Raw genomic sequence first — 57,671 nt, 5'->3', positions numbered from 1 at the left:
CATCGCCGGTTTCACCCTGTGGTGTTATACATTGTTGATTCCTGGCTTTGCCCAGTCAGGCTGGCTGGATGCCGATTTTATCGAACGGGGACTGATGGGGCTGGAATGGCTTCGCCCCTATGCACTCTTTGGACTGGAAAACTGGGATATCTATAGCCACTCACTATTATGGAGTCTACTGGCCAATACCGGTCTCCTGATCGGGGTCTCGCTATTCAGCCAGTCCAGTCGGCTGGAGCAGACACAAGCGGCACTCTTCACCGAAGCCCAGCATTCCTCGTTGGTCTACCGCTCACTATGGCAGGGCCGAACGACCCAAGGCGAGCTGCGTACCTTACTCGGCCGCTATCTCGGTACCTCGGCCACGCAACGGATTCTCATGACAGACGAAGGCGACCATGGCAACGAGCATCCCGTCGCACCGGAAACCATTGCCCGCGCCGAACAAGCGTTGGCAGGAGCGCTGGGTAACGCCTCGGCTCGCGTATTGATTCATTCCGTCGTTCAGGGAGAGGCACTCGACCTGGAGGCGGTACTGCGCATTCTCGATACGACGTCTCAGACATTGGAGTACAACCGGCGTCTCGAACAGAAGTCTCGTGAATTGGCACGTATCGGTGAAGAACTGCGTAGCGCCAATGAGCGCTTGCGGGAACTGGATCGACTCAAGGATGAATTCGTTGCCATGGTCAGCCATGAATTGCGGACCCCACTGACATCGATTCGTGCCTTTGCTGAAATCCTGCGTGACAACCGGGAGCTACCGGACGATAAGCGGGAACATTTTCTCGATGTCGTCGTCTGGGAGAGTCAGCGCCTGTCACGATTGATCGAGGAAATTCTTGACCTGGCGCGTCTCGAGTCGGGTCGTCTCACACTCAATCCCCAACCCCTGGACCTGGTCACCCTGACGCAGCGGAGCATTGATACCCTGCAGCACGTTCAGAATGATCGTGGCGTCACCCTGACGGTCGATATTGCCACCGATTCTTCACCAGTGATAGGAGACCCCGACCGTCTAGAGCAGGTCATCATCAACCTGGTGGACAATGCCGGCAAATTCGCCGATGAGCAGTCCCCGCAAGTGCATTTGACGTTGACTCGCCATAAGGACCGTTTTCGCCTCAGCGTCGAGGACAATGGCATCGGTATCGCCCCCGAAGAACGGGAACGGGTGTTCGAGAAGTTCCACCAGATTCATCAGCCTGGCGCCAGTCACAGTCAGGCACAGGGAAGACCCCGAGGCAGTGGACTGGGCTTGCCGATAAGCCGGGGGATTGTCGCCCACCTGGGAGGGCGATTGTGGGTTGAGGATGCACCAACCCTGGGGGGAGCCTGTTTGGTGATGGAGCTTCCGGAAGCGCCCGCTCAGCCTCGTCAACATGAAGATGCCCGGTAGCAGAGCGAAGACATCACAGCCTGGTCGGCACTTGGCTGTGAGACTGTCATTGCCTGGCATGATGGATCAGACGACGGACCTGCTGGAGATCATGACGTAGCAGCAAGCGCTGTTCCTCTGTCAACTGGGACGTATCGACCCAACCATCGGCGGGACCTTTTGCCTTGAGACTAGTCATCTGGTTGTCCAGCAGGATGGCTTGCAGGCGGTCGAGAGCCGCGATGAAAGCCTGGGCACTGTCGGTATCAAGCACGTCGCCGACCACCAGTTCGTTCAATCGGTCCCGGGTATCGACCTGCCTGACACCGTGCCTCAGCGACAACAGACGAACCGCGCTCACCATCGGCATCACGCCTTGCCGCTTGAGATTGATCGCACGCTCATGAGGGGCATCCTTGCCATCACCCGTCAGGCGGCCGAAACGATCCAGCGCCACGGGGACTTCACCGAGCAATGCCGACATCTCGTCCAGACATAATGCCGACCTGCTCAGTCGGCTCACGAGATGATGCCGCAGGTGATCGGCAAGCGTGATATCTCCGTATATCGAGGTGAAATCCGTGAGGATGTTGAGTTGCTGTATTCGCTTGATCCGTCGCTCGGCACTCCAGATATCAAGCTGTTCACACCATTCACTCAGGCGCTTGCGCCACATTGGCCAGCGTGCCATCACATGGCCCTGACACAGCGGTATTCCCGCTTCATCCAGCCGTGCCGTAAAACGTGCCGCCAGCGCCTGGAAGTAACCATCGATTTCGATATGCCGAGCGTCGGGATAGTCCTCGACGATCATGGCATTGTCCTGGTCGGGCCCCAGTAGACTCTCATGACGCGCCACCGACCCCAGTACCAGCACACAGAAGCGAGCGGGCGGTTCTCCCCACCCCTTTACGCGTAGCTCATCGAGCGATTCATCGATGGCACACCGATACAGCCACTTGTCGTGATCGCTGATGAGTTGACAGATACGCCAGGAAGGGAGATCCAATCGCCATAGTGCATCAACCAGGATCGGCTGCCATTGCTTGGCATCCGATAACGACGGCGCAGGGCCCAGACGTGACAACGCATCGGCCAACGGGCTCAGCAACGCCGGCAACGAGTCAGGAGATGTCGGCACCGTGCCGGTAAACAGCTGACGCCAGGAGGAGGCGCGATGCAAAAACCGCATGGCGCTTCTCGCCCTGCATCAGGAAGATGATGACTCGAACATGTCATCGCCCAGATCATCGATGAAGCGCTGTGCCTTGCTGACCATCAACTCCTCACACGCTTCACGTCCAGGCACGACATCCGAGCGTTCGAAACGATGTTCGAGGAGCTCGCCCCCCTCGACCGGTTTACGAATCCAGCCGCTCACTCGGTACTGACCGCCGACATCCTGGGGGTCGGCAACGATGAGATAGCCGTTGTACTCCACCGGCTCCGCTTCAGCGGAGGCACTCTCGTCTCCTCCGAACCATCCGGCCAACAGTTTCTTCAACATGCGACCACCCCTCCCCGCTGGTCTTCAGCTAGCATTTCTGCCCTTGGATGCGGCAATACGCAACCGCAAGGCATTGAGCTTGATGAAACCTTCGGCATCCTTCTGATCATAAGCGCCGGCATCATCCTCGAATGTGGCGATCGATTCGTCGAACAGCGACTGCTCCGATTTACGGCCGACCACCGTCGCACTGCCCTTGTAAAGTTTCATGCGCACGACGCCGGAGACATGGGACTGAGTCTCATCGATGGCTGCCTGCAGGGCTCGGCGCTCGGGACTCCACCAATACCCGTTGTAAATCACCTCCGCATACTTGGGCATCAATTCATCCTTGAGGTGTGCCGCCTCGCGATCCAGCGTCAACGACTCGATAGCGCGATGCGCGCGCAGCATGATGGTCCCCCCCGGGGTTTCATAGCAGCCACGCGACTTCATGCCTACGTAACGATTCTCGACGATGTCGAGACGACCGATGCCGTTATCTCCCCCTAGCTTATTGAGCTTGCTCAACACGTCGTGAGGCTTGAGGCGCTCACCGTCGATGGCCACGATGTCGCCCTGCTCAAAGGTCAGCTCGATATAGGTCGGCGTGTCCGGCGCCGTTTCAGGAGACACGCTCCAACGCCACATGTCTTCCTCGGCTTCGAGCCAAGGATCTTCGAGGATGCCCCCCTCATACGAGATGTGCAGCAGATTGGCATCCATGGAGTAAGGTGACTTCTTCTTGTTGGCAGCGAAATCGACAGGGATGTCGTGTTTTTCACAGTAAGCCATCAGCTTCTCACGGGATGTCAGGTCCCACTCGCGCCAAGGAGCGATGACCTTGACACCGGGCTTGAGGGCATAGGCGCCCAGTTCGAACCGAACCTGATCATTGCCCTTGCCTGTTGCACCATGAGCGATAGCATCGGCACCGGTTTCATTGGCGATATCGATCAACCGCTTGGTGATCAGAGGCCTGGCAATGGAAGTTCCGAGCAGATATTCCCCTTCATAGACCGTATTGGCCCGGAACATCGGATAGACATAGTCGCGCACGAACTCTTCGCGAAGATCCTCGATATAGATCTCCTCGACGCCAAGTGCCTGAGCCTTCGCACGTGCCGGTTCGACTTCCTCACCCTGGCCGATGTCCGCGGTAAAGGTCACCACTTCGCAATCATAGGTTTCCTGCAACCACTTGACGATCACGGACGTGTCCAGGCCGCCGGAATAGGCGAGCACGACCTTCTTGACATCGGACATACTGGGCTCCTGTAACAATGAGAGAATCCCATGATTATAGCGTTGTTACGCTTTCGAGAATACCGCCACCACGCGACGTTTGAGGTGCAAAACTGCTAGACTGGCGCGCAGTCCATGGGACGCCGGCGATTACCAAGGCCGACATCGACCAAGCGCCCCCGTGTGACAAGGTCTGGAATGTTCGGGAAGGGAGAAATGGATGAGCGAGGCACACGCCCGCGAGCTGATGGCGCAACGTTTTCGCAGTTTTTTACCGGTGGTGGTGGATATCGAAACCGGCGGCTTTGATCCCCAGCGTGATGCGATTCTGGAAATCGCTGCCGTCACGCTATGTATGGACCCGGAAGGCAATCTGATGCCCGAAGCCACCTACGCCTTCCATATCGAACCTTTCGACAATGCCAACGTCGAGCAATCGGCTCTGGATTTCACGGGTATCAGGCTGGACGACCCGCTACGCAAACGGGTTGCGCTATCGGAACAGGAAGCGCTGGGAGAAATATTCCGACCCGTGCGCAAAGCCATCAAGGGCAACCAATGCACCCGAGCCATTCTGGTGGGTCACAACGCTGCTTTCGACCACGGCTTCCTCAACGCCGCAGTCAACCGCTGCAACATCAAGCGTAACCCCTTTCATCCGTTTTCCAGCTTCGATACCGCCACCCTGGCAGGGCTGGTTTATGGCCAGACGGTACTGGCCAAGGCCTGCCGGGCCGCCGGTATCGAATTCGATAATACCGAAGCGCATTCGGCACGTTACGATACCGAACGCACGGCCGAGCTGTTTTGTACCATCGTCAACCGGTTCAAGGATCTAGGTGGCTGGAACCTGGCCCAGCGCGAACAGGGCATGGAGGAAGACTGACCGGGCCCGTGTCCGGCTGGTGTCAGAGATTCACGAATCGCGCTGCTCTTCTCCGGCATTGGCGCGCGCAGCAGCATCCTTGATCAAGGTTTCCAGCTCACCGTTCTGGTACATCTCCACCACGATATCGCAGCCTCCGACGAGTTCACCCTCGACCCAGAGTTGCGGGAAGGTCGGCCAGTTCCCTACTTTGGGGAGTTCGGCACGAATATCCGGATTGTCCAGCACATTGACGAAGGCGAAGCGCTCACCACAGGCCATCAGCGCCTGCACGGTCTGGGCGGAAAAGCCACATTGCGGCAATTGTGGGGTTCCCTTCATATAGATGAGAATAGGATTCTCGCGAATCTGCTGCTCGATTTTCTCGACGGTCTCACTCATGACCAGCCTCCACAATGGTTTCAATGACCGATTCAGAACCCGACAAATACCCGAGTTCTGCGGTCGAGTAATGGGTGTAGGAACATTCTACTGGTGCGGGCTTGCTTAAAACACCCCCGACATTTCTCGGCATGCTGCGCATTGGCACGAGAGCATTTGCGCGCCCCTGGGCTTCTGGCTAAGATGGAGGTTTTTCTCTGCGGAGCGATGCCATGGCAACCCGCCATTTTCTGACGTTGCTGGATCTGTCGCCTGAGGAACTGGGCTACCTCATCCAGAGAGCCATCACCATCAAGAATGGGTTGAAGACTCATGGGCCGACCTATACCCCACTGAACAACCGCACCCTCGCGATGTTCTTCGAGAAATCATCAACGCGTACGCGTGTCTCGTTCGAAACCGCCATGGCGCAATTTGGTGGTCACGCGTTATTCCTGTCGCCTCGAGACACGCAACTCGGACGCGGCGAACCGATCGGGGACACGGCCCGCGTTCTTTCGGAAATGGTCGACGTTGTGATGATTCGTACGTTCTCCCACGAGAATCTGAGCGAATTTGCCAGCGCCAGTTCGGTTCCGGTCATCAATGCCTTGACTGACGACTACCACCCCTGCCAGTTGCTGGCTGACATCATGACCTGGACCGAGCGGCAAGGTCATGTCCGCGGCAAAACGGCAACCTGGATCGGCGACGGCAACAACATGTGCCACTCGTGGATCAATGCCGCCCGTCAATTCGCTTTCCAACTGCGCGTCTGTTGTCCGGAAGGCTACGATCCCGACCCGGCGGTCGTGGCTGCGGCGGGGGATCGTGTTTCCATCGTCCGCGATCCCCAACAGGCTGTCGATGGTGCCGACCTCGTTACCACCGATGTCTGGGCCTCCATGGGACAGGAAGAGGAGCAAGCCAGACGCGAAGCTGACTTCACCGGTTTCCAGGTGACCGAACGCTTACTCGACAAAGCAGCCAATGACGTGATCTTCCTGCATTGCCTGCCGGCCCATCGTGGCGAAGAAATCAGCACCACGCTGCTCGACGATCCACGCGCCGTGGTCTGGCAGGAAGCCGGAAATCGTCTGCATGCACAGAAAGCGCTGCTGGAATTCCTGCTACTGGGCCGCATCGACAACTGAACGACACACCCGAGCGCAACGTCATGCGTTGCCGCAACGAAAACGCCGCCGTGCAAATGCATCGGCGGCGTTTCTCATGACATTCGATGTGGTGGAGCCTAGCGGGCTCGAACCGCTGACCTCAACACTGCCAGTGTTGCGCTCTCCCAGCTGAGCTAAGGCCCCACATAGGACGTTTGCGTACGACCATGGAACGCCGCGAATGATAGGCAAACGGCCAAACGACGTCAACTCTCGGCCTGCAATCGCCATGCGATATATTGGCTGTCTGGATAGACAGCCCATTCAAAGCTAATATAGTGGCTCTCCTTGACCATGGATGGTCGTGTCTGGCACATCCGGCCACAGCGTAATGGGTGTTCTTTTGATAAAGGTTCTAGTCGCAGACGATCATCATATAGTACGGGCCAGTATTGCCCGACTGCTGGATGCGGAAGAGGGAATCACCGTTGTCGGCGAAGCTGTCGATGGCGAAGGGGCGATTGCATTGGCACGTCAAATGCACCCAGACATCGTGCTGATGGATATCCGTATGCCCGGAATTGGCGGACTCGAGGCGACCCGAAAAATCGCCAGCGGCATCGCCAATGTTCAAGTCCTGGTACTCACGGCCTTTCTCGATGACACGTTCGCACAGCGTTTGCTGGATGCCGGCGCCAGTGGTTTTATCAGCAAAGGGGCCGAGCCCGCAGACATGGTGCTGGCAATCCGTACCGTCTTCGCCGGTCAACGCTATATCAGCCCTGATATCGCCCAACGATTGGTCCTTGCCCGCATCGACTCCGAAGACAACCCTTTCGACAACCTGTCCCACCGGGAGTTACAGGTCGCCATAATGATCGTCAATTGCCAACGTGTCAGCGAGATTTCCGACAGCCTGTTCCTGAGCCCCAAGACGGTGAACACCTATCGTTACCGAATTTTCGAGAAACTCGGTGTGACATCCGATGTCGAATTGACGCATCTTGGACTTCGCTATGGCCTGGTCGATGGCTATCGCAGCGAGACATGATCTTCCATGACCTCCGGCCTGGAAAGGCTCACCATCGTGCCGGACGCCTGTTATGCTGGATGATCAAGTCGCACTCAGCACAGTGATATTCGCTTCCGAATGAACTTCGACGCCAAGCAATTCCTTCGTACCGTCAGCTCTGCACCTGGCGTTTATCGCATGCTCGATGACCAGGGCAACACGCTGTATATCGGCAAGGCCAAACGGCTGAAGCCGAGGTTGGCGAGTTATTTTCGCGGCAACCTCAATGCCAAGACGCAAGCGCTTGTCTCCCGGATTGCAGATATTCAGACCACGGTAACCCGCAGCGAAACGGAAGCATTGCTGCTGGAGCAGTCGCTAATCAAGGAGTTGCGGCCGCCATATAATATCCTGTTGCGCGATGACAAATCCTACCCCTTTGTCTTCGTCAGTGACCGCCACCCCTACCCGGCACTGGAGTACAAGCGCGCGCGCAGCCGGCGTGATGATGGGCGCTACCTAGGCCCCTATCCCAGCAGCACGGCGGTACGCGAGAGCCTGTCGCTGATGCAGAAAATCTTCAAGACACGCAACTGTGAAGACAGCGTTTTCGACAACCGCTCACGCCCCTGCCTGCAGTACCAGATCAATCGTTGCAGCGCGCCCTGCGTCGGATACATCAGCGAGGACGATTACCGTCGCGATGTCGAGCACGCCATAATGTGCCTGCAAGGCAAGAGCGAACAGGTGACGGATGACCTGACCCGTGCCATGGAGACCGCCAGCAAAGCGCTTGATTTCGAGGAGGCCGCTCGTCTACGCGACCAGATACAGCAATTGCGCCAGCTCCAGTCTCGCCAGTTCGTGGATACCGACGGTGGTGACGCCGATGTCTTTGCGCTTGCCGAACGGCCTGGCGCACTCAGTATTTCTGTATTGACCGTGCGTCAGGGCCGCATGCTGGGGGCCCGGCATCACCGCCCCGAAAATGGCCTGGACCTGGACTCCGCCGCTCTGCTGGGAGAGTTCGTCAGTCAATACTACCTTGGCCAACAACGGGAACTGCCGGGCGAGGTAATCACCTCTCATCCGCTGCCCGATGGCACCTTGCTCCAGGGCGCCTTGTCGGAACGCGCCGGCAAACGTATTCGCCTGGCGAGTGAAGTCCGCGGTCACCGTGCACAATGGTTGCAAATGGCCCAGATCAATGCCGAACAACAACTTGCCAGCCAGCTCGCCGACCAATCCCAGATGGAAAAACGGTTCGAAACACTCAGGGAGGCTCTGGCACTCGAGCGCCCACTTCAGCGACTCGAATGTTTCGATATCAGCCATAGCCATGGTGAAGCCACAGTGGCTTCCTGCGTAGTCTTCGGGACTCAAGGCCCCATCAAGGAAGACTATCGCCGTTATAATATCGACGGAGTCGCGGCGGGAGACGACTATGCAGCCATGAAACAAGCACTGACCCGCCGTTTCAAACGCATGGTCAACGGTGAAGGAAAGCGTCCGGACATACTGCTCGTCGACGGCGGTAAAGGACAACTGAACATGGCTCGTGACGTGTTCGCGGAGCTCGGCATCAGCGATGTCGGGCTCGTCGGTGTGGCCAAGGGCATAACGCGCAAGCCCGGCCTGGAGACACTGTTCATCGAGACTGTCGACAGTACCCTCGACCTCGATGGCACCTCCGCCGCTCTGCACCTGATCCAGCACATCCGTGACGAGGCCCACCGCTTTGCGATCAGCGGCCACCGCGCCAAACGTGACAAGCGTCGACGTACGTCGACGCTTCAGGATATTCCTGGCGTAGGCCCCAAACGGCGTCGCGAACTGCTGCGCTTTTTTGGTGGCCTGCAGGGCGTCAGGAAAGCCAGCCGTGATGAACTGGCTCGTGTGCCAGGTATCAGCGCCAGCCTGGCAACCACCATTCATCAAGCGCTACATGGATGATTTCGCCCAAGGGAGATAGAATAATGGCTTTCGTTCATCAGCAAGGATTCGCGAGCGTTTCATGAATATTCCCAACATCCTGACACTGGCACGTATCGCGTTCATTCCTTTGTTGGTCGTTGTATTTTACCTTCCCTTCAGCTGGAGCCTTCCCCTGTCGGCCCTGTTATTCGGCCTGGCGTCCGCCACCGACTGGCTCGATGGCTATCTAGCACGACGCTGGGACCAGAGCACCTCATTTGGCGCCTTTCTGGACCCGGTGGCTGACAAACTCATGGTCGCGGTGGCCCTCGCCTTGCTGATCGAACGCTATGACGCCGCCTGGTTGACGCTTCCCGCACTAGTGATCATCGGCCGGGAAATCGTGATCTCGGCGTTGCGCGAATGGATGGCGGAGATGGGCAAACGTGCCAGCGTTGCCGTCTCATGGATCGGCAAGTTCAAGACGACGATGCAAATGATCGCACTGCTGATTCTGCTCGGCTTTGCCCCCGGCACGCTTCCCGCCATGCTGGGCGTGGTCGTACTCTATACCGCCGCGCTGTTGACGTTATGGTCGATGATTCAGTATTTACGAGCTGCCTGGCCACACTTGAGCCGTTCCATGTAGCGTTTCCGACACATTTTCCTAACTCCTTGAGCACCATGACATTGACAGGAACAGCCGTACCCGTATAATGCGCCATCGAGTCAGCGGGAATAGCTCAGTGGTAGAGCATCGCCTTGCCAAGGCGAGGGTCGCGAGTTCGAATCTCGTTTCCCGCTCCATGATGCATCACATCGGGATGTCACGACTCAACGAGGCTGGATGGCAGAGTGGTTATGCAGCGGACTGCAACTCCGTGTACGCCGGTTCGATTCCGACTCCAGCCTCCATCTTTATCCCCTACCCCGCACGTTTCCCCTGCTTGGCGACACCGCCGGAATGGAGAAATAGGCAGCAGCCCGGATGGCGAAATTGGTAGACGCAAGGGACTTAAAATCCCTCGGAGATTGCTCTCCGTGCCGGTTCAAGTCCGGCTCCGGGCACCACAACCAGCTGCCAGCGACATCGCTCCCTCCTCGGTAAGGCATTGACCCATGAAACACCCCGACCCCTCGCTCTTGATCGTTGGTGGTGGTGCTGCCGGGCTTGCACTGGCACTCGAACTTGCCGACAGACGGCCGATTACTCTGCTGCGCCCCTCCAGCGACGATCATGGAGCCAGCCGTTGGGCACAAGGCGGTATAGCCGCCGTGCTATCGCCGGATGACGATATCGAAGCGCACATACGCGACACGCTCGCCGCCGGAGATGGATTATGTGAAGCAGCCGCCGTACGCCATACCGTCACCCATGGCCGTGCTGCCATAGAGTGGTTGCTGGGTCTGGGAATGCCTTTCACTCGCGACCCGGATCCTCGCTCCCGTTACCCCTATCACCTGACTCGCGAAGGTGGCCATGGTGCCAGGCGCGTCATCCATGCCGCTGATGCGACAGGTCGCGTGTTAATCGAAACCCTCCTCGACCATGTCAGGCGGCATCCCCATATCCGTTTGCGAGACGACCTGACGGCTATCGAATTGCTCGGCTCTCGCGAGACCGGCTGCCTGGGCGCACGCTGTCTGGACCCTCAGGGACAGCTTCATGAACTGCCAGCCAGTGATACGGTTCTCGCCACAGGGGGCGCGAGCGGGCTCTATCAGCATACGACCAGCCCGCATCCCGCCTGTGGCGAAGGCATGATCATGGCAGCTGAACTCGGTGCCGAACTCCGCAACCTGGAATTCCAGCAATTTCACCCGACCTGTCTCTACGACCCGGAAGGTTCTCCCTTTCTCATCAGCGAGGCATTGCGTGGTGAAGGCGGTTATCTGCGCAATATCAAGGGACATCGGTTCATGCCCGATATCGATCCTCGAGCGGAACTGGCCCCTCGCGACATCGTCGCCCGTGCCATTGACGCAGAAATGCAGCGCGATCAGTGCCGTCACGTCTGGCTCGATATGACGCACCTCCCCCGGCAAGTCGTGTCACAGCAGTTTCCAACGATTTACTCGCACTGCGTCGAACGCGGTCTTGATATCACTCGCGATCCGATTCCCGTCGTGCCGGCTGCCCATTACAGTTGCGGCGGCATTGCCACCGACCTCACCGGGTTCACCGGCGTACCGCACTTGTACGCGATCGGGGAGGTCGCCCACACCGGCCTGCATGGAGCCAACCGTATGGCGAGCAATTCATTGCTCGAGTGTCTGGTATTCGCGCATGCGGTCGCGGATGTTCTCAAGCGTACCGAGCCGGTACCCTCCGACACCACAACGACAAGCGCCCCAGCGGGATCTGCATCAAATATCTGCATTGACCCGACACATGTCAAAGCCTTGATGGCACACCTGCGTTCGGTGATGAGCCGTTACGTCGGTATCGTTCGCAACGATAACGATCTGAACGAAGCAGCCAGACAGATCGAGGCAATCCGTGAGCAATCTCGCCAGATGCAATCACACTACAGGCCGGATCCGGCACTGTCTCAATTGAATCATGCCGCACGCCTGGCTACCTTGACTGTTGCAGCGGCTCAAGCCCGCCGGGAATCACGGGGGCTCCATTACAATCGTGACTGTCCGTCACATGCATCAGGGATTCCCCGGCCCTCGCGACAATACCTGAACTCGGATTGAACATCACGGCATTGCCATACGCCGTGAATTCACTGATGCGACTGCATGACCCAATAACGCCGTAGCTGACGCAAGACATCGGCATCGGCGCTATCCGGCCATATCCAGGCAGTGCGTCCATCGATTCGCAACCCCAACAACCCGGCCCCCAGGTAGTGGCAGTGAACCTGCACCCGTCGCCAAGGCATCGTCTCCGCGTCACGGAACTGCCATTCATCATCACCCAACGCCTCGGGTGACCAACGTAACTGCCATGCCGATCGCTGGCGCAACAGCCGATACCCGCTGGCCAGCATGGACAGCGTCGCGGTGACGACAAACCACCAGGGCGCGTATTGCACTGATAATCCCACCGGTAACACCATGATACCGGCGTGAACAAGCAGCGACAGCCTAGAGGGTACGATACTGATCGTTGCCGGTGGTTTCGGCATAGTCGACAATCATTTTAACGATACGTCTTAGCGACGAGTCGTCAGGCCATTGACGCCTCATCAGCCAGGCAAACAGATGCTGATCCTCCTGTTTGATCAACTCGCGAAACGCCTGCTGGTCTGCAATCTCCAGACAGTCATAACGATGTTCGAGAAAGGGGATCAACAACAAGTCGAGCTCCCACATGCCACGGCGGGAATGCCAATATAGCCGTTTGCGCTCGACGTTCTCATCAGGTGCCGAACCGTTCACACACACCTCGCTTGTTACCTGGCGGAAAGAGATGATCAGTATACCGATAGGCCGCTCGGTCGTACCAGCACCCGGCCCACTCCGAAAATCGGGTTTTCTTGCTTCGGGACCATACCTAGTCCGTTGTTTTATCTCAATTTACACAGTATGCTGAGAGTGGAACGATTTGCTGAGACAAAAAACAACGATGTCGGGATGCAGGTGGTCCCGACCGGCATGACTGCATGGAGAAAGCCGATGACCAAATCCGAGTTGATTGAGCAGATCGCAATGCGGCAGCCTGAACTGTCGATCAAGGAAGTCGAAGCCGCCGTACGTATCGTCCTCGAGGACATTACCGATGCGCTGGCCGATGGCGGTCGTGTGGAAATTCGGGGTTTTGGAAGTTTTTCACTTCACTACCGGGAACCCAGAACCGGACGCAATCCCAAGACGGGAGACCCCGTCGAGCTTAATGGCAAATATGTGCCTCACTTCAAGCCAGGCAAGGAACTGCGCGAACAAGTGAATGCCAGTCGGGCACTGGGTTACTGAGTGGCCAGAGTCGATATCGGGATGTAGGCTCACTGATACCTCTCGATATCGATACCGCTCGTTTCGGGGAGATCGATAAAGGAAACCACCATGCGTTGGCTGAAAAGCGTGATTCTTGCGGTCATATTGTTGGCGGTATTGCTGTTCGGCATCCTGTTCGCCGTCAACAACCGTGAAGCCGTACCGCTCAATCTCATCTGGATCGAACTACCGCCCGCCTCGCTGTCGGTTTGGCTACTGGCCTCACTGGCTTGTGGCGTCGTGCTTGGCATGGTGGCAATGAGTGGCGTCTACCTCCGGTTGCGCACTCTGTTGACCCGTGCACAACGGCATAATCAGCAGCAGCGCAAGGAAATCGACCGGCTGCGCATGCAGGAGCTCAAGGAACTACCCTAGATGCCCGATCTTCTGCTGCTGGCCCTGTTGTTGGCAGCGGTCGCCATCGGCTGGTGGCTTGGCCGCCGTGACAGGAAGCAACGCTCGCCTGCGAGGCAGCAGCCGGCTCTGTCGCGCGATTACTTCGTGGGCCTGAACTATCTGCTCAATGAGCAAACCGACCAGGCCATCGAGACCTTCGTCGCCGCCTTGGAAGTCAACAGCGACACCATAGAAACGCATGTCGCGCTGGGCAACCTGTTTCGATCCCGGGGCGAAGCAGACCGTGCCGTCAAGGTTCATCAGAACCTGCTGGCCCGACCGACACTGAGCGTGACGCAGAGTCATACGGTCCAGCTCGAGCTGTCACGCGACTTCCTGCATCTCGGCCTGCTGGATCGTGCCGAACGCTTGCTGCAGACCCTGATACGCGAGGCATCCAGCGATTCAACACGTCACTCGGCAAAAAAACTGCTGGTCGACCTCTATGAACGGGAGCGTGACTGGCAATCCGCTCTCGATGTTGCCCAACCCACCTTGATCCGACAGCATGATGACATCCGCCGGGCCGCCGCCCACTGGCTTTGTGAGCTGGCACAGCAGAACATGCAATCGGCCAGTCCATCGCTGGCACGCAAGCGATTGCGTCAGGCGTTGTCCATCGACGACCGATGCGTCCGAGCCAACTGGCTGCTCGCCAAGCTCGAACACGATACCGGCCAGTACAAAGCGGAGATTCGCTATTTGAAGCGCATTCCCGAACAGGACAACGATTTCACTCCCATCATCCTGGAGCCCCTTCGTGACGCGTATCACCTGCTTGAAGACATCAGTGGGCTGGAGCTTTCGCTCAGGCAAGTGATCGAACGCGGCGCCTTCACGACAGCCATCATCCTGCTAGCGGAAACGCTACAGCGACGCGAAGGCAACAAGGCAGCCGAAGACTTCATCCGTGACCAGCTCTCCAGAACGCCCAGTCTGCGCGGTATCGACTATCTCCTGGGGTTGTATCGGTACGATATCGATGGCCTCGAACGGGAACGAATCGAGCTATTGAAACGCCATACCCGGGAACTGATTGAAGCCACCCCCCGCTACCGCTGTTCGCGATGCGGGTTTTCAGGGAGCCATCTCCACTGGCAATGCCCCCGTTGCCGAAGCTGGGGAATGACGAAACCGGTCACCGGTATCGAAGGCGAATAGATCACCGCGTCTCCAGTTCCGCCTCGATTGCGGCCAATGCCGCCATGGGATCCTCAGCCTGAGTCACCGGACGCCCTACAACCAGATAGGAACTACCCGATGCCATGGCATCTCTCGGCGTCTCGACTCGGCGCTGATCGCCATGGGCGACGGAGGCTGGACGAATGCCGGGCGTCACCTTGAGAAAGTCATCACCGCACAGGGACTTCAGCCGTGATGCTTCTCGTGCCGAGCACACCACGCCATGCAGACCACTTTCCTGTGTCAGCCGAGCCAAACGCTCGACATGGGCAGCCGGCGACTCATCGATCCCGATAGCCCCCAACTCCGACTCGTCCATGCTGGTCAATACGGTAACGGCAATCAGATATGTCGAAAGGCGTTCACGCTCGAGCCGTTCACGCGCCGCCTCCATCATGCGCCGTCCTCCCGAGGCGTGGAGATTGACCATCCAGACGCCCTGCTCGGCGGCCGCCTGAACCGCACCGGCAACGGTATTGGGAATATCGTGGAACTTGAGATCCAGAAATACCTCGAATCCCCGGCCGTGGAGCGCCTCGAGCACCGCCGGCCCACTGCGGGTGAACAACTCTTTGCCGACCTTGACACGACATCGGTTCGGGTCGAGTTGATCGGCCATGCAAAGTGCGGCATGCAGCGATGGATAATCGAGCGCAATGATCAGGGGGGATGAGGGCGACATGGCAAACGGACTCCAGCAGTGAAACTTGCGGCAGTGACCTGAGCATTGTACCAGCGATGGCGATTGCCGTTAGCCCATGGCGATGGTCGAACTGACAAGCTGTAAGCCAGGACCTCGCAAAACTGTCGTCAAAAGCTTACATGAAATTTTAGCGATATCTTATCTATCCAGGAGTTATTTCCCTATAGAGTGGTGGAGCGGTATCCAGCAAACATATCGCACGAAAGGCTGCCACTCTCGGACAAGACGGCAGCATCATCAACCGTAGAGGAAGGACCCCATGAAGAACGTTTTCACTACCTTGACCTTCGCCTTGACACTGGGTCTGACATCCCTGGCTTTCGCCCAGGACAAGATCAACGTCAATACCGCTGATGCGGAAACACTAGCGGAACTACCCGGTATCGGCATCGTCAAGGCGGAAGCCATTGTCGAGGATCGGGAAGAGAATGGCGATTTCAGCGATGCCAGTGACATCACCCGGGTGAAAGGCATCGGCGATGCGACCGTCGACGACTTGAGCGACCAGGTCGAATTCTGACCCTTATGACTCTCCGGGCCGGGCTATGTCCTGGCCTGGCGCATCTACAATCGCAACCCTCCATCGCATTCAATGACACGCCCGGTGAAATAATCATTGTCGAAGATGAATTCTACACTCTCGGCAATATCACCCGACTGTCCCAATGCACCCAATGGAATACTGCGAGTCAGTTTTTCCAGCATGTCTTGCCGCATCGAGGCCGTCATCTCGGTTTCAATGAATCCCGGTGCCACCGCCCCCACACGAATGCCGTATCTCGCCAGCTCCTTGGCCCAGGTCACTGTCAATGCCGCCACCCCCGCCTTGGATGCCGCATAGTTGCTCTGCCCCATGTTGCCCGCTCGGGAAATACTGGAAATATTGACGATCACCCCCGACTGGCCGGCTTCGACCATCTGGCTTGCCGCCTCGCGGGTACACAGAAAAGTCCCGGTTAGATTGACATCGATCACCTGCTGCCACTGCGAGAGCGACATTGTTTTCTCGACATGACCGTTACTGGCTTTGACCAATAGGCCATCTCGGGTGATACCAGCGTTATTCACCAGTCCTGAAAGCGGTCCCAACTCTCTAGCGATATCACCGAATGCTTGTATGACCGACGCCTCATCAGCAATATCCGCCATGAAGGAGCGCGCTTCAATATCCTCGTCAAGCAAGGCATTGACAGCCTGATCCAACGCTTCCCGTTCCCGGTCCAGCAACGCCAGACGAGCACCACGATGCCCGAGTTGCTTGGCCATGGCGTATCCCAGCCCACGCGCGCCGCCGGTGATGGCTATGACTGCACCTGCCAGTTCCATGTTAGAGTCTCCCGATCCTGTCGTACCTGAGTATTGTGCACCGCAACACATATAACATAGCATGCTTACGGTTCGCCGCACACACCACTAAGGCAGTATGCCAGCTCCTGGTGCCATGACTTGAAATCGCGAGGATGACCTCCATTTACTCACGAGACCGCCAACCTGGAGTCTCTATGCCCATTTTGCTGTTTTTCACCCTGTTCGCCCTGCTCGACTTTGTCATCTTGTTTACTGTCGGCAGCGAAATCGGTCTGCTGACTACCCTGCTGCTTGTACTGGGCACCGGCTTTCTGGGGCTACATCTGGTGCGGCGCGAAGGCGTTGCCACGCTGACGCGCGCTCAACAACGCTTTGCCAACGGAGAGCTTCCTTCGGATGAACTATTGACGGGTGCCGCACTGATTTTCGGTGGTGCCCTGTTAATGGCTCCCGGCTTCATCTCCGATGCGTTGGGATTCATGTGCCTGATTCCGACATCCCGCCGCTTACTGGGAAAATGGCTGAGCCGGGCCAATATACGAGTCAAAGGGTTTACGTTTCGCACAGGGTCGATGCACGGCCAACACGAACGGCACGATTTCGATTCGTCACATTGGGAAGCGAAGCAAACCGATCATTCCGATCATGATACCGACCCCCTTGAAGGCGAGTTCATTGATCGCCATGACAGGCATCGGTAAACAAATTTTTTTTCATGCAATCCCTTGAAAGATTGCAACCAGCCCCCACTCATGGGCTAGCAACGTGATTCGGCCGATCAGCCTGTCTGGTCGGCCATCAACAAGGAAGGCTCAAGCCTTCTTTCCGGAAGTCGGGCTTCCGGAAATCGTATGGCCCCGTTGTGGCTTTTGTCATGGCACATCAACTCATTAGGAGAACGAGAGCAATGAATATCCGTCCCTTGCACGATCGCGTCGTCGTCCGTCGCGTCGAGGAAGAGCAGAAAACCGCAGGCGGCATCGTGCTCCCGGGCAATGCCCAGGAAAAGCCGACACGTGGCGAAATCCTCGCCGTCGGTAACGGCCGGATTCTCGATAACGGCGAAGTTCGCCCCCTTGACGTCAAGGTAGGCGACACCGTCATTTTCAAGGAAGGCTTCGGCGTCGAAAAGCAGAAGATCGATGGCGAAGAAGTCCTGATCATGAGTGAGTCCGACATTCTCGCCGTCGTCGAAGGCTGAAGAAGTCTCCAACATTTCAAGACATTACCGACATTTCGTTTAACAACTGCGCTAGGAAGAAGCGAAAATGACAGCGAAACAAGTCAAGTTCTCCGATGATGCCCGCAAGCGCATGGTTCGCGGCGTCGACCTACTCGCCAACGCGGTGAAGGCGACTCTCGGCCCGAAAGGCCGTAACGTCGTACTGGAAAAATCCTTTGGTGCACCGACCGTCACCAAGGATGGCGTTTCCGTGGCCAAGGAGATCGAACTCAAGGACAAGTTCGAAAACATGGGCGCCCAGATGGTCAAGGAAGTGGCCTCTCGCACATCCGACGATGCGGGTGACGGGACCACCACTGCCACCGTGCTGGCTCAAGCCATCATCGCCGAAGGGATGAAAGGTGTCACTGCCGGCATGAATCCGATGGATCTCAAGCGCGGCATCGATAAGGCGGTCACCGCTGCCGTCGCACAGATCCGTGAATTGTCGGTCCCCTGCACCGAGCCCAAGTCCATCGCCCAAGTCGGCACCATCTCTGCCAACGGCGATGCCAACATCGGTGAAATCATTGCCGATGCCATGCAGAAAGTGGGCAAGGAAGGCGTCATCACTGTCGATGAAGGCCGTGGTCTGGAAGACGAACTGGAAGTCGTCGAAGGCATGCAGTTCGATCGTGGCTACCTCTCACCCTACTTCGTGACCAACCAGGAAACCATGCAGGTCGAGCTGGAAGACCCGTATATCCTGTTGGTTGACAAGAAGATTTCCAACATCCGCGAACTGCTGCCGACGCTGGAAGCCGTTGCCAAGGCCGGCAAGCCGCTCGCCATCATCGCCGAAGACATCGAAGGCGAAGCGCTGGCAACATTGGTGGTCAACACCATGCGTGGCATCGTCAAAGTCGCGGCCGCCAAGGCACCCGGCTTCGGTGATCGTCGCAAGGCCATGCTGCAGGACATCGCGATCCTGACCAATGCCACCGTGATCTCCGAGGAAGTCGGCCTGACCCTCGAGCAAGCGACTCTCGACCACCTCGGAAATGCCAAGCGCATCACCATGTCCAAGGAGAACACCACGGTCATCGATGGTGCCGGTGCCGAGGCCGACATCGAAGCACGTGTCAGCCAGATCCGCGCCCAGATCGAGGAAACCTCCTCGGATTACGATCGTGAGAAGCTTCAGGAGCGCGTCGCCAAGTTGGCCGGCGGTGTTGCCGTCATCCGCGTCGGCGCCGCGACTGAAGTCGAAATGAAAGAAAAGAAAGCCCGCGTCGAGGACGCCCTGCACTCCACCCGTGCAGCGGTCGAAGAAGGCGTTGTACCGGGTGGCGGTACCGCTCTGGTCCGAGTCATGAGCAAAGTCACTGGTTTGAAAGGTGATAACGAAGACCAGAACCATGGTATCGCCATTGCGCTGCGTGCCATGGAATCTCCGCTGCGCCAGATCGTCGACAACGCCGGCGAAGAGGCCTCCGTCGTTATCAACCGTATTAAAGATGGTGAAGGTAACTTCGGTTATAACGCCCAGACCGGCGAATATGGCGACCTCTTCGAGATGGGCGTCATCGATCCGGCCAAGGTGACCCGTAGTGCCCTGCAGGCAGCTGGCTCCGTGGCAGGCCTGATGATCACCACTGAAGCCATGATCGCCGAAGACCCGGATGAGAAGGAAGCTGCCGGTGGCGGCGCTCCGGACATGGGCGGAATGGGAGGCATGGGCGGCATGATGTAAGCCCCCACTCCCTTCAGGACTCACCTGCAAAACGAAGCCCGTCGGCGTTGGCCGGCGGGCTTTTTTATGCACCATTAATTGATAGCTTCGGTTCCTCGCATGTAAGGACGCAGTGCGTCCGGTACGATCACCGAGCCATCCTCCCGCTGATAGTTTTCCAGTACAGCGAGCAGACAGCGCCCGACCGCCAGGCCGGAACCATTCAGGGTATGCAGGAGCTGTGGCTTCTTGGTGTCCGGATGGCGAAAGCGTGCTTGCATACGCCTCGCCTGAAAGTCTTCACAATTGGAAATGGACGAAATTTCACGATAGGTGTTCTGGCTTGGCAGCCACACCTCGATATCGTAGGTCTTCGCGGCCCCGAATCCCATGTCACCGGTACAAAGCGTGACCACACGATATGGCAGATTCAGTGCCTGCAGAATGGCTTCCGCATGCTCCCGCATCGCTTCGAGAGCCTCGTAACTCGTTTCGGGCTCGACAAGCTGCACCATCTCGACCTTGTCGAATTGATGCTGACGGATCATGCCCCGGGTATCGCGGCCATGGGCTCCTGCCTCGCTACGAAAACAGGGCGTGTGAGCCGTCAGTTTCATGGGAAGTGATTGATGATCGATAATCGCATCCCGGGCAAAGTTGGTCAGTGGCACTTCCGCGGTGGGGATCAAATAGTAGTCCGGTTGATCTTCCAGTCGAAACAGATCCTCCCCGAACTTGGGTAACTGACCGGTCCCCGTCAATGAATCGGCGTTGACCATATAGGGGACATAGCACTCTTCATAACCATGATCGAGAGTCTGCTTGTCCAGCATGAACTGCGCCAGCGCACGATGAAGCCGCGCGATTGGCCCCCGCATCACGGCAAACCGCGAGCCGGTCAATTTAGCGGCCATATCGAAATCGAGATACCCCAGCTTGGCGCCCAGTTCGACATGATCCTGTGGCTCGAAACCGAACTCTGGCAGCGCCCCCCATCGGTGCAGTTCGACGTTATCCTCTTCATCGTCGCCCTCGGGAACGCTCTCATGGGGCAGATTGGGCAGGCCGGCAGCCCATGCCTCCCACTCGGACTGCACCTCCGCCAATTGCTGCTTGGCGGCATCCAGCCGATCTCCAAGGTCACTGACTTCATCCAATAGCGGCTGAATGTCTTCGCCCGCCGCCTTGGCCTTGCCGATCGCCTTGGAGCGTGTGTTGCGCTCATTCTGCAATTGTTCGGTACGCGTCTGCAGTTCGCGACGACGCGATTCAAGCGTTTCGATCCATGAGATATCGAGCGTCACGCCCCGTTTGGCCAGTTGTTGGGCGACCCCTTCGAGGTCACTACGCAGTCGTTTCGGGTCGAGCATGGAGTTCCGTCCGTTACAGTCAGCCGATATGGATTCGCAAAATGCGGCCCACTATTGTAAGGAACCGGAGAGTCTTTCACCATGTTCCGTTGCCGGACCGTGCCAAGTCCTCAAGGGTCGGGTAGAGTAGAGTCTATTTCCAACATATGTAATGTCCATGATTGCACGACTGGAACCGCAGGAACGCCTCGATACCGATTATCTACATTTTCTCGACGCACTGAAGGCTGCCGGCTTTGCCGGTGACATCGCTCCGGATTACGGCAACCGTACGGTCCTGGCGACCGACAACTCGATCTACCAGCGCTTGCCGCAAGCCGTGCTCTACCCGCGAGACATGACTGACCTGGAGCGTATCGCCAGACTGGCGGGACAATCCGAGTATCAGCATATCGTCATGGCCCCCCGAGGCGGCGGTACCGGCACCAACGGTCAATCCCTGACCGATGGTCTGGTGATCGATGTCTCCAAGCACATGAACCACATTCTCGACATCGACGTCGAGAACCGCCGAGTGCGCGTTCAAACCGGTGTCGTCAAAGATCAACTCAATGCAGCGCTCAAGCCGTACGGCCTGTTTTTCGCCCCCGAACTGTCAACCTCCAACCGTGCCACCATCGGCGGCATGATCTCCACCGATGCCAGCGGACAAGGCAGTTGCGAATACGGCAAGACCCGCGACCACGTTCTGGAACTCGAATGCGTCCTGCTGGGAGGTGAGCGACTGACCAGTCGTCCTGTAGACACCGCTGAACTGGACACGCTCTGCCAACGTGATGACGCTCTCGGCACCATCCACCGCACGGCTCGAGATATCGCCGACACCCAGGCTGACCTGATCGAGTCCACGTTTCCCGAACTCAATCGTTGTCTCACCGGTTATGACCTGGCCCATTTGCGAACCGCCGACGGTCGATTCGATCTCAATAGCCTGTTATGTGGCGCAGAGGGATCACTGGGTCTATTGGGCGAAGCCACTCTCAATGTCCTCCCCATCCCCAAGCACTCGACACTGGTCAATGTCCGCTATACCAGCTTCATGGACGCCTTGCGTGATGCCAAGATATTGATGGCAAGCGACTCGAGTCCGACCTCCATCGAAACGATCGACGATCAGGTCCTGATGCTCGCCATGGAGGATTTCGTCTGGGATAGCGTCGCCGACTTCTTTCCGGATGACGCCGACAACGACATTCTCGGTATCAATCTGATCGAGTTCAACGACGACGATCCCGATCGATTGGCTTCACGCGTCGAGGCATTCACTCATCACATCGAAAACGATACAACGGTCACGCGACTTGGCTATACCCTGGCTGAAGGCCGCGATCAGATTGGCCGGGTCTATGCCATGCGCAAGCGGGCGGTGGGTCTGCTGGGGAATGTCCAGGGCGAAAAGCGACCGATACCATTCGTCGAGGATACCGCTGTTCCCCCGGAACATCTGGCCGATTACATTGCCGAGTTTCGGGCCTTGCTGGATTCCCGCGGCCTCTCCTACGGCATGTTCGGGCATGTGGATGCCGGCGTGCTGCATGTACGCCCCGCCATCGATATGAAGGACCCCATTCAGGCATCCCTGATACGCGAACTCTCCGACGAGGTGGCGGAACTGACCCAGCGCTACCATGGCTTGCTGTGGGGGGAACACGGCAAGGGCGTTCGCTCGGAATATGCTCCCCGCTTCTTCGGACCACTCTACCCCAGCCTGCAGCGGATCAAGTCCGCGTTCGACCCACGCAATCAGCTCAATCCCGGCAAGATCGCCACTCCGACATCCCCCTCCGTGGCATCCGATGATCAGGAAACCCCCATCCAATGGGTCGATCCCGATTTACTGACCATCGACGGCGTACCGACCCGGGGCGAGTCCGACCGTCAGATCGATGAACGCGTCTGGCAGGCACATGATAGTGCCGTTTACTGCAACGGTAACGGTGCCTGCTACAACTATGATCCGGCTGATGCCATGTGTCCCTCCTGGAAAGCCACTCGCGAGCGAGTGCATTCACCCAAGGGGCGTGCCAGTCTGATGCGCGAATGGCTGAGGCTGCAGCAGCGTGAACACATCGATGTGGTCGAGGAATCACGAAAGAAGAAAACCGAGGGCGCCTGGGGCTTCATTCGGGATTTTCCGCTACGCCTGGTCAACACGATTGGCAAGCGCCGCGGAAAGAAAGATTTCTCCCATGAGGTCTATGACGCCATGGCCGGTTGCCTGGCATGCAAATCCTGCGCGGGACAATGTCCGGTCAAGGTCAATGTACCGGAATTCCGCTCACAATTTCTTGAAGTTTACCATGGACGTTATCTGCGACCGCCCCGTGATTATCTGATCGGTGGACTGGAATTCATCGTGCCCTATCTGGCACCGATGGCTCCCCTCTACAACGGTCTGCTGGGTTCACGCCTGGTGGATCGGTTACTGGCTGGTCCAGTAGGCATGGTGGATAGCCCAAGATTGTCGCGTGCCCGTCTCAAGAAGCAACTCGATGCCTGGGGTGTCGCGGAGGCAACCCCGACCTCGCTCGGCATACTGACGAATGCCCAGAAGGCGCGTAGTGTCATCATCGTCCAGGACGCCTTCACCACATATTTCGAATCGAAGGTGGTGATGGACATCGTAGAGTTGCTGTACCGCCTGGACTTCCGGGTCTTTGTCGCCCCCTTCTCGCCCAACGGCAAACCACTCAATGTGCAGGGCTTCCTGGGCGCCTTCGAGCGCACTGCCGCAAAGCAAGCCGAGCGGCTCCGCGCTCTGGCCGATTTCGATGTTCCTTTGGTTGGCATCGATCCGGCCATGACTCTCACTTACCGTCAGGAGTACGTGAAATCGCTTGGCAGCGACAAGGTCCCGGATGTCATGATGCTGCAAGAGTGGCTGGTCGCTCAGGCACATCGGTTCACTTCCAGCGGACAGACGTTGGACGATCCGGGCTTCAAGCTACTGTCACACTGTACCGAAAAGACCACCGCCCCCGGCAGTCCGAAAGCGTGGCAACAACTGTTTGCCGCCTTCGGTCTGAACCTCGAACTCGTGGCAACCGGTTGCTGTGGCATGTCGGGTACCTATGGCCATGAAGCCAGAAACGTCACCACATCGAAAACCATCTATCGTCAGTCATGGCAATCCGTCGTCGACGATGACGCCCATCAGGGACGGTTACTGGCGACCGGTTACTCCTGTCGCAGCCAGGTCCGACGTTTCTCCGGGCAGTCGCTGCCCCATCCGTTACAGGCATTACTGAGCTGCCTGAAACAGGCCTAATGTCAATCGACAGGAAAGAAAGGGGAGCAACCTTTGCCACTATCGTGCTTGCCACAACGTTTTGTTGTTCTCCTCCTCACGGCCGGTCTCATCCCCATGGCGCTTGCGCAGGAAGCCCGGGTGCATACCGTCGATGTCGAGCGTGAAGCCATCGAGGAGACGATTGAATTGACCGGCAGCGTCGTTGCCCCGCGTACAGCCAACCTATCCAGTGACGTCGAAGGACGTATCGCCGATCTGCACGTCTCTCTGGGCGACAACGTCGAAGACGATCAAACGCTGCTGGTGATCGATGATGCAGAGATCGAGCAACAGGCGCGCGCTGCCGACGCCCAATACACCGAGGCCCAGGCCGAACTGGACGAGGCAAGACGTTTACTTGATGAGGCCAGACAGCTCGGCGAAGGCCAGAACATCGCCAGGAGCGAGCTCCGACAACGAGAGAATGCCGTCGCGATGGCCGAGGCGGTCCTGGAACGTCGTGATGCCGAGCGCGAACGCTTGTCCACCCAACTGGCACGACACCGTTTGAAAGCGCCCTTTACCGGCATGATCACCCAACGCAATATCGAAGTCGGTGAATGGTCCAGCCCAGGTAATGAGTTACTGACACTGGTGGATCTCGAACGACTGCGTCTCGATATCGCGGTCCCTTTATCGCTGTATTCACGCATGGATGATGCCGACCTGAAGGTGCGCCTTCCGGGAGACCCGAGCTGGCGCTCCGCCCACACCCTGGCCAGAGTCCCCCGTGAGGACGACGCCTCACGCCAGTTCCTGTTACGTGCGGCACTCGATGACGCCCCTCCACTGTTACCCGGCATGTCGGTCCGTGCCAGACTGCAGTTGAGCGGCGAACAGGGACCCACCGTCCCTCGAGATGCCTTGATCCGTCGCCCTGACGGCAATATCAGCCTTTGGCTGGTCCGCCAGGACGGCGATACCTGGCGGGCGGAACAGCGTCGTGTCACCACAGGTCCCAGCCAGGATGGAACGACGGCCATTCTCGATGGGGTAAGCCCCGGTGACCGGGTCGTGGTCGAGGGTAACCAACGCCTCGAAGATGGCCAACGACTGATCCTGGAAGACGAATGAGGACGCTCTGAACCTAATGTTCGCCGCCATCATTCGTCACGGCATCCTGGTCTGCGTCACCATTCTGATATTGATGGTGCTGGGGGTTACCGCCATCTTGCACATCCCCGTGCAGATGATACCCGACCTGGAAGTCCGCACCATCGGTGTCGAGACCGAATGGCCTGGCGCAACACCTCAGGATATCGAGAAGGACATCCTCATCGAGCAGGAAGAGTACCTGCGTAATGTTCCCAATCTATCGCGAATGGAATCGACCGCTCGAAGCGGCAGTGCGGAAATCGAGTTGGAATTCCCCTTCGGCATCGACCTGACCGAGACGTTGATCCGCATCAACAATGCACTCAGCCAGGTACCGGATTACCCCGCCAACGTCGACCAACCCCGTATCGTCGCCAACTCCTTTTCCGCCAATGCCTTCATGTACTTCAATGTCGCTCCCGCCGGGGGAAATCCCAGGGAACTGGACATGGCCGCCATGCAGGATTTCCTCGAAGACAATGTCCGCCCTCGTATGGAGAGCGTCGACGGCGTATCCGAAGTGACCGTGGAGGGGGGTGCGGAACGCCAGATGCAACTGCTGATAGACCCTGACGCATTGGCCGAACGCAACCTGGGCATCGACGACATTCAGCAGGCGTTGGAGCGACGCAACCAGGATGTCTCGGGTGGCAATCTGGAAAGTGGCAAGCGGCGCTATCTGCTACGCACGGTAGGACGATTCAGCAATATCGACACCCTCGAGTCCCTGGTTATCAATCGACGTGGCGATGCTCTCACTCGACTTTCCGACGTCGCCGAGGTTCGGCAATCCCATGCACAAAGGGATTCACGCTCTTTCAACTCGGAGGGTGAATCGGTACTCAGCATCCAGGTTCGTCGCGAACCGGGCGCCAATGTCATCGACATCAAGAATCACATGCAACGCGAGGTCGAGACGATCAATGACACCGTTCTCGCCGATGAAGGCATGACGATGTCGCTGTCGAGCGATGACGTTCGTTATGTCGAAGCCTCGATAGCGAATGTCTGGTTCAACCTGGGGCTAGGGGCTCTCTTCGCCACGCTGGTCATGTTCGCTTTCCTGCGCTCCGCCCGAGCGACCCTGGCCGGTATCGTCGGCATTCCCATCTGTACCATTGCCGCCTTTCTCGGCTTGCTGCTCTTTGGCCGAACGCTGAATGTCATTTCCCTGGCGGGGGTCGCATTCGCCATCGGCATGACGATCGACAACACGATCGTGGTTCTGGAAAGTATCGAAACCCAACGACGACGAGGACTGAACCGTTTTCAGGCTGCCTTGACCGGCGTCCAGCAGGTCTGGCCTGCCGTTCTGGCATCCACCTTGACGACCCTTCTGGTGTTCGTGCCGATCTTCTTTATCGAGCAGGAAGCCGGGCAGTTGTATTCGGACATTGCCGTCGCCATTTCCGCCTCGATCCTGGTATCGATGATCGTCGCCATTACCGTGATACCGACACTCGGTGCCCACCTGGATTTCCACGGTCGAGCCGGGGGGCCGGACGATGCCCAACCACGCTGGATTCGAGCCACGATGACGCTGGTTGACAGCCTGATCGTCTCACCCTCGCGACGCATTGCTACCATGGTGGTCGCGATTGCCGGCGGCGCAGCGATCATCATCTGGCTGACACCACCCGCGGAATACCTTCCTGAAGGCGAAGAGGCCAAGACGTTTGTGTCCATGAATGCACCGGCGGGCTATAACCTGTCCACCATGGCCGGCATTGCCGAGGAACTTCGAGATGATCTGCTGCCACATGTCGGCGCCGAGCCCGAGGACTTCGACACCGGACGCACCGACGTTCCCGCCATGCGCAACATGAGCATGCAGGTCGAGGCTCAAAGCTTGAGAATCATTGCCGAGACACGCGATCCGGATCATATCGAAGCCCTGATGACGGCACTGACGGACCGCTTCGAAGCCTATCCCGATATGCGTGCCTTTGCCTCACGTGGATCGATCATCTCGAGTAATGATGGCGGTACGCGGAGTATTACCCTCGACATTTCGGGAACGGATCTCGAAACCCTCTATGAAGCGGCCAACCGTATCTACGATCGTGCGGAAACCGTCTTTGACAATCCCCGCATTCAGACACGTCCCTCGGCACTCAATCTCGCTCAACCAATGATCGAGATCCAACCGGACTGGGAACGAGCGACGGAATTGGGCTTGGATACCGACACGCTGGGAACGACTGTCGCCACCTTGACCGATGGCGCTTATCTTGATGATTTTTACCTCGACGACGAAAAGATCGACCTCTATGGCTACGGCCCCGAAGCCGGCAACGCCGACATTGATACACTCGCCGACCTACCGGTGCATACGCCTGAAGGTGCCACCGTCCCCTTGGCGACACTGGCCGACATCCACGAAACGGTGGACACCTCCACGGTGAGGCGCGTCGATGGTCGCCGTACCGTGACACTCGATATCATTCCACCGCGTAGCACACCACTCGAGGCGGGCCTGGAACGCGTTCAGGCGAATGTGATTTCCGAACTGGAAAATCGTGGCGACCTTCCGGGTGATATCGATATCACCACGAGTGGCGCCAGCGACCAGCTCGACGCCACACGCGAGTCTCTATCGGGTAACTTCCTCGTGGCACTGGCCATCATCTACCTGTTACTGGTCGCCATTTTCGCCCACTGGGGCTATCCGCTGCTGATCCTGACGACCATTCCACTGGGGGCCGCCGGCGGCATCGTCGGACTCGCCATGATGAATCTGGCAGGAAGTTGGCTTCCCCTTATCGGGCTCGGCCGAATCCAGCAACCTTTCGATATGATCACCATGCTGGGCTTTCTGATACTCATGGGCACCGTCGTCAACAATCCGATCCTGGTCGTGCACAAGGCTCGTGACAATTTGAAACAGTACGGAACCGATATCAGACAGGCCGTATACGATGCGGTAGCCAGCCGTTTACGGCCGATCGCCATGACCACGCTGACCACGATCTGTGGTTTGTCGCCACTCGTATTTTTACCAGGCGAAGGTACCGAACTCTATCGTGGCGTCGGTGCCATCGTGCTATTCGGCTTGTTGGGATCGGCTATCGTCACGGTGCTGTTCCTGCCCGCCCTGACTGTCTCAGTGCTCTCGCGCTCCTGGAAACGAGCGCCGGCACGGTAATGGACGAGAGCGACGAACATGTCGGCTTCCCCGCATCCCACGCCAACCACGTCTCATGTTCCAAAACGCCATGCCCATCGACCGCCATGGCTCCTGGAATCGCACCATGAACAGCGGTTTTGATGTCAAGGTGGGTGCTCTTGGATGATCTGTTTTCGGGAGGAACAGCGTGGCAACGATGTCATAATGAGAAACTCAGCGATTTGGAAATCGACGTACTTGCACACTTCCTCGCCCATTACGAAGAACAGCAAGAGAGGACTGATGGCTCACCATGCATAGGCAAGAACTTGACGCGTTCGTCCCCAGTCTCACATAGTCGAGTTTCTCAAGACCCGACGGACTCTTTGCAACCTCATGTCCCGAACCCTAGTCATTATCGGCCTGGCCATAGTTGCCATTGGCCTGCTTTGGCCCTGGCTGAGCAAACTGCCTCTTGGTCACCTCCCAGGTGACATCATCATCAAGCGCGAGAATGTCGCTTTCTATTTTCCCATTACCACCATGATCCTGATCAGTATCCTGCTATCGCTGATCCTCTGGTTATTTAATCGCTGACACCAACAAATAGCTCCTTTTCATCGCATTCATGGATTGCATGTTGGCGTCGGCAACGCTAGGCTGCGCGCCCCTTTCATTCGATGACACAGGAGCGACGATGGAGCATGCTGGCCTCGACCTGGCGGTGATCGGTCTGTTAGCCCTGGTTTGCCAATGGATTGCCTGGCAGTTGAGATTGCCGGCAATCCTGACATTGCTGGTCGCCGGTATCGCTGCAGGCCCAATGACAGGCATGCTCGAACCCGACGCCTTGTTTGGCGACCTGCTGTTTCCCCTGGTATCGCTCGCTGTTGCGGTGATCCTCTTCGAAGGCAGTCTCACCCTGAACTTCCGTGAACTGGGCGGCCACGGACGCACCGTTCGACGTTTGGTCACCTGGGGGGCGCTGATCACAGGTGTCATAGCCACCATTGCAGCGCGACTGTTGCTGGAGCTGTCCTGGGAAATGGCCAGCGTACTGGGCGCGTTACTGGTCGTCACAGGTCCCACCGTCATCCTGCCCATGCTGCAGACATTGCGTGCCAAGCAACCTCTCACGCAGATCCTGCGTTGGGAAGGCATTCTGATCGATCCCATGGGTGCCATTGGTGCGGTGCTGGTGTATGAATTCGTCGCCTTGGGTTCCAGCGGAGGCGAAGCCGCGACCCAGACACTGCTGCTTTTCACTCAGACTGCGCTGATCGGCTTTGGACTGGGTGGTATCGGTGGCTATTGCTGGGGAGTCGTACTACGGCGGCACTGGCTCCCGCATCAGCTGCATAGCTTCGGCACCCTGATGTTGATGCTGGCCTTGTTCACGATCTCCAACCGGTTATTTCATGAGTCGGGATTATTGACCGTGACCGTCATGGGCGTCTGGCTCGCCAACATGCGAGGAGTACCTACGCGCCCCATTGTCGAGTTCAAGGAGACCCTGTCGGTACTCCTGATTTCCGGACTTTTCATATTGCTGGCGGCGCGTCTCACGGTCGAGCAATTGGCCATGCTGGACTGGCGTGCATTGGCGTTCCTGGTGGTGCTGGTGGGGGTCGCACGACCACTGACCGTCTGGCTATGCACGTTGGGCAGTGGTCTTGATGTGCGTGAAAAAGCACTACTGGCGTTCATATCACCACGCGGTATCGTCGCTGCCGCCGTCGCCTCATTATTCGCACTGCGCTTGGAAGACGTCGGCATGGACGGTGCTGGAATGCTGGTCCCCGTGACCTTTCTGGTGATCATCAGCACCGTCGTCACTCAAAGCCTGCTTTCGCGCCCCCTGGCCCGCTGGCTGGGAGTGCAACGCCCCTCGCCCAATGGTGTACTGATCATCGGCGCCAATCAGGTGGCGCGTCAGGTGGGGGTGCATCTCAAGGCGGCCGGAGTGAATGTCGTGCTGGCCGACAGCGACTGGGATGCCATTCAGCGGGCCCAGCAAACGGGACTGACCACGTATTATGGTGACCCTCTCTCGGAGCATGCCGCGCAACACCTGGAACTGAGCGGTATCGGTTATCTACTGCCGTTATCGCCTTACCGGGAGCTCAACGATCTGGCCGCGTTGCATTTCGAACATTTCCTGGGACGGGAACGGGTCTTCCGGCTTGCCGTGGATGAGGGGCGTCTTGCTCAACGCCCACATGGCCAGGCCTTGGACCACTTGCCACGCCTGTTCGGTCATGACATCACATTCGCCAAGCTGTCACGCTTGGTGGCAGAGGGTGGAGAACTACGCCGCATCCCGTTCAGTGAAAAAACCCGGATCGACGATCAGCGTAGAGCCCATGGCAATCACTGGCTTCCCCTGATGTGCATCACTCCGTCTGGACGAGTGCGTATGGCAACGGATCAAGCCGGTCTTTCGCCCAAGCGTGGAGATACGCTTGTCAGCCTGGTCTTTGCCGACTCGCCGGCTCGGTAGCTGCAAGCACGAGCTACCGGGCTAGAAAAACAACCGACGCAGCGCCTCTCCCGGCTCGTCCTGGCGCATGAAGGCTTCTCCGACCAGGAAGCCGTGCACGTCGTGTCGACGCATACGGGTGACGTCATCGCGTTCATGGATACCTGACTCGGTCACGACGGTCACATCAGCGGGAATCGACGACAACAGCTCGAACGTCGTTTCCAACCGTGTTTCAAAGGTATGCAAATCGCGATTGTTGATTCCGATCAGCGACAATCCCAATTGCATGGCACGTTCGAGCTCCTGCCGGTCATGTACCTCAACCAGGACATCCATCCCCAGGGCCTGGGCCTGCTGATGCAGATCCCGGAGCTGCGTATCATCGAGTGCGGCAACGATCAACAGAATACAGTCCGCACCAATGGCACGCGCTTCGTTCACCTGGTAGCCATCGATGATAAAGTCCTTCCGGATCACCGGCAGTTCGCAGGCATCCCGAGCCAATGCGAGATCGTCTTCATGGCCTTGAAAGAAATCGGCATCGGTCAATACCGACAGGCAGGCTGCGCCTCCTTGCTGATAGGACCGGGCTATGGCATCCGGATGATAAGGGTCCCGCATGACCCCCTTGGAGGGCGAGGCCTTCTTTATCTCGGCGATCACCGCCGGATCGCCGGCATCGATACGCCGCCGAAGTGCGTGAATGAATCCTCGCGGCGCACTCTGGTGCTCTGCCAGTGCCAGTAAATCATGATCACTGACGGCCCGGCGACGTTCGGCGATCTCCTCTTCCTTGCGCGCAAGAATTCGAGCGAGGATGGTCGGCAGGGTCATGGAATATCCTGTCATTATTGGGCATACACTCGCGTGAAATCGGCGAGCTCCTTCATTTTTTCGTTTGGCAGGCCTGATGCTTGGGCATCCTGAGCCATGCTCACGCCCTCGGCGATACTGTCCGCGACATCTGCCGCGTACAGGGCCGCTCCTGCATTCAACGCCACGATATCGGCCGCCGGCCCCTCTCCGGCCAGGGCTTCATGTACCAAACGCAGGCTGTCCTCGGCCGTGACCACCTTCAAGGGCTCCAGTGCCTGCCTCTCGATCCCGAAATCCTCGGGAGCGATACGATACTCATGAATCTCGCCGTCCTTGAGTTCCGCCACCCGTGTCGGCGCCGCCAGGGAAATTTCATCGAGTCCATCCTCGGCGTTCACCACCAGAACATGGTGACTTCCCAACCGCTTGAGCACGTCGGCCATCATCGGAACCAGATCGGTATGGTAGACCCCCAGCAATTGATTGGGAGCACTTGCGGGATTCGTCAACGGCCCAAGGATATTGAATAGCGTCCGTACCCCCATTTCACGGCGAGGTCCGACAGCATGCCGCATTGCCTGATGATGCATCGGCGCGAACATGAAACCGACACCGACCTGATCGATGCAGCGGGAGACCTGTTCGGCATCCAACTCCAGGCTGATACCCGCGACCGAGAAGAGATCGGCACTCCCCGATGACGATGACACACTCCGGTTGCCATGTTTCGCGACATGAGCCCCACCGGCAGCCGCCACGAAACTAGCCGCTGTCGACACATTGAACAGGTTGGCTCCATCACCACCGGTGCCGACGATATCCACGACATTCTCGGAATGCACTGTCACCGGTGTCATCAACTCGCGCATGACCTGAGCCGCAGCGCTGATCTCCTCCACCGTCTCGCCCTTCATGGACAACCCGATCAGAAAGCCACCGATCTGTGCTTCAGTGGCCTCACCGGTCATGATGGTATGCATCACGGCGTGCATATCGTCAAAACTCAGGTTCTGACGGCGCATCACCGCGCCGATGGCATCGCTCATCTGCATCTCGTTCTCCTCTTTTTAGCGGACGGCACGGCGTTGCAGGAAATTGGCCAGCAGTTCATGACCCTGGCGTGTCAGAATCGACTCGGGGTGGAACTGTACCCCTTCAATGTCGAGTGTCTTGTGACGAAACCCCATGATCAGGCCGGGGGTGACATCGTCTTCATCGACCCAGGCGGTCACTTCCAGACACTCGGGCAAATGCTCGGCGGCGACGACCAATGAATGATAGCGGGTGACTTCCAATGGCTCCTGCAGTCCCTGAAAGACCCCCTGCCCCCGATGACGCACTTTGGACGTCTTGCCATGCATTACCTGAGGGGCACGTACCACATCACCACCATAGACCTGACCGATGGCCTGGTGTCCCAGACACACGCCGAGAATCGGCACCCGACCCGCAAAGTGGCGCACCACCTCCATGGATATCCCCGCCTCATTGGGCGTACAGGGACCTGGCGAGATCACGATATGGCTGGGCGCCATCGCATCGATCTCCTCGATCGTGATGGCATCATTGCGATGCGTCTCCACCCGAGCCCCCAGCTCACCCAGGTACTGCACCAGGTTATAAGTAAAACTGTCATAGTTATCGATCATCAGCACGGACATGACGTTATCTTCCTGTTATATCTAAATATTTTAAAATACCTTGTCATCGTTACCCAGGATCTTACTCACATTGATCAATATACTTGCGCCAGCCGTGCAGGATCATCTCAGACACAAAAATGCCGCCCTGACGGCGGCATTGTACAGACATACGAGTGCCGCCTCGTCTTAGAAGCGCCACCACTGAACGGATACATGTGTCAGAGTAACTGTGAACATGTCTGTGATGATGCCGTCAGCTCACTATTGCTGTCAATCGAGCCCCTAACGATACCTACCCGTTGAAGACTCTGACCCAATCACCTGCTTGTCCGTCCCTGTCAGCATAAGTAGTGTTCCATTCGGTTTGCCCCATATATGACCCACGGGGCGCGGTGCTATGCTGGGCACAGCAGGCCGGGTTAGAAGAGGCTCATAGGAGCGCTCAGCGCGCCATGTACTATGGCAGCTGGTATTCCATTTTCATTGGTACAGGTAAAGTCTATGCAAGATATAAACCGTCTTGAGGTTGGCATGACCACGCAGATTGGCACTCATCAGGTAGAGGAACCTGAGGTGGGCAAGGAATACGTGCGAGGGCTCGATTCAAATACCTGGCTTCTGTTCACCGAAGACCCAGCTGAGGATCGCCCGGTTGTTGTTCGCATTGATCGTATTGAGGGTGATGTATGCCACTGCACGGTCACAAGAAAGCTAAGTTGATAGCACGCCCCGGCACGGTATGCCTGATCCGAGGCTGGGATAGACCAGCGGAATAAGCGTCTGTCCCCGATTGCCAGCAGGCGCCGGTCAGCCAAGTGATGCGGCGGAAGCCCGCCAATACAGCCAGCGCCGTCACCGTCCATGTAATCGTCATCGTTCCTTCGACTCCATTGCCGATCAGCGACATACTGCCGTCCCTGTAGCTCAGTTTGTCCCATATACAGCATGCGCACCGTCTTGGCGATTTCATCACCCAGGTCAGCCGTCGACTTGGTGAGCGCGAATACCCCGCCTACCGCAGCGGTCTCCTCGATCATGAGGGCAGCATAGCGGTGCGTCTCCACCCGAGCCCCAACTCCCCCAGATATTGCACCAGGCTACAGTCATTAACGATCTACAGACTTCGATCCGTTCATTCGAGATTGTCCAGGCCACGTTCGGCCATGGTCACGGCACGGAACAAGGCTCGGCGTTTGTTGATCGTTTCCTGCCACTCATCGTCCGGATCGGAATCGGCCACAATACCGCCGCCCGCCTGAATATGCAGTTCTCCATCCTTCAACACACCGGTACGAATGGCGATAGCCGTATCCATGTTGCCATGCCAGGAAAGATAGCCGACCGCTCCAGAATAGACACCACGCTTGACCGGCTCCAGTTCATCAATGATCTCCAGAGCCCTGATTTTCGGCGCACCTGACAACGTGCCGGCCGGGAACGTCGCCCGTAGGACATCCATCGCCGACATGCCGGGATTCAGACGCCCGGTCACGTTGGACACGATATGCATGACATGAGAGTACTTTTCCACCACCATCTGATCGGTGACCCTGACCGATCCAGTCTCACTGATGCGACCGACATCGTTGCGTCCCAGGTCGATCAGCATCAAATGCTCGGCGATCTCCTTGGGATCATTGAGCAGATCGGCTTCCAATGCGCGGTCCTCTTCCGGGGTCAGCCCCCGTTTACGGGTTCCTGCAATGGGACGCACGGTGACTTCCCCGTCTTCCAGGCGTGTCAGGATCTCCGGTGATGCCCCGACGACATGGTGGTCATCGAGATTGAGGAAAAACATGTAGGGCGAGGGGTTCAGACTCCGCAGCGCACGATACAGATCCAGCGGCGGTGCCTTGTAGGGAATCGACATGCGTTGCGACGGCACGCACTGCATGACATCGCCCGCCAGAACATACTCCTTGATCCGCTCGACCGCCTCCTTGTACCCCTGCTCGGAGAAACTGGCATGGAAATCATCTTCAGTCACATGGCGACCGGTTCCCGGACTGACGGTATTGTGCGTCGTGCCGCGAAGTTGCACCTCCAGACGTTCGAGTCGGTCTCTGGCCCGTTCATAGGCTGACGACTCGGCAGGATCAGCGTGCGTCCACAGGGTCAAGCGGCCGGAGAGGTTGTCGAATACCACCAGATCATTACACACCATCAACAAGATATCCGGCACAGCCAGCGGATCGGGCTTTTCGACCCCACGCAGACGCGGCTCGATATAACGAATGGTATCGTAACCAAAGTAGCCGACCAGTCCGCCATCGAAACGCGGCGTGTCATCGAGTCGAGGTACCTTAAAACGGGCCTGGAAACGCTCGATGAAATTCAAGGGGTCGTCGACGACATCAATCGACTGAGGCTGATCATCGATGATATGGCGTACTTCGAAGCCACGAACTTCGATACGCTCCCGACAAGGTAGCCCGATGATCGAATAACGCCCCCATTTTTCTCCGCCTTGCACGGACTCGAGCAAAAACGTCCAGGGCGCATCGGCGAGTTTCAAGTAGGTGGAAAGCGGCGTGTCCAGATCCGCGAGAACCTCGCGGGTCACCGGTATACGGTTATAACCAGCTTGCGCCAGCTCGGCGAAGCGCTCGGATGTCATCATGTCGGGCATTCCTTTCAGTCAACACGGTCTATCGGTGACCGTCATTAAAGCTTGTTGATACATGACTCACTGACGAGACGACGGTGTCCACCATCGCCAGCGCTTGACATCACGCACCATCGCCACAGCAGCAAGGGCGGTGTCGGAAGCATAGGAAGGCAGGCAGGATTGCAACGACATGAAACTGTCCGTTTTTTTAGGATGAACAGAGGATTTTCGTCCGGTTCAGCACGACGAATCACGCCAGGCAAAAACACATAAACCGCTTCAAACACTAAACGAGTTCCGCCAGCGATTCAACCACGCCATCAGGCTGACTGGCGGCGACAGGTTCACCATGATTATAGCCATAGGTGACTGCCAGCGTGCGGAAACCGGCACGTTTGCCAGCTTCGATATCGTGACAGGAATCGCCGACCATCAGACATCGCTCGGGAGACACCCGACACGTCTCGGCAACGTACCATAATGGCGCCGGATGTGGCTTCCTGTCTGGCAGCAGGTCTCCCCCCAAGACGATGCGGAAATACCCGGCGATCCCGAAATGCTCGAGAATCGGCTGAATGAACATCTGAGGCTTGTTGGTGACGAGCGCCAACTGGAAACGGTGCCCGGCCAGCCCCTCAAGCGCCTCACGCACGCCGGGGTAGAGCCGCGTATGCTGTACCGGGTGTTGGCGATAGCGTGCCAGAAAGGCGTCATGAGCACGTTCAAGGAAAGCCTCATCCGGCACGCGACCACTCGAGTCATGAACCGCCCGCTCCATCAATACACGCGAACCGTTGCCGACCCAGTCCCGGACACGGGATGCCCCACGAGGCGCCAGTCCAAGGTCGACCAGCGACGCATCGACGGCCGCCGCGAGATCAGGAACCGAATCGACCAACGTGCCATCAAGATCGAAAACCACCAATGTCATGTCCCGTAGTAGCGGATGCAAGCAGCCTCCCGACGCCGTAGTGACTCAAACCGTCCAGTGCCTCATGGACCTTCGTCAATGACACTCTGTTGCTCATAATGCATGTAATATTACGAAAAAACATGCCCCAATTCGGCCTTTACCCATAGGCATCGATGCGCAATAAGCTTATGCTAACCCCATATGTCGCCGCCTCCAGGTTGCTACTACCACCATCCTGACTCTGGCGACCTCGATTTCGCATCTTTTACATTGGTAGCAGGAGTCTCGCATGACCCAACCACGTATCGTGGTGGTCGGCGGAGGCGCGGGCGGACTCGAGTTGGTCACCCGACTCGGACGCAAACTTGGCAAGCGCAAGCGTGCCGAAATCGTGCTCGTCGATCGCAACCCCACTCACATCTGGAAACCGCTGTTACACGAGGTCGCTACCGGAGCACTCGACTCCGGGCTGGACGAAGTCTCCTATCAGGGCCATTCAAAAGCCCATGGCTATCGTTTCCAGCTCGGCACGCTCAGTGACCTCAATCGGGAAGAGCGCCGTATCACACTGGCACCGATCATCGACGACGACGGCAGTACCGTCCTTCCCTCCCGCGAGATCGAATACGACTATCTGGTGCTATCGCTGGGCAGCGTCTCCAACGATTTCGGCACCCCGGGAGTCGCCGAGCATTGCCACTTCCTGGACAGCCCCCAACAGGCGGAAACGTTTCGCCACGACATGCTCAATACGTTCCTGCGTTACAGCGACCCTGCCCGGCGGGCGCATCCCAAGCTGACTGTGGGGATCGTGGGTGCCGGAGCCACGGGCGTCGAATTGGCTGCCGAACTCTATGACGCATCCAAGATGCTCAACAGCTACGGCTTCACCTCACTCGACAGTGGCCAGCTCGACGTTCATCTGCTGGAGGCCGCCCCCAACATTCTACCGGCGCTTCCCGAACGAATCAGCAAGGCCGTGCGTCGAGAACTGGAGAACCTGGGAGTCAACATTCATGTCGACACCCGTGTCACCCAGGTCGATGAAGAAGGTTTTTTTACCGCGGACGAAACGCGTATCGAAACCGACCTCAGTGTCTGGGCTGCCGGCATCAAGGCCCCTGCCTTCCTGTCCGAATTGGGGCTGTCGACAGAGCGCAACCATCAGGTCAAAGTTCACTCGACCCTGCAAAGTATCGATGACGAACACATCTTCGCCTTTGGCGATTGCGCCAGTTGCCCTCAGGAGGACGGCAAGCCGGTTCCTCCACGCGCCCAGGCCGCTCACCAGCAGGCGACACGGCTCTATCGCAACCTGCAAGCGGCGCTCGAGGGCAAACCCTTGAAGCCGTTCGTGTTCCGCGACCGAGGCTCATTGATCTCACTGGCACATTTCGATGCCGTGGGCAGCCTCATGCGGGGCGCGTCGGCTCGCAGCCTGTTCATCGAAGGAAGGCTGGCCAAGTTCTTCTATGCTTCCCTGTATCGCATGCATCAATTCGCCATTCACGGCACTCTGAAAACCGCTGTGACCGTCGTGGTCGATGGTCTGAACCGTTTCCTCAAACCCAAGATGAAGTTGCATTGAGCGATGCATCGGCGCGTCTGGCCGCCACCCAGGCGCGCTTCCTGGAAGCCGGTTGACGTTTCAACCAGGCTTCGAGTTTCAAGGCATCGCTACGGCTGCCTACCGCCGTCCGGTAATACAACCTCAAGGGCCCTTTACCTCGCAATGCGCGTGCACCACGAACGCCCTCTCGATGTTCTCGAAAGCGCCGTTCGACATTGGTCGTGATGCCCGTATAAAGTGCCCCGTTCGCCATCTGTATGACATACAGGTACCAGACCGGAGCGGTTGCCTCCGTCATGCCCGTGCCAGCGCCTCACGCATGGCGGCAATGATGCTGTCGTAACGGTTCGGATCTTCCGCTCTGGCCGCCTTGAAAATCGCCGAGCCGGCCACGAAGGTATCCGCGCCAGCTTGTGCGACTGCCGCGAGATTATCGACATTGACACCGCCATCGACTTCCAGACGAATATCTCGACCGGACGCCTCGATGCGTTGACGCGCCTGACGCAGTTTATCGAGCGTTCCAGGGATGAAGGACTGCCCACCGAAGCCGGGGTTGACGCTCATCAACAGGATCATGTCGACCTTGTCCATCACGTAGTCCAAAAAGGTCAAGGGAGTGCCCGGATTGAAAACCAGACCCGAGCGACAGCCGCCATCGCGAATCATCTGAAGAGAACGGTCGATATGTTCGGAAGCCTCCGGATGGAAGGTGATATAACTGGCCCCGGCATCGATGAAGTCACCGATCAGACGGTCGACGGGCTTCACCATGAGATGCGCGTCTATCGGTGCCGTGACGCCGTGCTTGCGTAATGCCTCGCACACCATCGGGCCGATGGTGAGGTTCGGGACATAGTGATTGTCCATTACATCAAAATGAACGATATCGGCGCCGGCAGCGAGGACATCATCGACTTCCTGACCCAGGCGGGCAAAATCGGCGGAAAGAATCGACGGGGCAATCTTGAAATCGGTCTTGCTATCGGACATGGATCTGCGGAATTCCCTGATTTGCTGAACGAGTGCCGCTATTCTAGCAGGTTGCAAGCCTGGCTGGCGCTTGCTGATTACGGGATTCATGCCGATAGTAAAAGATCGACGCCTGTGGTCATCAGCAGAACCAAGGAGACGGTCATGACAATTCGATCCCACGCCCGCCACCCATTTGTCGGTTTACTGGCGTCCGGCCTACTTGTCGCGGCTACGTGTTTCTCACCATCAGCATACAGCCAATCCGCCATTCTCGAAGGGGAACGCTTTCACCCCGAGCAGGCCCGTCATGGAATGATAGCGACGAGTCATGAGCTGGCTTCCTCCATCGCCCGCGACGTGATGGCCGACGGCGGCAATGCCGTGGATGGCGCTGTCGTTGCCGGTTTTGTACTGGCAGTCGTGCAACCCCGTTCCGGTAATATCGGCGGCGGCGGATTCATGCTGATCTCGGACGAAGACAGCGATGAGGTCGTGGCAATCGATTACCGTGAAACCGCTCCAGCCGCCGCGACCGAAACCATGTTCCTGGATGACGATGGCGAACCGGTAAGCGAGTGGTCGCGCTATACCCATCGTGCCTCCGGCGTTCCCGGCACTGTCGCGGGTCTGGCCTTGGCACTCGACGAATACGGAACGCTCACCCTGGCCGAGGCACTGGCCCCGGCAATCCGTCTTGCCGAAGACGGCTTCGAGATACCACCACGCTTTGCCGAGGGAGTTAAAGAGGCTGGCGAACGACTCACGGCCTGGGAGTCGACCCGTGATGTCTTTTTCAAAAGTGACGGTAGTGCCTATGAAGCCGGCGATACCTTTCATCAGCCGGACCTGGCGGCAACATTAAAACGTATCGCCGAACACGGTCCGCGTGAATTCTATGAAGGCAAAACCGCCGAGTTGATCGTCGCCGAGATGAAACGCCACGATGGCCTCATCACCATGGAGGATATGGCCGGATATGAACCGCGCATCCGCGAACCGATCCATGGACGCTATCGCGGCCATGATATTTATGCCATGAGCCCCCCGTCTTCCGGCGGTGTACACATCGTACAGATGCTTAACATGCTGGAAGCCGATGATATCGCTTCACTGGGCCACAACTCGGCCGCGACACTGCACCTGATGGCCGAAACCATGAAACGCGCCTATGCCGATCGCTCCCAATTCCTGGGGGATACCGATTTCGTCGATGTCCCACTGGACGGTCTCACCGACAAAGCCTATGCCGCGCACTTACGCGACCAGATCGACCTACAACAGGCAACGCCTTCGCAGGATATTGCACCTGCTGATCCATGGCCTTATGAATCGGATGAAACGACACACTACTCCGTAGCAGACGATAACGGGCTCATGGTATCCAACACCTATACCATCAACTTCAGCTACGGATCCGGCATCGTTGTCGATGGCGCCGGTTTCTTGCTCAACAACGAAATGGATGACTTTTCCGCTAAACCCGGTGAACCCAACGCCTATGGCTTGATCGGTGGGGAGGCCAACAAGATCGAACCGGGCAAACGCATGCTGTCGTCGATGACACCCACCATCGTCAAACGAGATAGCAAAAACCTGCTGGCCACTGGCACCCCCGGCGGCTCGCGCATCATCACCACGACGTTGCAAGTCGTCATGAATGTCATCGATCACGGATTGAACATCCAGTCGGCCGTCAGCGCCCCACGCATTCATCATCAATGGCTGCCTGATGAAATCGCCATCGAAGCCGGTATCAGTCCCGACACCATCGAAAGACTCGAACAAAAGGGGCACGACATCACACCCACGACAGCCATGGGAGCCGCTCAATCGGTCATGGTCGATGACCTGTTTCTTGGCGGTGCCGACCCACGCCGTTCGACCTCCAGGGCTCTCGGATGGTGAAGCGGCAGTGCCCCTATCAGCCTGCGGGCTTCTCGCACAATCCGACACCCTGCGATTATACTCGGGTATCGGTTCGCGGAGATGGCTCCGCAGGTGATCTCGGGAGTATATGAATGCAACGACGATTGATAGCGCTATTCTGCCTGGCTTTGGCACTCATCCTGGTCGGTGGCTGCGCCAGCCCCCACTACCTTGAGGCCGACCCGCGTGTGGGTGGCGATCTACCCCGTAATGGCAACGGCGAGGAAGTGACGGTCAACGTGGTCGATGACAGGGAGAGTGAGGTATTGGGAACACGCAGTGGGGCGGCCAATGCCTCCGCCACGGTCACGGTTTACGCTCATGAGTTGGTACCCAAGCTGCAAGAGCAGGCCGAACTCGCCGTGCAACGAATGGGATTTTCTCCGACACGGGAAGCTGCCGAGGGCCGCCCTAGCCTGACACTGACGCTCAAGCGCCTTGGTTATGGGCGCGGCGCATCACAACCCATGCTGGGCAGTGCCCGCCTGGAAGCGGTATTCCTCGCCAAGGCGGTCAACGGAAGGCAAACCTACACCGGCACCTACACCTCGCGGCGCGATCAGAGTTACGTCATCCGCCCTGGCGAGGAAGCCAACACGGAAATGGTCAATGAGGTTCTGAGCAATGCACTCGACCGTGCCTTCCGCGACCAGGAACTGGGACGTTTACTGGCTAGATAAGACAGTCGGTAGGCCCGCGGCGAATCAGGGACCAGGTGCTCTCCTGCCAGCCATTCTCCTCGGGCTCACCATCAGCAAGATGGGTCACCTTGAAATTGGGACTGAATAACGTCTCGATCTCGTTCGCAGCGACATCATAGGGTGGCCCCCTATCATCACCCGGCGCTCGCCTCAGACTAATCAATATGCCCTTGGCACCCGGTGGCAACAATTGAGCGAGATGGAAGGCATAGCGCTGACGGGTCGCTTCCGGCAACGCGATCAATGCCGCCCGGTCATAGAATGCCTCGACGTCGGATGCCTGCTGGATATGGAAGTGGAAAAAATCGCCACCCCACAGTTCGATGCTCCCCTGGCGATAGATCTCGAACCCATCCTGACGATAGCGAAGCGCATCTCCCCCGCCCTCGCGAGCGAACTGATCTATCGCTTCCAGTGACAACTCCACGCCCAAGACCGGGTGCCCCTGACGGGCCAGCCAACGCATATCCACGCTCTTGCCGCACAGTGGCACCAGCACTTTGGTGCCCGCCGGCACCCTCAGTGTCGGCCAATGATCGACCAAAGCTGGATGAGGGTGCTCGCGATGAAACCCGAGGCGCCCTTCACGCCATCGAGACAGCCATTCCTCTTTCACAGCCCCTCCAGAGATCAAAACCAGCGATCGCGCTTCTTCCGTCGACGGGGTAGATGAGGAACGACCAACCCCACCAGCAGACCGGCCCCGGCGACACCGCCTCCATACATGAAGTAGCGCATCAGCAGATCCTCTTCCTGGGTATCCAGCTGTGCTTGTTGCTTGCGGACGGTTTCCCGGGAATCCTGGAAGCGTTCTCGGAGTTCAGCATTCTCGCTTTCGAGATCGTCGATGCGTGTCTCCCGGTCTTCCAGCGTCGCCTCGGTATCCGCAATCCGACTCTGCCACTCCTCATTGATCCCATCGAGCTCCTCGGTCATTGAGTCGATTTCATCTTCGAGTTCGGGCAATCGCTGCTGGGCACTCTCATCGTCTTGTAGATCATCGGTAAGTATCCATACCGTGTCATCCTCGCCTTCCGCCTCCACCCGGCTGTAATCGCCTTCGGTCTCGAGTACCGTCACGGGCTCACCGGATGTCAGCGTGCCGACAATGCGGTACCCATCGGAGGGTCCACTGCGCACGAAGGTTGTCAGTTCATCCGAAACCCACTGCGTATCATCCTGCTGGGCCTGCAATCCGCCCGCGAGCGTGCAGAGAGCACAACCGGCAATCAACGTCCTTAAATTTCGCATAGTGCTAATATCTTAATGGCTAAAGTAAGGCTCATGGACACTGCCTGGCTCCAGCGATAACAACTGATACCGTGACCTTCCTGTCGACGGCACTGTGATGAGACAACATCCACAACTTCTGTGGATAAGCCTTGGGAAAACCAACGTGCAATGCCCCTCATTCAGCGAGGAAACTGCCTCTGTCACGATTCGTTCATTTTTTAACCATGACATGACACGCTTCGCTTCCCGACCCAGCCCCACCCGACTGGATCCGACTCGATAAGACACGCAGAATAGCAATAGCCGTGGCAATAGGCGAGATGGTTGGCCCTGACCGTTGTCACTGCGTATAATAGCCCACAATTCAATCCCCTGATCGGTGACGGAAAACCGGGCGCGCCAAGCGTCGCGGTCCTATTGTTATGGCGAAGAAACTCTTCATCAAGACACACGGCTGCCAAATGAACGAGTACGACTCCGCTCGCATGGCGGATCTACTCGGTGACTCACACCAAATGGAGCTCACCGACGATGAGCGAGATGCCGATGTCATTCTCCTCAATACCTGCTCCATTCGCGAAAAGGCCCAGGAAAAGGTCTTCCATCAACTGGGGCGTTGGAAGAAGCTCAAGGAAAACAACCCCGATCTCGTCATCGGCGTCGGCGGTTGCGTAGCCAGCCAGGAAGGTGAGGCCTTGCGCAAGCGGGCGCCTCACGTCGACATGGTGTTTGGCCCCCAGACATTGCACCGTGTACCGGATATGTTGAAATCCCGGCAGGAAGATCAGATATCGGTGGTGGATGTCACGTTCCCGGAAATCGAAAAGTTCGACCACCTGCCCAAGCCCAGCTCCGACGGTGCCACCGCTTTCGTATCGACAATGGAGGGATGCTCGAAATACTGCTCCTTCTGTGTCGTCCCCTATACTCGGGGGGAAGAGGTCTCACGTCCCTTTGAAGACGTCATGGATGAAGTCATTCACCTTGCCGATCAAGGCGTCCGCGAAATCAACCTGTTGGGGCAGAACGTCAATGCGTATCGTGGCGAGAACCAGCTTGGGGAGGAAATCGACCTTGCCGAGTTGATCGCTTGTGTCGCCGCGGTGGACGGTATCGATCGAATCCGTTTCACGACGTCACACCCGGTAGAATTCTCTGACTCGCTGATTGAAGCGTTCGGGGAGATTCCCGAATTGGTCAGCCACTTGCACCTGCCGGTGCAGTCCGGATCAAACGACATTCTGGCGGCAATGAAGCGTGGTCATACTGTGGAAGAGTATATCGACAAGATGGAGCGCATTCGCGCGCTGCGTCCCGATATCAGCTTCTCATCGGACTTCATTATCGGATTCCCTGGCGAGACCGAAGCGGATTTCGAAGCGACCATGAACTTGATCCACCGTATCGGCTTCGATGTATCGTTCAGCTTCGTCTATTCAGCGCGTCCGGGAACACCTGCCGCCAATCTCGAGGACAACACGCCGGAATCCGTCAAGAAAGAACGTCTGGCCATCCTGCAGGAACGCATCAACCAGCAGGCCATGCAGATCAGTCGTCGCATGGTAGGATCTACGCAGCGAATCCTGGTAACAGGTTTCTCGCCCAAGGACCCCGGTCAACTCTCTGGACGTACCGAGAACAACCGCGTGGTGAATTTCCGTGCTGCCAATCCGACAGACCTCATCGGCCATTTCGTCGATGTGGAAATCACCGAAGCACTGCCCAACTCATTACGTGGTGAATTGGCCAGTCCTCATTGCTATTGACCCGGATGGGCTGACAAGCCAAGCTCCTCTTAATTGCCCCGAGCCAATCCGGGGCAATAAGTTCATCCCTTTTTCATAACAACGCACGGAACCCCTGCTCTTGAGCCAACAAAGTTCCCAGGCCAACCGCATCATTACGCTGACACTCGAACCCAATGACCCCATGCGCCTGGCCAACCTCTGTGGCCAACACGACGAACACCTGAAACTCGTCGAATCCCGGCTGGGCGTCACGTTACGCAACCGTGGTAACACCTTTCAGTTGGCCGGCCCCCACTCCCGGGTCAAAGCGGCTGCCAATGTCGTCGAACACCTGTACCGGGAAACCGAAGCCAGCGAATTGACACCCGATACAGTACACCTCTTCCTGCAGGAATCCGGCCTGGAGGCTCTGGAGGACGATGAAGCGGACGACTCGGCCACTGATGAGGTGTTACTGCGTACACCCAAGGCGCTCATAAAGCCACGTGGGTTCAATCAACAGGGATACGTTCAGAGTATCCGCGCCCATGATATCAATTTCGGGATCGGTCCGGCCGGAACCGGCAAGACCTATCTGGCCGTAGCGGCAGCCGTTGAAGCGCTCAATCAGCAGGAAGTCAGGCGGATTCTGCTGGTTCGCCCAGCCGTCGAAGCCGGTGAGAAGCTGGGGTTCCTGCCCGGCGACCTGGCCCAGAAGATCGATCCTTATCTGCGACCGCTCTATGATGCATTGTATGAGATGATCGGTTTCGAACAGGTTGGCAAGCTGATTGAACGCCAGATCATCGAGATCGCCCCACTCGCTTACATGCGTGGTCGAACCCTCAACAATGCCTTCATCATTCTCGATGAAAGCCAGAACACCACGCGCGAACAGATGAAGATGTTTCTGACACGCATCGGGTTCGGTTCGACGGCGGTAATCACCGGCGATATCACCCAGGTCGACTTGCCGCGTGGACAAAGCTCCGGATTGATACAGGTCCTCAATGTTCTCAAGGACACCGCAGGCATCGGCGTGACGCATTTCGCTGCCAAGGATGTCGTACGTCATCCACTGGTTCAGCGGATCATCGAAGCCTATGAATCCTATGAGGCTGAAGAGGAAGCCGCCGAGCGGGAACGCAACCACACGTATCAGACATCGTCCGGCAACCATGTTCAGCGTAGCGATGCCAACAATGATGCGGAGCCCGACTCATGACCACGTCATTCGGGCCGATCATCGACCGTCAAGTGGCCATCGATCATGAAGACGCTCGCCGACTGCCCACGCAGTCCGACCTTGAGCAGTGGGTGGGCGAGACACTGCGGCATATACAGGTGCCAGTGTCGAAGGAAATCACCGTGCGCTTTGTCAGTCGCGAAGAAAGCGGTACATTGAACCGCGAATATCGTGGCAAGGACCGCCCCACCAATGTCCTCTCATTTCCATTCGACATGCCTGCGGAACTCGACATACCTTTATTGGGCGATCTCGTGATCTGTCACGATGTAGTGGCTCAAGAAGCCAGTGAGCAACACAAGGCATTACTCACCCACTACGCTCACATGGTTGTTCATGGTACCTTGCATTTGCTCGGCCATGACCATATTGAAGACAATGAAGCCGAGCGGATGGAGCGACTGGAAACCGAGATTCTGGCAATATTCGGTATCAAGGATCCGTACGATCACCCATCTGATCATGACAACGGGGACAAGAGACTCGACGCATGAGCGAAGACCGATCGAGTAGCCAGGGCGGCAAGTCCTGGCTCGAGAAGTTGTTCAGCGCCTTTTCTTCCGATGACGATGAACCCAACTCGCGTGTCGAGTTGATGGATTCGGTTCGTGAAGCCGGTTCTCGACTTCACCTTGACCAGGATGCCCTGACGATCATCGAGGGCGCCCTGCAAATCAGTGACAAACAGGTCCGGGAAATTCTGATTCCGCGATCTCAGGTCACAGCCATCGGCATCGACCAACCTCCCGACGAGTACCTGCCCGTCATCCTGGAAACCGGTCATTCACGCTATCCGGTCATGGGGGAAAATCTCGACGAGATACTGGGCATCCTGTTGGTCAAGGACCTATTACCGTTATTGAGCAAAAGCGAACTCAACCGCGATAGCTTCGACCTCAAGAGCACGCTGAGGCCGGCCATGTTCATCCCGGAGTCCAAGCGACTCAATAGTCTGCTGAAGGAATTTCGCGATACCCACAACCACATGGCCGTCGTTGTCGACGAATACGGTGGTACCGCCGGCATCATCACCATCGAGGATATCCTTGAACAGATCGTCGGGGATATCGAGGACGAGCATGATACCGACGAAGAGGAAGATATCCGCGAGCTGGGGGAACAGAAGTTCGCCATTCGGGCCCTCACGCCGATCGAGGATTTCAACGAATTCTTCGCCACGCGATTTTCTGACGAGGACTTCGATACCGTCGGCGGCCTGGTCATGCAGCGGTTCGGCCACCTTCCCCGTCGTGGCGAATTCACCACCCTGGGTGGCTGGCGCTTTACTGTCTTGAACGCCGACAATCGTCGCATTCGTCTGCTCCAGGTCGAACCGCAGCCTGAGGAAGAAGTCGACGACAGAGACGCCTACGATGCGCCGGAAAACAAGGGCGAGTGATGACATCTCGTACAAGCGACTGGTCGCATTCACCGGCAATCAACTATCTGATCGCGCTGTTGTCCGGCGGCCTGATGACATTGGCAACGGCACCGTTTTCTCTTTGGTGGTTGAGCCCGATCGCTGTCGGCTTGCTTTATGCCGGCATCCATACGTTGTCTCCATGGCAAGCCGCCTTCAAGGGGTGGCTATATGGTGTCGGGCTATTCGGTTCCGGTGCCTCCTGGGTCTATGTGTCGATACACGACTACGGATACACCGGCATCCCACTGGCCCTGTTCCTGACGGTATTATTCGTTGTCTCACTGGCCCTGTTCTTCGCCATCCCCTTCTGGCTGTATCGACGGTTTACCAGTCCCGGGTGGGCCGTCCTGAGCTTTGCCGGCACCTGGGTGCTCGCCGAAGTGTTACGTACTTATCTATTCACCGGTTTTCCCTGGCTGCTGGCGGGCACCCCCCAGGTCGATTCGCCACTCGCGCCCTGGGCTCCCATCGGCGGCGTCTACCTGCTTTCACTGATTACCGCCTTGACCGGCACGTTAGGTGTCGAACTGTTACGTCGCCGCTGGCTGGCAGCCCTCCCGCTGGCAGGTATGTGGCTTGCCCCGTTGGTTCTCCCCGGCCAGTGGACCACGGCCAGCGACGAGACAACGCAAGTCTCACTACTCCAGGGCAACCTACCGCAATTGATGAAATGGACCGAGGAGGGTCAACAGGATGCGATCGACACGTATACGAACCTGACCCGCCAACAGCCTGACAATGTTGACCTCGTGATCTGGCCGGAAACGGCCCTGCCCATGCTGGAGACGGACGCCCGCCCGATCCTTGAGCGAGCCAAACGGGATCTGCCGGAGCAGGCAGCATTGCTGACAGGCATTCTGCAACGCAACAGCGAGGGGCGATTCTTCAATGCCATCGTCGGGGCAGGCAATGTCGAAGGGAATTATCGCAAGGAACATCTGGTCCCTTTCGGTGAATATTTGCCACTGGAAAGCGTATTGCGCGGCGCGGTTGCCTTTTTCGATTTGCCGACGTCATTCACTACCCCTGGCGAACCCGGCCAGCCACCGATGCAAGCCGCCGGCCTCAAGATCGGCAGTGCCATATGCTATGAAATCGTCTATGCCGATCTGGTCGCCAAACGCGCCAGGGACGCCGACATACTGCTCACCCTATCGAATGACACCTGGTTCGGTGAATCGATAGGCCCGCTGCAGCATCTTCAAATGGCACGCCTTCGGGCACTCGAGAACGGTCGCTATGTCGTTCGCGCGACCAGCAACGGCGTCACGGCCATTGCCGATCCGCGGGGACAGATTACCGCTCGCGCCCCACAGTTCAAGACAGCCAGCCTCACCGATGACATTCATGCCATGCAAGGTCAGACGCCCTTCACACGTACAGGAAGTTGGCCAACATGGTTGCTGGCAACCGCACTGGTACTGCCAGGCTTGAGATTCAAGAAAAGGAATGGATGAGATGGCAAGGTAGGCACCTTCATAGTGCTTTCCCTTGCTCCCTTATCTCCCTACTCGCTTACCCGGTCAGATCATTCGCCTAACACTTCCGGGATGGTCTGCTTCACGTACCTGCCCGGCGCCGGTTCCAATAATGGTAATTCGCCATCTCCCGGTTCGCGAGCCGGTACCATTCGCTGCGTGTCGGCATAACCATTTTCGGTCATCCAGGCCTGCCAATGGGGCCACCAGGAGCCTTCATTGAAGGTCGCTCCTGCCAGCCACTCATCAGGATCCGCCGGCAACGCTTCGTTGGTCCAATACCCATACTTGTTCTTGGCCGGCGGATTGACGATGCCCGCGATATGCCCCGATCCTCCCAATACGAAGGTGACTGGCCCCTTGGGTAGCTGTGTACCACCGTAACAGCTATTCCACTTGGCAATGTGATCGTCATGCGCAGCGATGAAATAGCTTGGCGTAGAGATCTTGCGCAGATCGATCTTGACCCCATCAAGCTCGATGCCGCCCGGCTCGATAAGCCGGTTTTCCTTGTACATGTGGCGCAGATACCAGGCATGCGTTGCAGCCGGTAGATTGGTGCCGTCGGTATTCCAGTACAGCAGATCGAAAGCCGCCGGTGTTTCACCTTTGAGATAGTTGCTGACATAGAACGACCAGAAAAGGTCGTTTTCACGCAACAGATTGAATGAGAAGGCCATCACGCGACCATCGAGATATCCATCGGCCTCGAGTTGACGTTCCAGGCCCTGCAATACCGGTTCGGACAGGAAAACACCGATTTCCCCCGGATCCCGGAAATCGTGTAGCGTCGCCATATAGGTAACGGAGCGCACTTTACGGCCCCGGCGTGTGCTGGTCAGATAGGCGATGGTGCTGGCCGCCAGCGTGCCCCCGATACAATAGCTGAACAGATTCACCGACTTTTCGCCACACGCCTGTTCGATGGCACTCATGGCATCGATTGGCCCCAAGTGCATGTAATCCGCCCAGGTCAGATCGCTCTGCTCGGGTCCGGGATTTCGCCAGGAAATCAAGAAGACGGTATGCCCCTGGTCTACCAGCCACTTGACCAGGGAGTTATCTTCACGCAAATCGAGTATGTAATACTTATTGATCCAGGGCGGTACGACCAGCAAGGGTGTCTTGAACACCTTCTCGGTACTGGGTGAGTACTGGATCAGCTGCATCAATTCATTTTCATAGACCACCTGGCCCGGCGTGATGGCGATATTTCGCCCCACTTCGAAGGCCGACCGGTCGGTCATCGCCACATTGAGTCCTTCCGCGGAATTGGCCAGATCCTCGCGAAGTCGAGCCAGACCGTCGAGCAGGTTCTGCCCTTTGGTTTCCAGCGTCAGACGCATCACCTCAGGATTGGTGGTGACGAAATTCGATGGCGCCATGGCGCTGACACACTGACGAGCATAAAACTCAAGATTGCGTTTCTGCTCGGCCGGCAAGTTGTCCAGGCCAGATACCAACTCTTCAATGAGACGCGAAAACAGCAGGTACTGCTCCATGATGGCCCGATAGAACGGTTCATCGAACCAGGCAGGATCCTTGAAGCGCCGGTCATGCTTCTCCGGCTGTATCAGCGGCTCGACCTCTTCACCGGCGAACGAGCGCAACTGCTGTTGCCAGAGTTGCCACTGGTCCTGCGCCAGACGCATCTGAGCGGTATAAAACGACTGAGGATCACTGACCAACGCTTCGATACCTGCCTGAAGCGTCTCCTGCATGTCACTGTATACCTTCTGGCCCGCCTCTCCAGGCAACATTCGGGCGAACAGTTCCTGGGTCAGGGCTTGATACTCCTGCCCTATCGCTTCCAGTTGCTCAGCCCACTGCTGAATCTCTTCCTGAGATGGCATTTCCGTACCTGACTGCATTCCCGACTCCTTCTTGGATGGTCTTTGACTCTGAAGTCATGCCGGGTTGTTACTGCAACCGACCCGGCATGACGACACAAACGCATTCAGGAACTCTTGCTGCGTGAAGACTGGCTCGAACCACTCCGATTGGACGATTTGGTACTCGTCGCCTTGGCAGGCTCATCCGACTTGGCAGCATTGCTCGCGTTGTCAGCGACCTCTTTGCCGGCTTCGGCAAACAACTGCTCCATTTCACTCTTGAACTGGAGACTGAGCTCGGTCATGGCCCTGGCATCTTCCAGCATCTGCTTGGACAGCTCATTGAGAATTTCCGCCTGGCGTGCACCGAAGTCGCGTATATCCTCCGCCGACTCGATCTCACTGGCATCACGCAACCGTTCGGTACCCAACTGGCTATATCGCTTCATCGACTCGAGCTGGTATTGCGTCATCTTCTCCATATTGTCAAGCATCAAGCTATTGAGCTTGCGCATCGGCTCGAAAAAACTGCGCGTCTGATCATTGAAGGCGGTAAACATTTTATCTTGCATGACGGAAACCTCCTGAGAAACGACAAGGGTGAACCGAACAACACGGCTTTTGCTGCACTGCAAAAAGCGTAGTCCGGACCAGTCCGACTTGCAACCAGTGCCACCCACTTGCCAGGCACATTCCAGACGACATTACTGTCTCAGCTGCGTCGGGAACGTGACGTCGCACTGGCACTCCCCTTCGATGACTTCGACTTGGCCTTCCCTTCCGAAGTTTCCGTTTGCGAAGAGGTCTGACCTTCCGTGCCTCCTGATGAGCGACGGCGTTGCGAGCGCGAGTGACCGGCGGCTTCTTCCTCGGTATCAGCATCGCCGGTTCCACGAGAGGCAGCATTTGAACCCGCTTGCCGCAACATATCGAACATCATCTGCTGGTAGCTACCAAGATTGGCCATGCCTTGGGCCATCCCTTCCTTGAAATAGGGTTGCTTGAGGAAGGGTTCCATCAGGCTCATGGGGTCGTAACCGTCGACACCGGCATCCATCTGTTTCTGAATACGCGACATCAACTCTTGCTGGAATCCCTCGACATCCGGTAGCCCCATTGCCTGTCGAAATTCGGCAGGGGTGAGATCAAATTCGATGTTTATCTTCATGGCGCCGCTCTACTGATAGATTGATTCATACTCAGTCTAGCAGTCAGCCATACCGCTGGTATCAACGATTTTCCGTATTTGGACACGGTCTCTTACAGGCGAGGCGTATCGACCCTGACATCCGGGTTCTGAGCCCGATGACGCATCAGATGATCCATCAAGGTCAGCGCCATCATGGCCTCGGCAATCGGCGTCGCACGGATACCGACACATGGGTCATGACGACCACGAGTCACCACGTCGACGGGATGCCCCGCGACATCAATGGAACGACCGGGAATCGTGATACTGGAGGTCGGCTTCAATGCCAGATGGGCGATCAAGGGCTGGCCGGAGGAAATCCCGCCCAGAACACCGCCGGCATGATTGGAGAGGAACCCTTCCGGCGCCATTTCATCACGGTGCTCACTGCCTCGCTGAGACACGGAGGCAAAACCGTCTCCGATTTCCACACCCTTGACGGCATTGATACTCATCAGGGCATGGGCGAGTTCGGCATCGAGGCGATCGAATACCGGCTCTCCCAACCCGACAGGTACCCCCTCGGCGACGACCGTAATCCTGGCACCCACCGAGTCCTGATCGCGTCGCAGTTGATCCATGAAGGCTTCCAGTTCGGGGACTCTGTCGGGGTCAGGGCAGAAAAACGGATTGTCATCCACCGACTCCCAACTACGAAAGTCGATGGCCATGTTCCCCAACTGACTCATGTAGCCACGCACCTGGATACCCTGCAAGGCCAGATACTTCTTGGCAATCGCGCCGGCCGCCACACGCATGGCCGTTTCCCGGGCACTGGATCGACCGCCGCCCCGATAATCACGAATGCCGTACTTGTGATGGTAGGTGTAATCGGCATGGGCAGGTCGGAACTGGTCCTTGATCCGTGAGTAGTCCTTGGAACGTTGATCGGTATTCTCGATCACTAGACCGATCGATGTCCCGGTCGTTTTCCCCTCGAACACGCCGGAGAGAATGCGAACCTCATCGGCTTCACGTCGCTGGGTCGTATAACGCGAACTGCCGGGACGACGGCGATCCAGTTCATGTTGGATATCGGCTTCGGCCAACGCCATGCCCGGAGGGCAGCCATCCACGACGGCACCGAGTGCCGGGCCGTGACTCTCGCCGAAGGTCGTTACATTGAACAATTTGCCAAAGGTATTACCGGACATGGGGACAGTTCCTCAATAACATCAGGCGAAAGCCGGGGCATGGACATCGAGTTCATCGGCGGTCATCACGAATACGCCATGGCCACCCCGTTCGAACTCCAGCCACAGGAAAGGCACATCGGGAAACGCTTCCTGCAGATGACGGTCGGAATTCCCGACTTCGACGATCAGAACGCCGTGGTCATGCAAGTGCTCGCGCGCCTGACGAAGAATTCGCCGAACGACATCCAGCCCATCACGACCCGCGCCAAGCGCCAGTGCAGGCTCATGATGAAACTCAGCCGGCATGGTCGCGAGATCACGCTCATCGACATAGGGCGGATTGGCGACGATCAAATCATAACGCTGCCCAGCCACCCCATCGAACACGTCCGACAGGACGGCTCGTACACGATCGCCGACGTCATGGCGGGTGATGTTCGCCTTGGCAACCTCCAGCGCGTCCGTGCTCACATCCGTGAGATCCACTTCACACGTCGGCAGAAACAAGGCGGTGGCAATACCGATGCATCCCGATCCCGTGCCTATATCAAGGATGCGTGCCGGCGGTTCTTCAGGAAACCACGCTGCAAAACCATCCTCGATCAACTCAGCGATTGGAGAGCGGGGAATCAGGACACGTTCATCGACGTCAAACGGATAACCGGCAAAAAATGCCTCACCGAGCAGATACGGCATCGGACGACGCGTGTCGATGCGCTCACGCGTCAACGCCACGATGCGTTGGCGCTCCATGGGCAAGAGACGTGCATCGAGTACCGAAGGATCAACGTTCCAGGGAAGATGCAAGGCCCCCAGCGTCAATGCCACGGCTTCGTCCCACGCCGAGTCGGTACCATGACCATAATGCAGGCCATGAAGATGGAATTCACTGGTGGCCCAGCGCAAGCAGTCTCGAAGGCTGATCAAGTCATCGGCGAGTGCATGATCAGTGAGAGTCAACGTCGAGGAATGGGATCGGGGTGCTGCCACGGGTCATCCTGAAATTATCGGACAAGTGTCGGTCGTCTAGAAAAGCGATTGTACCCGCGTCGGCGTGAGGTTCACAGTCACGAGATGGCAGGTATACTGGGTGACCTACGCCCTTGCACACCAGCCACACAGGTCACGCCCATGAGTCGACGCCGAGGCTTGCCCGATGAAGAAGTTTCCATTTTCCGTCAGGCGCTGAAAGAAGCCGGCGTCAAGCAGCTGTCGTCGAACCGTGCCGATCCCGGCAAGCCGAAGAAACCCGACCATGAAGCCAAGGCCGAGCGTCGGGCGGCAGCCACCTCTGCTTCTGTGACTCATGATATCAGCCGGACATCCGATGGACGTGTCGAACCGGTTCGTCCATCCGCCTATCTCGATTTCGCCGTTGCTGACCTGCCCTATCGCACTCACTCCCAGTTGAAACGCGGCCGAATTTCCTGGGAAGCCGGGCTGGATCTGCATGGATATACGCTGGAGGAAGCGCGACATGAACTCGAGAGTTTCCTTCATGACGCCCGATCCCGGCGTTACCGCTGCGTTCTGGTGGTGCACGGTAAAGCGAGAACGGGCGCCGGAAGCAGCTTCGACGATTACCCTGTGATCAAAAGCCACGTCAATGCCTGGCTGCGTGAATGGCCCAGCGTCCTGGCATTCTGCTCGGCGCGAGACCTCGATGGTGGAACCGGGGCTGTCTATATTCTGCTACGAAGACGGGGCGATGCGTTATGAGGAGTCAGGAGGCGTCTTGTCGGACCGTTCCCGTCGCGACTTGATATTTGCCTTGCCAGTCAATTCCTTCCCGACCCCGGACTCCTCTTCGTAACGATCGAGCGCCTGTACGGCCAAATGTCGCCCCAGATCTATCAGGGCCTGGGCTCGATGGAACTCATAAGCACCGCAGACGGTTTTCGGAATTTCAATCAATACATCCGGCGGATAACCCGCCACTTTATATTTCGCCAAGGCGCCCTGGGTGATATCGAACGAGGCCAGGATCATGTCCAGCCGTCCCCAGGCCCTTTGGCTTTCCGTCGGCTCGTCACCGCTCGTCTCTTCACCGTCACCACTGCTATCGTTGCCAAAAAAGAGACGTTGCGCACGATGTCTGATGCCGCCGAGCCAGTCGCCGAATCCATGTCCCGCCGCTTCAAGCGCCTCCTCCCGGGCCTGCTCTTCGGCGGCCTGCTCCGGTGGCAGCAGTTCTTCGAGAGTCACCGGGCGGGCTGTTTGTGCCGTGACATTGACAGCCAGCACGAAATCGGCGTTTACAGAGACGGTGGGGATGATCGGCAAGGGGTTCATCAATCCTCCGTCCACCAGCACCTGTTCACCGATATGCACGGGAGTGATAATGCCGGGAACGGCTATGGATGCGCGAATCGCTTGCAATAACGATCCGGATTGAAACCAGACCTCGCGCTGACGGACCAGATCGGTGGCTACCGTGGTCACCGGAATGTCGAGATCCTCTATCCGACAGTCACCGATCAAGCTCTCGAGCTGACTCATCACCTTATTGGCGCGCATCGCCCCCATCGGGCTCCAGGTCACATCGACCAGCTTGAGCACATCGAAATAATCGAGCCGGCATACCCAGTCACGGTATGCACCGAGCTGGCCGGCCGCATACACCCCTGCAATAAGGGCCCCCATGGAACATCCGGAGATCGCCGCCACTTCATAACCGCGGTTCTCCAGTGCTTCAAGCACACCAATGTGTGCATACCCTCTCGCGCCACCACTCCCCAAGACCAGCGCGACGCGGTTTCCGGCTTCGGCAGAACGCCGAGCACTGCGAGCACACATAGGCCATCCAGTCCTCACGTCATCATCGATTCCCGATACCAATCTACCATGACGGATGCTACCCGTGGGACAGACGTTGGTTCCAGATGCAGATGATGGCCTCCCGGCAATACGATACGCGTCAGCTTCTTCAGGGCGGCACGGGCCGTTGGTGCCGCTTCATGATGCGCCAGGATACCGGTTTCCGCTTCGACAAGCAGGATAGATGCTTCAATCGACGACAATAGTGCCAACATCTGCTCGGGCGTGAAGCGCACCGGCGAAGGTTGCAGCAACCGGCCATCGGAACGTAATCGCCAATGCCCATCCTCCTCGTATGCGAGATTGCGTGCCACCAGAGGCTCGGCAGTCTCCGTATCCATCGCTGTCACACCTCCGGCCACTCGAGCCGCGACGGCTGTCGCCTTATCCGGATAGCGCGGTGGCCGTGACCCGATGCGGCGATGCTTCAGTACACCTTTACGTAACTGCTTGGCCGTCTCATCTGCTGCCGTCGTCAGTGTGCCGAGCCCGTCGACCAGTAACAACCGATCGACACGCTCCGGAAGTGCCGCGGCGACCAAGCAGGCCACCCCCGCTCCCATCGAATGGCCGAGCAAAGGCGCTGATTCCACCCCCAGTTCATCGAGTGCATCGAGCACATCGTGTACATAGTCCCAGATCGCATAATCGCCCGCACAAGCGTGCCGGGACATTCCGTGGCCGGCAAAATCGATGGCAACCACCCTGATGTCGAGGGACTCGGCCAGTCGAGGAGCCAAACGGGAAAAACTGGCGGCGTTATCCAACCAGCCATGCAACGCCAACCACACAGGGGCTTGTGACTGCCCCCACGACAAGGCAGCGATGCGGCCTTCGGCAAAGGAGATGAATTCGGGGTCGATCATTGGCCTGTTATCCAGCGATGTTCAAAGCACGAACCTATCACTAGCGATAGGTAGCTAACGTGTTTATCCTCGTCAGCGTATCGATTTTTCGCCCGAATTGAAACGCCTGTTTGACTCATCCATCGCCGCAGGAGAGAGTGTGTCTGGTCCATCCCGTGATACCCGGCTCCGTAACCGTGTTTTCTTCACCACCGTCATTGTCGCCATCCTTGCAGGATTGTGGTTGGCGCGTTAGACAAAAAAAGAGGTGGCTCTGCGAGCCACCTCTTTCGTCATCACGACCGCGCTTCGTATGCGTGTCGCGGTTCAGCTTTCTCGCTTGCCATCCATCAGGCGCGAGACCTTCAGCGGGTTGTCGTCCTGCAGCGCCGTCGGCAGCAGGTCAGCCGACAGGTTCTGGTAGCAC

General features: G+C 57.6%; 54 protein-coding genes and 4 tRNA genes (1 of these 58 running past the window's edge). 31 read left to right on the top strand and 27 right to left on the bottom strand.

Going from position 1 to position 57,671, the window contains the following annotated elements; genetic code table 11:
* Window positions 1-1,399, top strand: partial view of a sensor histidine kinase gene (locus tag BLW01_RS17470; RefSeq protein WP_092572165.1) — the 3' portion only. Its footprint begins 1,361 nt before the window's first position; 1,399 of the gene's 2,760 nt are visible here — the last part of the coding sequence; its start codon lies beyond the left edge, outside the window; the stop codon is at window positions 1,397-1,399.
* Window positions 1,400-1,445: 46 nt separating this feature from the next.
* Here BLW01_RS17470 and BLW01_RS17465 read toward each other — a convergent pair whose 3' ends face one another.
* From BLW01_RS17465 to BLW01_RS17455, 3 genes are read right to left on the bottom strand one after another with little or no spacing between them, the layout of a single operon-like run.
* Window positions 1,446-2,570 (bottom strand): DUF294 nucleotidyltransferase-like domain-containing protein, encoded by a 1,125-nt coding sequence (locus tag BLW01_RS17465; protein ID WP_092572163.1) that lies wholly within the window; start codon window positions 2,568-2,570, stop codon window positions 1,446-1,448.
* Between the two features lie 18 nt (window positions 2,571-2,588).
* Window positions 2,589-2,885 carry an HlyU family transcriptional regulator gene (locus BLW01_RS17460; RefSeq protein ID WP_092572161.1) on the bottom strand — a complete coding sequence of 99 codons (297 nt, stop codon included), beginning with the start codon at window positions 2,883-2,885 and terminating at the stop codon, window positions 2,589-2,591.
* Window positions 2,886-2,909: 24 nt separating this feature from the next.
* Complete coding sequence (locus tag BLW01_RS17455) at window positions 2,910-4,130, bottom strand: argininosuccinate synthase (RefSeq protein ID WP_092572159.1); 1,221 nt, start codon at window positions 4,128-4,130, stop codon at window positions 2,910-2,912.
* A gap of 199 nt (window positions 4,131-4,329) precedes the next feature.
* Here BLW01_RS17455 and rnt point away from each other — a divergent pair, with 199 nt between their 5' ends.
* A complete protein-coding gene (rnt, locus tag BLW01_RS17450; protein ID WP_092572157.1) occupies window positions 4,330-4,995 on the top strand; it encodes a ribonuclease T in 666 nt (221 codons plus the stop codon).
* A 30-nt stretch (window positions 4,996-5,025) separates the two neighbouring features.
* Here rnt and grxD read toward each other — a convergent pair whose 3' ends face one another.
* Window positions 5,026-5,376 (bottom strand): Grx4 family monothiol glutaredoxin, encoded by a 351-nt coding sequence (gene grxD, locus BLW01_RS17445; protein ID WP_092572155.1) that lies wholly within the window; start codon window positions 5,374-5,376, stop codon window positions 5,026-5,028.
* A 212-nt stretch (window positions 5,377-5,588) separates the two neighbouring features.
* On the opposite strand from grxD, the gene argF reads away from it, so the two are divergent.
* Complete coding sequence (gene argF, locus BLW01_RS17440) at window positions 5,589-6,509, top strand: ornithine carbamoyltransferase (protein ID WP_092572153.1); 921 nt, start codon at window positions 5,589-5,591, stop codon at window positions 6,507-6,509.
* 89 nt (window positions 6,510-6,598) lie between these two features.
* Here the strand turns inward: argF and BLW01_RS17435 are convergent.
* A tRNA-Ala gene (locus tag BLW01_RS17435) sits at window positions 6,599-6,674 on the bottom strand.
* Window positions 6,675-6,873: 199 nt separating this feature from the next.
* On the opposite strand from BLW01_RS17435, the gene uvrY reads away from it, so the two are divergent.
* From uvrY to nadB, 7 genes are all read left to right on the top strand, one after another.
* A complete protein-coding gene (uvrY, locus tag BLW01_RS17430) occupies window positions 6,874-7,521 on the top strand; it encodes a UvrY/SirA/GacA family response regulator transcription factor (protein WP_092572221.1) in 648 nt (215 codons plus the stop codon).
* Window positions 7,522-7,620: 99 nt separating this feature from the next.
* Window positions 7,621-9,435, top strand: coding sequence for an excinuclease ABC subunit UvrC (uvrC, locus tag BLW01_RS17425; protein WP_092572150.1), 1,815 nt, complete (start codon window positions 7,621-7,623; stop codon window positions 9,433-9,435).
* A gap of 61 nt (window positions 9,436-9,496) precedes the next feature.
* Window positions 9,497-10,045 (top strand): CDP-diacylglycerol--glycerol-3-phosphate 3-phosphatidyltransferase, encoded by a 549-nt coding sequence (gene pgsA / locus BLW01_RS17420; RefSeq protein WP_092572148.1) that lies wholly within the window; start codon window positions 9,497-9,499, stop codon window positions 10,043-10,045.
* An 83-nt stretch (window positions 10,046-10,128) separates the two neighbouring features.
* Window positions 10,129-10,203: transfer RNA gene (locus tag BLW01_RS17415), tRNA-Gly, on the top strand.
* A gap of 34 nt (window positions 10,204-10,237) precedes the next feature.
* Window positions 10,238-10,311 (top strand) — tRNA-Cys (locus tag BLW01_RS17410).
* A 67-nt stretch (window positions 10,312-10,378) separates the two neighbouring features.
* A tRNA-Leu gene (locus BLW01_RS17405) sits at window positions 10,379-10,467 on the top strand.
* 48 nt (window positions 10,468-10,515) lie between these two features.
* The gene (gene nadB, locus BLW01_RS17400; protein WP_092572146.1) at window positions 10,516-12,099 is read left to right on the top strand and encodes an L-aspartate oxidase; all 1,584 of its coding nucleotides are present in this window, start codon (window positions 10,516-10,518) and stop codon (window positions 12,097-12,099) included.
* Between the two features lie 29 nt (window positions 12,100-12,128).
* Here the strand turns inward: nadB and BLW01_RS17395 are convergent, their stop codons facing one another.
* Window positions 12,129-12,533, bottom strand: a complete 405-nt coding sequence (locus tag BLW01_RS17395; RefSeq protein ID WP_139243952.1) for a hypothetical protein — start codon at window positions 12,531-12,533, stop codon at window positions 12,129-12,131.
* Entirely contained in the window at window positions 12,493-12,786 is a 294-nt protein-coding gene (locus BLW01_RS17390; RefSeq protein ID WP_268244671.1) for an FAD assembly factor SdhE, read from the bottom strand. The genes BLW01_RS17395 and BLW01_RS17390 overlap by 41 nt, the downstream gene beginning before the upstream one ends.
* Before the next feature lie 237 nt (window positions 12,787-13,023).
* Between BLW01_RS17390 and BLW01_RS17385 the strand changes: the two genes are divergently transcribed.
* The 3 genes from BLW01_RS17385 to lapB all read left to right on the top strand — a co-directional run bounded on the left by BLW01_RS17385 (window position 13,024) and on the right by lapB (window position 14,898).
* Window positions 13,024-13,320, top strand: a complete 297-nt coding sequence (locus tag BLW01_RS17385) for an integration host factor subunit beta (RefSeq protein ID WP_092572142.1) — start codon at window positions 13,024-13,026, stop codon at window positions 13,318-13,320.
* A 90-nt stretch (window positions 13,321-13,410) separates the two neighbouring features.
* Window positions 13,411-13,716 carry a LapA family protein gene (locus tag BLW01_RS17380; RefSeq protein WP_092572140.1) on the top strand — a complete coding sequence of 102 codons (306 nt, stop codon included), beginning with the start codon at window positions 13,411-13,413 and terminating at the stop codon, window positions 13,714-13,716.
* Entirely contained in the window at window positions 13,717-14,898 is a 1,182-nt protein-coding gene (lapB, locus tag BLW01_RS17375) for a lipopolysaccharide assembly protein LapB (protein ID WP_092572138.1), read from the top strand.
* A 1-nt stretch (window position 14,899) separates the two neighbouring features.
* Here the strand turns inward: lapB and pyrF are convergent, their stop codons facing one another.
* Entirely contained in the window at window positions 14,900-15,601 is a 702-nt protein-coding gene (gene pyrF / locus BLW01_RS17370; RefSeq protein ID WP_092572136.1) for an orotidine-5'-phosphate decarboxylase, read from the bottom strand.
* A gap of 280 nt (window positions 15,602-15,881) precedes the next feature.
* On the opposite strand from pyrF, the gene BLW01_RS17365 reads away from it, so the two are divergent.
* Entirely contained in the window at window positions 15,882-16,142 is a 261-nt protein-coding gene (locus BLW01_RS17365; protein WP_092572134.1) for a ComEA family DNA-binding protein, read from the top strand.
* 44 nt (window positions 16,143-16,186) lie between these two features.
* Here BLW01_RS17365 and BLW01_RS17360 read toward each other — a convergent pair whose 3' ends face one another.
* Window positions 16,187-16,948, bottom strand: coding sequence for an SDR family oxidoreductase (locus BLW01_RS17360; protein ID WP_092572132.1), 762 nt, complete (start codon window positions 16,946-16,948; stop codon window positions 16,187-16,189).
* 176 nt (window positions 16,949-17,124) lie between these two features.
* Between BLW01_RS17360 and BLW01_RS17355 the strand changes: the two genes are divergently transcribed.
* The 3 genes from BLW01_RS17355 (at window position 17,125) to groL (ending at window position 19,845) form a co-directional block, all read left to right on the top strand.
* A complete protein-coding gene (locus BLW01_RS17355; protein ID WP_092572130.1) occupies window positions 17,125-17,631 on the top strand; it encodes an FxsA family protein in 507 nt (168 codons plus the stop codon).
* A 206-nt stretch (window positions 17,632-17,837) separates the two neighbouring features.
* Window positions 17,838-18,131, top strand: coding sequence for a co-chaperone GroES (locus BLW01_RS17350; RefSeq protein WP_019018228.1), 294 nt, complete (start codon window positions 17,838-17,840; stop codon window positions 18,129-18,131).
* A 67-nt stretch (window positions 18,132-18,198) separates the two neighbouring features.
* Entirely contained in the window at window positions 18,199-19,845 is a 1,647-nt protein-coding gene (groL, locus tag BLW01_RS17345) for a chaperonin GroEL (protein WP_092572128.1), read from the top strand.
* Window positions 19,846-19,919: 74 nt separating this feature from the next.
* On the opposite strand, the gene serS is transcribed toward groL, so the two are convergent.
* The gene (gene serS / locus BLW01_RS17340) at window positions 19,920-21,194 is read right to left on the bottom strand and encodes a serine--tRNA ligase (protein WP_092572126.1); all 1,275 of its coding nucleotides are present in this window, start codon (window positions 21,192-21,194) and stop codon (window positions 19,920-19,922) included.
* 157 nt (window positions 21,195-21,351) lie between these two features.
* On the opposite strand from serS, the gene ydiJ reads away from it, so the two are divergent.
* From ydiJ to BLW01_RS17315, 5 genes are all read left to right on the top strand, one after another.
* Window positions 21,352-24,462, top strand: coding sequence for a D-2-hydroxyglutarate dehydrogenase YdiJ (ydiJ, locus tag BLW01_RS17335; RefSeq protein WP_092572216.1), 3,111 nt, complete (start codon window positions 21,352-21,354; stop codon window positions 24,460-24,462).
* A 96-nt stretch (window positions 24,463-24,558) separates the two neighbouring features.
* A complete protein-coding gene (locus BLW01_RS17330) occupies window positions 24,559-25,557 on the top strand; it encodes an efflux RND transporter periplasmic adaptor subunit (protein ID WP_092572124.1) in 999 nt (332 codons plus the stop codon).
* Window positions 25,558-25,573: 16 nt separating this feature from the next.
* Window positions 25,574-28,723, top strand: a complete 3,150-nt coding sequence (locus BLW01_RS17325) for an efflux RND transporter permease subunit (protein WP_092572122.1) — start codon at window positions 25,574-25,576, stop codon at window positions 28,721-28,723.
* A gap of 357 nt (window positions 28,724-29,080) precedes the next feature.
* Window positions 29,081-29,281 carry a DUF2905 domain-containing protein gene (locus BLW01_RS17320; RefSeq protein WP_092572121.1) on the top strand — a complete coding sequence of 67 codons (201 nt, stop codon included), beginning with the start codon at window positions 29,081-29,083 and terminating at the stop codon, window positions 29,279-29,281.
* A 100-nt stretch (window positions 29,282-29,381) separates the two neighbouring features.
* Window positions 29,382-31,184, top strand: a complete 1,803-nt coding sequence (locus BLW01_RS17315; protein ID WP_092572119.1) for a cation:proton antiporter — start codon at window positions 29,382-29,384, stop codon at window positions 31,182-31,184.
* Window positions 31,185-31,205: 21 nt separating this feature from the next.
* Here BLW01_RS17315 and trpC read toward each other — a convergent pair whose 3' ends face one another.
* From trpC to BLW01_RS17285, 6 genes are all read right to left on the bottom strand, one after another.
* Window positions 31,206-32,000: an indole-3-glycerol phosphate synthase TrpC gene (gene trpC, locus BLW01_RS17310; protein ID WP_092572117.1), complete on the bottom strand. Its 795-nt coding sequence runs from the start codon at window positions 31,998-32,000 to the stop codon at window positions 31,206-31,208.
* Between the two features lie 14 nt (window positions 32,001-32,014).
* A complete protein-coding gene (gene trpD / locus BLW01_RS17305) occupies window positions 32,015-33,034 on the bottom strand; it encodes an anthranilate phosphoribosyltransferase (RefSeq protein WP_092572115.1) in 1,020 nt (339 codons plus the stop codon).
* 15 nt (window positions 33,035-33,049) lie between these two features.
* Entirely contained in the window at window positions 33,050-33,643 is a 594-nt protein-coding gene (locus tag BLW01_RS17300; protein WP_092572113.1) for an anthranilate synthase component II, read from the bottom strand.
* Between the two features lie 682 nt (window positions 33,644-34,325).
* Window positions 34,326-34,532, bottom strand: coding sequence for a hypothetical protein (locus BLW01_RS17295; protein ID WP_092572111.1), 207 nt, complete (start codon window positions 34,530-34,532; stop codon window positions 34,326-34,328).
* Between the two features lie 225 nt (window positions 34,533-34,757).
* Window positions 34,758-36,242, bottom strand: coding sequence for an anthranilate synthase component I (gene trpE / locus BLW01_RS17290; protein WP_092572214.1), 1,485 nt, complete (start codon window positions 36,240-36,242; stop codon window positions 34,758-34,760).
* Between the two features lie 277 nt (window positions 36,243-36,519).
* On the bottom strand, window positions 36,520-37,185 hold the full coding sequence (locus BLW01_RS17285) for a phosphoglycolate phosphatase (protein WP_229806520.1): 666 nt from the start codon (window positions 37,183-37,185) through the stop codon (window positions 36,520-36,522).
* 250 nt (window positions 37,186-37,435) lie between these two features.
* Here BLW01_RS17285 and BLW01_RS17280 point away from each other — a divergent pair, with 250 nt between their 5' ends.
* Entirely contained in the window at window positions 37,436-38,734 is a 1,299-nt protein-coding gene (locus tag BLW01_RS17280) for an NAD(P)/FAD-dependent oxidoreductase (protein ID WP_092572107.1), read from the top strand.
* Here BLW01_RS17280 and BLW01_RS17275 read toward each other — a convergent pair.
* Entirely contained in the window at window positions 38,709-39,014 is a 306-nt protein-coding gene (locus BLW01_RS17275) for a GIY-YIG nuclease family protein (RefSeq protein WP_092572105.1), read from the bottom strand. The genes BLW01_RS17280 and BLW01_RS17275 overlap by 26 nt on opposite strands.
* Entirely contained in the window at window positions 39,011-39,709 is a 699-nt protein-coding gene (gene rpe / locus BLW01_RS17270; RefSeq protein WP_092572103.1) for a ribulose-phosphate 3-epimerase, read from the bottom strand. The genes BLW01_RS17275 and rpe overlap by 4 nt, the downstream gene beginning before the upstream one ends.
* Before the next feature lie 144 nt (window positions 39,710-39,853).
* Between rpe and ggt the strand changes: the two genes are divergently transcribed.
* The gene (ggt, locus tag BLW01_RS17265) at window positions 39,854-41,596 is read left to right on the top strand and encodes a gamma-glutamyltransferase (RefSeq protein WP_092572101.1); all 1,743 of its coding nucleotides are present in this window, start codon (window positions 39,854-39,856) and stop codon (window positions 41,594-41,596) included.
* A 113-nt stretch (window positions 41,597-41,709) separates the two neighbouring features.
* A complete protein-coding gene (locus tag BLW01_RS17260; protein ID WP_092572100.1) occupies window positions 41,710-42,297 on the top strand; it encodes a YajG family lipoprotein in 588 nt (195 codons plus the stop codon).
* On the opposite strand, the gene BLW01_RS17255 is transcribed toward BLW01_RS17260, so the two are convergent.
* Together BLW01_RS17255 and BLW01_RS17250 are read right to left on the bottom strand one after the other, a co-directional pair.
* A complete protein-coding gene (locus BLW01_RS17255; protein ID WP_092572098.1) occupies window positions 42,290-42,934 on the bottom strand; it encodes a class I SAM-dependent methyltransferase in 645 nt (214 codons plus the stop codon). The two genes, BLW01_RS17260 and BLW01_RS17255, sit on opposite strands and share 8 nt — an antisense overlap.
* 14 nt (window positions 42,935-42,948) lie before the next feature.
* Window positions 42,949-43,569 carry a TIGR04211 family SH3 domain-containing protein gene (locus BLW01_RS17250; protein ID WP_092572096.1) on the bottom strand — a complete coding sequence of 207 codons (621 nt, stop codon included), beginning with the start codon at window positions 43,567-43,569 and terminating at the stop codon, window positions 42,949-42,951.
* Between the two features lie 404 nt (window positions 43,570-43,973).
* Here BLW01_RS17250 and miaB point away from each other — a divergent pair, with 404 nt between their 5' ends.
* The 5 genes from miaB (at window position 43,974) to lnt (ending at window position 49,404) form a co-directional block, all read left to right on the top strand.
* Window positions 43,974-45,317: a tRNA (N6-isopentenyl adenosine(37)-C2)-methylthiotransferase MiaB gene (miaB, locus tag BLW01_RS17245; protein ID WP_092572094.1), complete on the top strand. Its 1,344-nt coding sequence runs from the start codon at window positions 43,974-43,976 to the stop codon at window positions 45,315-45,317.
* 100 nt (window positions 45,318-45,417) lie between these two features.
* Window positions 45,418-46,503, top strand: a complete 1,086-nt coding sequence (locus BLW01_RS17240; protein ID WP_092572092.1) for a PhoH family protein — start codon at window positions 45,418-45,420, stop codon at window positions 46,501-46,503.
* Complete coding sequence (gene ybeY, locus BLW01_RS17235) at window positions 46,500-47,018, top strand: rRNA maturation RNase YbeY (protein ID WP_092572090.1); 519 nt, start codon at window positions 46,500-46,502, stop codon at window positions 47,016-47,018. The genes BLW01_RS17240 and ybeY overlap by 4 nt, the downstream gene beginning before the upstream one ends.
* Window positions 47,015-47,923: a CorC family transporter gene (locus BLW01_RS17230; RefSeq protein WP_092572088.1), complete on the top strand. Its 909-nt coding sequence runs from the start codon at window positions 47,015-47,017 to the stop codon at window positions 47,921-47,923. Before ybeY ends, BLW01_RS17230 begins: the two co-directional genes overlap by 4 nt.
* A complete protein-coding gene (gene lnt, locus BLW01_RS17225; RefSeq protein WP_092572086.1) occupies window positions 47,923-49,404 on the top strand; it encodes an apolipoprotein N-acyltransferase in 1,482 nt (493 codons plus the stop codon). Before BLW01_RS17230 ends, lnt begins: the two co-directional genes overlap by 1 nt.
* 71 nt (window positions 49,405-49,475) lie before the next feature.
* Here the strand turns inward: lnt and phaC are convergent, their stop codons facing one another.
* From phaC to prmB, 5 genes are all read right to left on the bottom strand, one after another.
* Entirely contained in the window at window positions 49,476-51,296 is a 1,821-nt protein-coding gene (gene phaC / locus BLW01_RS17220; RefSeq protein WP_092572084.1) for a class I poly(R)-hydroxyalkanoic acid synthase, read from the bottom strand.
* Between the two features lie 86 nt (window positions 51,297-51,382).
* Entirely contained in the window at window positions 51,383-51,829 is a 447-nt protein-coding gene (locus BLW01_RS17215) for a phasin family protein (protein ID WP_092572082.1), read from the bottom strand.
* Window positions 51,830-51,969: 140 nt separating this feature from the next.
* A complete protein-coding gene (locus BLW01_RS17210) occupies window positions 51,970-52,425 on the bottom strand; it encodes a hypothetical protein (protein WP_092572080.1) in 456 nt (151 codons plus the stop codon).
* Window positions 52,426-52,517: 92 nt separating this feature from the next.
* Window positions 52,518-53,600, bottom strand: coding sequence for a chorismate synthase (gene aroC / locus BLW01_RS17205; RefSeq protein ID WP_092572078.1), 1,083 nt, complete (start codon window positions 53,598-53,600; stop codon window positions 52,518-52,520).
* 21 nt (window positions 53,601-53,621) lie between these two features.
* Window positions 53,622-54,572 (bottom strand): 50S ribosomal protein L3 N(5)-glutamine methyltransferase, encoded by a 951-nt coding sequence (prmB, locus tag BLW01_RS17200; protein WP_092572076.1) that lies wholly within the window; start codon window positions 54,570-54,572, stop codon window positions 53,622-53,624.
* 141 nt (window positions 54,573-54,713) lie between these two features.
* Between prmB and BLW01_RS17195 the strand changes: the two genes are divergently transcribed.
* Window positions 54,714-55,301: a Smr/MutS family protein gene (locus BLW01_RS17195; RefSeq protein ID WP_092572074.1), complete on the top strand. Its 588-nt coding sequence runs from the start codon at window positions 54,714-54,716 to the stop codon at window positions 55,299-55,301.
* Here the strand turns inward: BLW01_RS17195 and BLW01_RS17190 are convergent.
* On the bottom strand, window positions 55,296-56,378 hold the full coding sequence (locus BLW01_RS17190; protein WP_092572072.1) for a patatin-like phospholipase family protein: 1,083 nt from the start codon (window positions 56,376-56,378) through the stop codon (window positions 55,296-55,298). The two genes, BLW01_RS17195 and BLW01_RS17190, sit on opposite strands and share 6 nt — an antisense overlap.
* Window positions 56,379-56,392: 14 nt before the next feature.
* Window positions 56,393-57,265 carry an alpha/beta hydrolase gene (locus BLW01_RS17185; RefSeq protein ID WP_092572070.1) on the bottom strand — a complete coding sequence of 291 codons (873 nt, stop codon included), beginning with the start codon at window positions 57,263-57,265 and terminating at the stop codon, window positions 56,393-56,395.
* Window positions 57,266-57,671: the final 406 nt, after the last annotated feature.

Source organism: Aidingimonas halophila (assembly GCF_900106955.1).
GTDB lineage: Bacteria > Pseudomonadota > Gammaproteobacteria > Pseudomonadales > Halomonadaceae > Aidingimonas > Aidingimonas halophila.
Note: the sequence above shows the minus strand (reverse complement) of the source record. Positions and strands in the feature narration are given on the sequence as shown.

Excerpts from the sequence above, each read along its gene's own strand:
- BLW01_RS17465 (WP_092572163.1), bottom strand. The coding sequence starts at position 2,570 with ATGCGGTTTTTGCATCGCGCCTCCTCCTGGCGTCAGCTGTTTACCGGC.
- BLW01_RS17460 (WP_092572161.1), bottom strand. The coding sequence starts at position 2,885 with ATGTTGAAGAAACTGTTGGCCGGATGGTTCGGAGGAGACGAGAGTGCC.
- BLW01_RS17455 (WP_092572159.1), bottom strand. The coding sequence starts at position 4,130 with ATGTCCGATGTCAAGAAGGTCGTGCTCGCCTATTCCGGCGGCCTGGAC.
- rnt (WP_092572157.1), top strand. The coding sequence starts at position 4,330 with ATGAGCGAGGCACACGCCCGCGAGCTGATGGCGCAACGTTTTCGCAGT.
- grxD (WP_092572155.1), bottom strand. The coding sequence starts at position 5,376 with ATGAGTGAGACCGTCGAGAAAATCGAGCAGCAGATTCGCGAGAATCCT.
- argF (WP_092572153.1), top strand. The coding sequence starts at position 5,589 with ATGGCAACCCGCCATTTTCTGACGTTGCTGGATCTGTCGCCTGAGGAA.
- uvrC (WP_092572150.1), top strand. The coding sequence starts at position 7,621 with ATGAACTTCGACGCCAAGCAATTCCTTCGTACCGTCAGCTCTGCACCT.
- pgsA (WP_092572148.1), top strand. The coding sequence starts at position 9,497 with ATGAATATTCCCAACATCCTGACACTGGCACGTATCGCGTTCATTCCT.
- nadB (WP_092572146.1), top strand. The coding sequence starts at position 10,516 with ATGAAACACCCCGACCCCTCGCTCTTGATCGTTGGTGGTGGTGCTGCC.
- BLW01_RS17395 (WP_139243952.1), bottom strand. The coding sequence starts at position 12,533 with ATGCCGAAACCACCGGCAACGATCAGTATCGTACCCTCTAGGCTGTCG.
- BLW01_RS17385 (WP_092572142.1), top strand. The coding sequence starts at position 13,024 with ATGACCAAATCCGAGTTGATTGAGCAGATCGCAATGCGGCAGCCTGAA.
- BLW01_RS17380 (WP_092572140.1), top strand. The coding sequence starts at position 13,411 with ATGCGTTGGCTGAAAAGCGTGATTCTTGCGGTCATATTGTTGGCGGTA.
- lapB (WP_092572138.1), top strand. The coding sequence starts at position 13,717 with ATGCCCGATCTTCTGCTGCTGGCCCTGTTGTTGGCAGCGGTCGCCATC.
- pyrF (WP_092572136.1), bottom strand. The coding sequence starts at position 15,601 with ATGTCGCCCTCATCCCCCCTGATCATTGCGCTCGATTATCCATCGCTG.
- BLW01_RS17365 (WP_092572134.1), top strand. The coding sequence starts at position 15,882 with ATGAAGAACGTTTTCACTACCTTGACCTTCGCCTTGACACTGGGTCTG.
- BLW01_RS17360 (WP_092572132.1), bottom strand. The coding sequence starts at position 16,948 with ATGGAACTGGCAGGTGCAGTCATAGCCATCACCGGCGGCGCGCGTGGG.
- BLW01_RS17355 (WP_092572130.1), top strand. The coding sequence starts at position 17,125 with ATGCCCATTTTGCTGTTTTTCACCCTGTTCGCCCTGCTCGACTTTGTC.
- BLW01_RS17350 (WP_019018228.1), top strand. The coding sequence starts at position 17,838 with ATGAATATCCGTCCCTTGCACGATCGCGTCGTCGTCCGTCGCGTCGAG.
- groL (WP_092572128.1), top strand. The coding sequence starts at position 18,199 with ATGACAGCGAAACAAGTCAAGTTCTCCGATGATGCCCGCAAGCGCATG.
- serS (WP_092572126.1), bottom strand. The coding sequence starts at position 21,194 with ATGCTCGACCCGAAACGACTGCGTAGTGACCTCGAAGGGGTCGCCCAA.
- ydiJ (WP_092572216.1), top strand. The coding sequence starts at position 21,352 with ATGATTGCACGACTGGAACCGCAGGAACGCCTCGATACCGATTATCTA.
- BLW01_RS17330 (WP_092572124.1), top strand. The coding sequence starts at position 24,559 with ATGGCGCTTGCGCAGGAAGCCCGGGTGCATACCGTCGATGTCGAGCGT.
- BLW01_RS17325 (WP_092572122.1), top strand. The coding sequence starts at position 25,574 with ATGTTCGCCGCCATCATTCGTCACGGCATCCTGGTCTGCGTCACCATT.
- BLW01_RS17320 (WP_092572121.1), top strand. The coding sequence starts at position 29,081 with ATGTCCCGAACCCTAGTCATTATCGGCCTGGCCATAGTTGCCATTGGC.
- BLW01_RS17315 (WP_092572119.1), top strand. The coding sequence starts at position 29,382 with ATGGAGCATGCTGGCCTCGACCTGGCGGTGATCGGTCTGTTAGCCCTG.
- trpC (WP_092572117.1), bottom strand. The coding sequence starts at position 32,000 with ATGACCCTGCCGACCATCCTCGCTCGAATTCTTGCGCGCAAGGAAGAG.
- trpD (WP_092572115.1), bottom strand. The coding sequence starts at position 33,034 with ATGCAGATGAGCGATGCCATCGGCGCGGTGATGCGCCGTCAGAACCTG.
- BLW01_RS17300 (WP_092572113.1), bottom strand. The coding sequence starts at position 33,643 with ATGTCCGTGCTGATGATCGATAACTATGACAGTTTTACTTATAACCTG.
- BLW01_RS17295 (WP_092572111.1), bottom strand. The coding sequence starts at position 34,532 with ATGTCGCTGATCGGCAATGGAGTCGAAGGAACGATGACGATTACATGG.
- trpE (WP_092572214.1), bottom strand. The coding sequence starts at position 36,242 with ATGACATCCGAGCGCTTCGCCGAGCTGGCGCAAGCTGGTTATAACCGT.
- BLW01_RS17280 (WP_092572107.1), top strand. The coding sequence starts at position 37,436 with ATGACCCAACCACGTATCGTGGTGGTCGGCGGAGGCGCGGGCGGACTC.
- BLW01_RS17275 (WP_092572105.1), bottom strand. The coding sequence starts at position 39,014 with ATGACGGAGGCAACCGCTCCGGTCTGGTACCTGTATGTCATACAGATG.
- rpe (WP_092572103.1), bottom strand. The coding sequence starts at position 39,709 with ATGTCCGATAGCAAGACCGATTTCAAGATTGCCCCGTCGATTCTTTCC.
- ggt (WP_092572101.1), top strand. The coding sequence starts at position 39,854 with ATGACAATTCGATCCCACGCCCGCCACCCATTTGTCGGTTTACTGGCG.
- BLW01_RS17260 (WP_092572100.1), top strand. The coding sequence starts at position 41,710 with ATGCAACGACGATTGATAGCGCTATTCTGCCTGGCTTTGGCACTCATC.
- BLW01_RS17250 (WP_092572096.1), bottom strand. The coding sequence starts at position 43,569 with ATGCGAAATTTAAGGACGTTGATTGCCGGTTGTGCTCTCTGCACGCTC.
- miaB (WP_092572094.1), top strand. The coding sequence starts at position 43,974 with ATGGCGAAGAAACTCTTCATCAAGACACACGGCTGCCAAATGAACGAG.
- ybeY (WP_092572090.1), top strand. The coding sequence starts at position 46,500 with ATGACCACGTCATTCGGGCCGATCATCGACCGTCAAGTGGCCATCGAT.
- BLW01_RS17230 (WP_092572088.1), top strand. The coding sequence starts at position 47,015 with ATGAGCGAAGACCGATCGAGTAGCCAGGGCGGCAAGTCCTGGCTCGAG.
- lnt (WP_092572086.1), top strand. The coding sequence starts at position 47,923 with ATGACATCTCGTACAAGCGACTGGTCGCATTCACCGGCAATCAACTAT.
- phaC (WP_092572084.1), bottom strand. The coding sequence starts at position 51,296 with ATGCAGTCAGGTACGGAAATGCCATCTCAGGAAGAGATTCAGCAGTGG.
- BLW01_RS17215 (WP_092572082.1), bottom strand. The coding sequence starts at position 51,829 with ATGCAAGATAAAATGTTTACCGCCTTCAATGATCAGACGCGCAGTTTT.
- BLW01_RS17210 (WP_092572080.1), bottom strand. The coding sequence starts at position 52,425 with ATGAAGATAAACATCGAATTTGATCTCACCCCTGCCGAATTTCGACAG.
- aroC (WP_092572078.1), bottom strand. The coding sequence starts at position 53,600 with ATGTCCGGTAATACCTTTGGCAAATTGTTCAATGTAACGACCTTCGGC.
- BLW01_RS17195 (WP_092572074.1), top strand. The coding sequence starts at position 54,714 with ATGAGTCGACGCCGAGGCTTGCCCGATGAAGAAGTTTCCATTTTCCGT.
- BLW01_RS17190 (WP_092572072.1), bottom strand. The coding sequence starts at position 56,378 with ATGTGTGCTCGCAGTGCTCGGCGTTCTGCCGAAGCCGGAAACCGCGTC.
- BLW01_RS17185 (WP_092572070.1), bottom strand. The coding sequence starts at position 57,265 with ATGATCGACCCCGAATTCATCTCCTTTGCCGAAGGCCGCATCGCTGCC.